Origin of the sequence: Streptomyces sp. NPDC017890 (assembly GCF_044328675.1) — a bacterium.
Taxonomy (GTDB): Bacteria; Actinomycetota; Actinomycetes; order Streptomycetales; family Streptomycetaceae; genus Streptomyces.
The window spans coordinates 224,094-281,158 of record NZ_JBIRHU010000009.1 but is presented as its reverse complement, the minus strand read 5'-3'; the positions used below and the strand labels follow the sequence as shown (position 1 = coordinate 281,158).

General features: G+C 71.6%; 48 protein-coding genes, 1 tRNA gene and 1 pseudogene (1 of these 50 only partly in view). 16 read left to right on the top strand and 34 right to left on the bottom strand.

Annotated elements, in window-relative coordinates; genetic code table 11:
• Positions 1-99 precede the first annotated feature (99 nt).
• Positions 100-939: a lysostaphin resistance A-like protein gene (locus ACH4F2_RS14790; protein ID WP_398133084.1), complete on the top strand. Its 840-nt coding sequence runs from the start codon at positions 100-102 to the stop codon at positions 937-939.
• A gap of 94 nt (positions 940-1,033) precedes the next feature.
• Here ACH4F2_RS14790 and ACH4F2_RS14785 read toward each other — a convergent pair whose 3' ends face one another.
• The 6 genes from ACH4F2_RS14785 to ACH4F2_RS14760 form a co-directional block, all read right to left on the bottom strand.
• On the bottom strand, positions 1,034-1,792 hold the full coding sequence (locus ACH4F2_RS14785) for an ABC transporter permease (RefSeq protein ID WP_398133099.1): 759 nt from the start codon (positions 1,790-1,792) through the stop codon (positions 1,034-1,036).
• 35 nt (positions 1,793-1,827) lie between these two features.
• A complete protein-coding gene (locus tag ACH4F2_RS14780) occupies positions 1,828-2,769 on the bottom strand; it encodes an ATP-binding cassette domain-containing protein (RefSeq protein ID WP_398133083.1) in 942 nt (313 codons plus the stop codon).
• A 109-nt stretch (positions 2,770-2,878) separates the two neighbouring features.
• On the bottom strand, positions 2,879-3,538 hold the full coding sequence (locus tag ACH4F2_RS14775) for a PadR family transcriptional regulator (RefSeq protein WP_398133082.1): 660 nt from the start codon (positions 3,536-3,538) through the stop codon (positions 2,879-2,881).
• A gap of 24 nt (positions 3,539-3,562) precedes the next feature.
• On the bottom strand, positions 3,563-4,111 hold the full coding sequence (locus tag ACH4F2_RS14770) for a DinB family protein (protein WP_398133081.1): 549 nt from the start codon (positions 4,109-4,111) through the stop codon (positions 3,563-3,565).
• A 133-nt stretch (positions 4,112-4,244) separates the two neighbouring features.
• The gene (locus ACH4F2_RS14765; RefSeq protein WP_398133080.1) at positions 4,245-5,705 is read right to left on the bottom strand and encodes an aldehyde dehydrogenase family protein; all 1,461 of its coding nucleotides are present in this window, start codon (positions 5,703-5,705) and stop codon (positions 4,245-4,247) included.
• Between the two features lie 74 nt (positions 5,706-5,779).
• On the bottom strand, positions 5,780-6,604 hold the full coding sequence (locus ACH4F2_RS14760; protein WP_398133098.1) for a helix-turn-helix domain-containing protein: 825 nt from the start codon (positions 6,602-6,604) through the stop codon (positions 5,780-5,782).
• A gap of 356 nt (positions 6,605-6,960) precedes the next feature.
• Between ACH4F2_RS14760 and ACH4F2_RS14755 the strand changes: the two genes are divergently transcribed.
• Positions 6,961-7,482, top strand: a complete 522-nt coding sequence (locus tag ACH4F2_RS14755; protein WP_398133079.1) for an ATP-binding protein — start codon at positions 6,961-6,963, stop codon at positions 7,480-7,482.
• A gap of 63 nt (positions 7,483-7,545) precedes the next feature.
• Here the strand turns inward: ACH4F2_RS14755 and ACH4F2_RS14750 are convergent, their stop codons facing one another.
• The 5 genes from ACH4F2_RS14750 to rpmG all read right to left on the bottom strand — a co-directional run bounded on the left by ACH4F2_RS14750 (position 7,546) and on the right by rpmG (position 10,009).
• Positions 7,546-7,788: a DUF397 domain-containing protein gene (locus ACH4F2_RS14750; protein ID WP_279564253.1), complete on the bottom strand. Its 243-nt coding sequence runs from the start codon at positions 7,786-7,788 to the stop codon at positions 7,546-7,548.
• Positions 7,789-8,073: 285 nt separating this feature from the next.
• Positions 8,074-8,328 (bottom strand): 30S ribosomal protein S18, encoded by a 255-nt coding sequence (gene rpsR, locus ACH4F2_RS14745; RefSeq protein WP_398133078.1) that lies wholly within the window; start codon positions 8,326-8,328, stop codon positions 8,074-8,076.
• 4 nt (positions 8,329-8,332) lie between these two features.
• Positions 8,333-9,586 (bottom strand): CobW family GTP-binding protein, encoded by a 1,254-nt coding sequence (locus tag ACH4F2_RS14740; protein ID WP_398133077.1) that lies wholly within the window; start codon positions 9,584-9,586, stop codon positions 8,333-8,335.
• Complete coding sequence (locus ACH4F2_RS14735) at positions 9,583-9,837, bottom strand: type B 50S ribosomal protein L31 (RefSeq protein WP_107480557.1); 255 nt, start codon at positions 9,835-9,837, stop codon at positions 9,583-9,585. Before ACH4F2_RS14735 ends, ACH4F2_RS14740 begins: the two co-directional genes overlap by 4 nt.
• 7 nt (positions 9,838-9,844) lie before the next feature.
• Positions 9,845-10,009 (bottom strand): 50S ribosomal protein L33, encoded by a 165-nt coding sequence (rpmG, locus tag ACH4F2_RS14730; protein ID WP_063482661.1) that lies wholly within the window; start codon positions 10,007-10,009, stop codon positions 9,845-9,847.
• 73 nt (positions 10,010-10,082) lie between these two features.
• Here rpmG and rpmB point away from each other — a divergent pair, with 73 nt between their 5' ends.
• From rpmB to ACH4F2_RS14715, 3 genes are all read left to right on the top strand, one after another.
• Complete coding sequence (gene rpmB, locus ACH4F2_RS14725; RefSeq protein WP_398133076.1) at positions 10,083-10,319, top strand: 50S ribosomal protein L28; 237 nt, start codon at positions 10,083-10,085, stop codon at positions 10,317-10,319.
• Between the two features lie 15 nt (positions 10,320-10,334).
• Complete coding sequence (rpsN, locus tag ACH4F2_RS14720) at positions 10,335-10,640, top strand: 30S ribosomal protein S14 (RefSeq protein ID WP_398133075.1); 306 nt, start codon at positions 10,335-10,337, stop codon at positions 10,638-10,640.
• A 65-nt stretch (positions 10,641-10,705) separates the two neighbouring features.
• On the top strand, positions 10,706-11,332 hold the full coding sequence (locus ACH4F2_RS14715; protein WP_398133074.1) for a hypothetical protein: 627 nt from the start codon (positions 10,706-10,708) through the stop codon (positions 11,330-11,332).
• Positions 11,333-11,371: 39 nt separating this feature from the next.
• Here the strand turns inward: ACH4F2_RS14715 and ACH4F2_RS14710 are convergent, their stop codons facing one another.
• Positions 11,372-12,511, bottom strand: a complete 1,140-nt coding sequence (locus tag ACH4F2_RS14710; protein WP_398133073.1) for a DUF2786 domain-containing protein — start codon at positions 12,509-12,511, stop codon at positions 11,372-11,374.
• Positions 12,512-12,836: 325 nt separating this feature from the next.
• Between ACH4F2_RS14710 and ACH4F2_RS14705 the strand changes: the two genes are divergently transcribed.
• Positions 12,837-13,589, top strand: coding sequence for a Clp protease N-terminal domain-containing protein (locus ACH4F2_RS14705; protein ID WP_398133072.1), 753 nt, complete (start codon positions 12,837-12,839; stop codon positions 13,587-13,589).
• A 53-nt stretch (positions 13,590-13,642) separates the two neighbouring features.
• A complete protein-coding gene (locus ACH4F2_RS14700) occupies positions 13,643-15,331 on the top strand; it encodes a bifunctional 3'-5' exonuclease/DNA polymerase (RefSeq protein WP_398133071.1) in 1,689 nt (562 codons plus the stop codon).
• 118 nt (positions 15,332-15,449) lie between these two features.
• On the opposite strand, the gene ACH4F2_RS14695 is transcribed toward ACH4F2_RS14700, so the two are convergent.
• The 12 genes from ACH4F2_RS14695 to bldG all read right to left on the bottom strand — a co-directional run bounded on the left by ACH4F2_RS14695 (position 15,450) and on the right by bldG (position 33,359).
• Positions 15,450-16,355: a glycosyltransferase family 2 protein gene (locus tag ACH4F2_RS14695; protein WP_398133070.1), complete on the bottom strand. Its 906-nt coding sequence runs from the start codon at positions 16,353-16,355 to the stop codon at positions 15,450-15,452.
• 377 nt (positions 16,356-16,732) lie between these two features.
• Positions 16,733-16,809 (bottom strand) — tRNA-Thr (locus ACH4F2_RS14690).
• Positions 16,810-16,917: 108 nt separating this feature from the next.
• Complete coding sequence (locus ACH4F2_RS14685; RefSeq protein WP_398133069.1) at positions 16,918-18,531, bottom strand: alpha/beta hydrolase; 1,614 nt, start codon at positions 18,529-18,531, stop codon at positions 16,918-16,920.
• A 105-nt stretch (positions 18,532-18,636) separates the two neighbouring features.
• A complete protein-coding gene (locus ACH4F2_RS14680; RefSeq protein ID WP_398133068.1) occupies positions 18,637-19,842 on the bottom strand; it encodes a DNA polymerase III subunit delta' in 1,206 nt (401 codons plus the stop codon).
• 206 nt (positions 19,843-20,048) lie between these two features.
• On the bottom strand, positions 20,049-23,492 hold the full coding sequence (tmk, locus tag ACH4F2_RS14675) for a dTMP kinase (RefSeq protein ID WP_398133067.1): 3,444 nt from the start codon (positions 23,490-23,492) through the stop codon (positions 20,049-20,051).
• Positions 23,493-23,648: 156 nt separating this feature from the next.
• Positions 23,649-26,507, bottom strand: a complete 2,859-nt coding sequence (topA, locus tag ACH4F2_RS14670; RefSeq protein ID WP_398133066.1) for a type I DNA topoisomerase — start codon at positions 26,505-26,507, stop codon at positions 23,649-23,651.
• 270 nt (positions 26,508-26,777) lie between these two features.
• Positions 26,778-26,975 carry a hypothetical protein gene (locus ACH4F2_RS14665; protein ID WP_398133065.1) on the bottom strand — a complete coding sequence of 66 codons (198 nt, stop codon included), beginning with the start codon at positions 26,973-26,975 and terminating at the stop codon, positions 26,778-26,780.
• A 345-nt stretch (positions 26,976-27,320) separates the two neighbouring features.
• A complete protein-coding gene (locus ACH4F2_RS14660) occupies positions 27,321-28,838 on the bottom strand; it encodes a methyltransferase (RefSeq protein WP_398133064.1) in 1,518 nt (505 codons plus the stop codon).
• A 54-nt stretch (positions 28,839-28,892) separates the two neighbouring features.
• Complete coding sequence (locus ACH4F2_RS14655) at positions 28,893-29,483, bottom strand: small secreted protein (RefSeq protein ID WP_398133063.1); 591 nt, start codon at positions 29,481-29,483, stop codon at positions 28,893-28,895.
• Positions 29,484-29,689: 206 nt separating this feature from the next.
• Positions 29,690-32,095 (bottom strand): sodium-translocating pyrophosphatase, encoded by a 2,406-nt coding sequence (locus ACH4F2_RS14650; RefSeq protein WP_398133062.1) that lies wholly within the window; start codon positions 32,093-32,095, stop codon positions 29,690-29,692.
• Positions 32,096-32,480: 385 nt separating this feature from the next.
• Positions 32,481-32,909: an ATP-binding protein gene (locus ACH4F2_RS14645; RefSeq protein ID WP_398133061.1), complete on the bottom strand. Its 429-nt coding sequence runs from the start codon at positions 32,907-32,909 to the stop codon at positions 32,481-32,483.
• 108 nt (positions 32,910-33,017) lie between these two features.
• On the bottom strand, positions 33,018-33,359 hold the full coding sequence (bldG, locus tag ACH4F2_RS14640; RefSeq protein WP_003975386.1) for an anti-sigma factor antagonist BldG: 342 nt from the start codon (positions 33,357-33,359) through the stop codon (positions 33,018-33,020).
• Positions 33,360-33,441: 82 nt separating this feature from the next.
• On the opposite strand from bldG, the gene ACH4F2_RS14635 reads away from it, so the two are divergent.
• Positions 33,442-36,003, top strand: a complete 2,562-nt coding sequence (locus tag ACH4F2_RS14635) for a DEAD/DEAH box helicase (protein WP_398133060.1) — start codon at positions 33,442-33,444, stop codon at positions 36,001-36,003.
• A 90-nt stretch (positions 36,004-36,093) separates the two neighbouring features.
• Here ACH4F2_RS14635 and ACH4F2_RS14630 read toward each other — a convergent pair.
• The 7 genes and pseudogenes from ACH4F2_RS14630 to ssd all read right to left on the bottom strand — a co-directional run.
• Positions 36,094-36,412: pseudogene (locus tag ACH4F2_RS14630) on the bottom strand (Rv3654c family TadE-like protein); the annotation flags it as partial.
• 317 nt (positions 36,413-36,729) lie between these two features.
• Positions 36,730-37,158, bottom strand: a complete 429-nt coding sequence (locus ACH4F2_RS14625) for a TadE family type IV pilus minor pilin (protein WP_398133059.1) — start codon at positions 37,156-37,158, stop codon at positions 36,730-36,732.
• On the bottom strand, positions 37,145-37,375 hold the full coding sequence (locus ACH4F2_RS14620) for a DUF4244 domain-containing protein (RefSeq protein WP_398133058.1): 231 nt from the start codon (positions 37,373-37,375) through the stop codon (positions 37,145-37,147). Before ACH4F2_RS14620 ends, ACH4F2_RS14625 begins: the two co-directional genes overlap by 14 nt.
• 89 nt (positions 37,376-37,464) lie before the next feature.
• Entirely contained in the window at positions 37,465-38,274 is an 810-nt protein-coding gene (locus ACH4F2_RS14615) for a type II secretion system F family protein (RefSeq protein ID WP_398133057.1), read from the bottom strand.
• Entirely contained in the window at positions 38,271-39,152 is an 882-nt protein-coding gene (locus ACH4F2_RS14610; protein ID WP_398133056.1) for a type II secretion system F family protein, read from the bottom strand. The genes ACH4F2_RS14615 and ACH4F2_RS14610 overlap by 4 nt, the downstream gene beginning before the upstream one ends.
• Positions 39,152-40,321, bottom strand: coding sequence for a TadA family conjugal transfer-associated ATPase (locus ACH4F2_RS14605; protein ID WP_398133055.1), 1,170 nt, complete (start codon positions 40,319-40,321; stop codon positions 39,152-39,154). The genes ACH4F2_RS14610 and ACH4F2_RS14605 overlap by 1 nt, the downstream gene beginning before the upstream one ends.
• 605 nt (positions 40,322-40,926) lie before the next feature.
• Positions 40,927-42,051: a septum site-determining protein Ssd gene (gene ssd / locus ACH4F2_RS14600; protein ID WP_398133054.1), complete on the bottom strand. Its 1,125-nt coding sequence runs from the start codon at positions 42,049-42,051 to the stop codon at positions 40,927-40,929.
• Between the two features lie 648 nt (positions 42,052-42,699).
• Between ssd and ACH4F2_RS14595 the strand changes: the two genes are divergently transcribed.
• Positions 42,700-43,545 carry an HAD family hydrolase gene (locus tag ACH4F2_RS14595; protein WP_398133053.1) on the top strand — a complete coding sequence of 282 codons (846 nt, stop codon included), beginning with the start codon at positions 42,700-42,702 and terminating at the stop codon, positions 43,543-43,545.
• Between the two features lie 460 nt (positions 43,546-44,005).
• Here the strand turns inward: ACH4F2_RS14595 and ACH4F2_RS14590 are convergent, their stop codons facing one another.
• The gene (locus ACH4F2_RS14590) at positions 44,006-44,830 is read right to left on the bottom strand and encodes an oxidoreductase (RefSeq protein ID WP_398133052.1); all 825 of its coding nucleotides are present in this window, start codon (positions 44,828-44,830) and stop codon (positions 44,006-44,008) included.
• Between the two features lie 111 nt (positions 44,831-44,941).
• Here ACH4F2_RS14590 and ACH4F2_RS14585 point away from each other — a divergent pair, with 111 nt between their 5' ends.
• Positions 44,942-45,919, top strand: coding sequence for an ATP-binding protein (locus ACH4F2_RS14585; RefSeq protein ID WP_398133051.1), 978 nt, complete (start codon positions 44,942-44,944; stop codon positions 45,917-45,919).
• A 40-nt stretch (positions 45,920-45,959) separates the two neighbouring features.
• Here the strand turns inward: ACH4F2_RS14585 and ACH4F2_RS14580 are convergent, their stop codons facing one another.
• A complete protein-coding gene (locus tag ACH4F2_RS14580; protein ID WP_398133050.1) occupies positions 45,960-47,237 on the bottom strand; it encodes a hypothetical protein in 1,278 nt (425 codons plus the stop codon).
• 402 nt (positions 47,238-47,639) lie between these two features.
• Between ACH4F2_RS14580 and ACH4F2_RS14575 the strand changes: the two genes are divergently transcribed.
• From ACH4F2_RS14575 to ACH4F2_RS14550, 6 genes are all read left to right on the top strand, one after another.
• A complete protein-coding gene (locus ACH4F2_RS14575) occupies positions 47,640-50,066 on the top strand; it encodes a SulP family inorganic anion transporter (RefSeq protein WP_398133049.1) in 2,427 nt (808 codons plus the stop codon).
• A gap of 227 nt (positions 50,067-50,293) precedes the next feature.
• Entirely contained in the window at positions 50,294-52,249 is a 1,956-nt protein-coding gene (gene acs / locus ACH4F2_RS14570; RefSeq protein ID WP_398133048.1) for an acetate--CoA ligase, read from the top strand.
• A 311-nt stretch (positions 52,250-52,560) separates the two neighbouring features.
• Positions 52,561-53,985, top strand: coding sequence for a Na+/H+ antiporter NhaA (gene nhaA / locus ACH4F2_RS14565; protein WP_398133047.1), 1,425 nt, complete (start codon positions 52,561-52,563; stop codon positions 53,983-53,985).
• Positions 53,986-54,098: 113 nt separating this feature from the next.
• Positions 54,099-54,587: a phage holin family protein gene (locus ACH4F2_RS14560; RefSeq protein WP_398133097.1), complete on the top strand. Its 489-nt coding sequence runs from the start codon at positions 54,099-54,101 to the stop codon at positions 54,585-54,587.
• Positions 54,584-55,552, top strand: coding sequence for an alpha/beta fold hydrolase (locus ACH4F2_RS14555; protein WP_398133046.1), 969 nt, complete (start codon positions 54,584-54,586; stop codon positions 55,550-55,552). The genes ACH4F2_RS14560 and ACH4F2_RS14555 overlap by 4 nt, the downstream gene beginning before the upstream one ends.
• A 230-nt stretch (positions 55,553-55,782) precedes the next feature.
• Positions 55,783-55,971 (top strand): hypothetical protein, encoded by a 189-nt coding sequence (locus tag ACH4F2_RS14550; protein ID WP_398133045.1) that lies wholly within the window; start codon positions 55,783-55,785, stop codon positions 55,969-55,971.
• 53 nt (positions 55,972-56,024) lie between these two features.
• Here the strand turns inward: ACH4F2_RS14550 and ACH4F2_RS14545 are convergent, their stop codons facing one another.
• Positions 56,025-57,065, bottom strand: the 3' portion of a protein-coding gene (locus ACH4F2_RS14545; protein WP_398133044.1) for a MarP family serine protease. Its footprint extends 159 nt past the window's final position; the window shows 1,041 of its 1,200 coding nt (coding positions 160-1,200); its start codon lies beyond the right edge, outside the window; the stop codon is at positions 56,025-56,027.

Here is a 57,065-nt window from a genome sequence, read left to right as displayed (position 1 = left end):
GGAGCAGTCCACTCGGGGGTGATTCGCCGGAGTCGGCATTCTCATAGCGTTCTCGGCAGGCCGCGGAAGGAACGCTGCCGATGCCGTACGGAGGTCACCATGAGCACGACGCACACCACGTCCCCGCAGCCCACACGTCAAAAAGGTGGCCGCTTCCTCCAGTCTCCCTTCGGCTGGATGCTGACCGGGACAGTGGGTGTGGGCCTGGCGTCCAGCCTGGCCGCGGTGGGCGGGGTGGTCGCCGTCGTGGCTGCGGCCGTGGCGGTTGTCATCTACTGGGCGGTCATGCGCCACCTCGCCCGGCGGGACGTACCGGAGATCGCGAAGTCGGGGTCCGTGATCCAGACGTTGTCCGGCGTCGCGATCGGCCTCGTTCTCATCACCGTGTCGATGCTCACGCTCCTCACCGAGTTCTCGTTCGACGAGCGGCCCGGTAACGGCCTGTCGATCGTGGCGAGCATGGCCGCGATGCAGGTCGGCGCCGCCGTGACCGAGGAACTGCTCTTCCGCGGCCTCGCCCTCCAGGCACTGGAGAAGATGTGCGGCAGCTGGGCGGCTCTGGCGATCACCGCGGCACTGTTCGGCGGACTGCACGCGGCCAACCCGGGCGCCACACTGTGGAGCTCGACCGCGATCGCCGTCGAGGCCGGCGTCCTCCTCGGCGCCGCGTTCCTGTGGAAGCGCAACATCTGGTTCGTCGTGGGCCTGCACTTCGCCTGGAACACCGCCCTGGGCCTGATCGGCATCCCCGTCTCCGGCCACGCCTCGGAAGGCCTCATGACCACCACTCCGACCGGCCCCGACCTGGTGACCGGCGGAGACTTCGGCCTGGAGGCGTCGATCGTGCCCGTCATCATCAGCCTGCTGATCGCGATCCCCATGCTCATCGCCGCCCACCGCCGCGGCAACCTCGTACCCATGCGCCGCGGACACCGCTGACACCCGGTGTCCGCCGACCACGAGATCTCGCCCCCGCTCACCCTACGAGCGGGGGCGGACGCGTGGCCGTGAGTCAGGGGTGACATCCCCGCACTCACCGGCTGAGCCGCGCGAACCTCCCCACCGCCAGCGGGAAGAACACCGCGAGCAGGGCCAGCGGCCAGACGACCGCCGCCCACACGTGGCCGGACTCGCCGCCGGGGCCGCCGAAGAGGTCGCGGACGGCCGTGGCGGTCTGGGACATCGGGTTCCACCGGACGACCGTGCCCAGCCAGCCGGGCATGGAGTCCGGCGCGGCGAAGGCGTTGGAGAGGAATCCGACCGGCCAGACCAGGATCTGCACCGCCTGCACCATCTCGGGCCTGCCCGCCACCAGGGCCAGGAAGATGCCGATCCAGAGCATGGCGAACCGGAAGAGCAGCAGCAGGCCCACCGCGCCCAGGAAGGCACCCGGACCGCCGTGGGCCCGCCAGCCGAGCGCGTACCCGACCGCGATCAGCACGGAGAGACCGAGCGCCGACTGGAGCATGTCGGCGGCGGAACGGCCCACCAGGACCGCGCCGTTGGTCATCGGCAGGGAGCGGAAGCGGTCGACGACGCCCTTGTTGAGGTCCTGGGTGACGGCGATCATGGTGCCTTCCAGGCCGAAGGCCATGGTGAGGGCCAGCATGCCGGGGACCAGGTAGTCGACGTAGTCGCCGCTCACACCCCGGCCGCCGCCGACCAGGTAGCCGAACATCAGCAGCAGCATGACCGGGAAGACCAGGTTGACGACGACCGTGACCGGCTGCCTCCCCCAGCGGGACAGTTCCCGGCGGGTCATGGTCCACGAGTCGGTCAGGGCGTACGTCATGGGCTTCGTGACGGTGCTCGTGCTCACGCCGGTACTCACACGGCCTCCTCGGTGCGGTCGGTGAGGTGCAGGAACACCTCGTCCAGGGTCGGGCGGCGCAGGGCCACGTCCTCCGCCTCCAGGCCCGCCTCCTCCAGCGCCCGTACGACACCGGAGAGCGCCGCCATGCGGTCGGTGACCGGCGCGCTGAGCAGCCGGCGGTCGGCGTCGACGCGGACGCCGGTGAGCGGCAGCAGGGCGGCCGCGGCGCCGAGTCGGCCGGGGTCGCGCAGGACGACGTCGACGCGGTCGCCGCCGGTGGCGGCCTTCAGTTCGTCCGGGGTGCCGTCGGCGACGACCCGGCCGGCGTCGACGACCGAGATGCGGTCGGCGAGCTGGTCGGCCTCCTCCAGGTACTGGGTGGTGAGCAGGACCGTCGTGCCGCCGCCCACCAGGGAACGGACCGAGTCCCACACCTCGGCGCGGCCTCGTGGGTCGAGGCCGGTGGTCGGTTCGTCCAGGAAGAGCACCTCCGGTTCGGTGATCAGGGACGCGGCGAGGTCCAGGCGGCGGCGCATGCCGCCGCTGTACGCGCTGACCGGCTTGCGTCCGGTGTCGGTGAGGTCGAAGCGCGCCAGGAGTTCGTCGGCACGCGCGCGTGCCCGCCGGGCGCCCAGGTGGTGGAGGCGGCCGAACATCTCCAGGTTCTGCCGGCCGCCGAGTTCCTCGTCGAGCGCCGCGTGCTGGCCGAGCAGGCCGATGCGCAGCCGTACGGCGTACGCGTCGGTCACGACGTCGTGCCCTGCCACCTCGACCCGGCCCTCGTCGGGCCGCAACAGGGTCGACAGGACCCGCACCAGCGTGGTCTTGCCCGCGCCGTTGGGACCCAGCACGCCGTGCACCGTGCCGCGCGTGACCGTGAGGTCGAGTCCGTCCAACGCGTTCTTGCTGCCGTACCTCTTGCGTGCCCGTTCGACGGTGATCGCTGTGTCGGCCACTGCCCCCCCCATTAGTCAAACTTGATTACTCGCCTGGGACCGTATCCCCGCCGAGGCACTTAGTCAAACTTGATTAGCTGAACTTCTCCGAACGGCCGCCGGTTGCCGATCAGCCGTGGTCTCCCGCAGGCCGCTCCTCCGCCGCGTACGGGTCCTGCCCGGCGTACGGGTTCTGCTCGCCCTCGCCCAGGACGCCGACGAACGGCTCGCCCTCCCCGGCGAACGTGTACGCACCGCCGCGGATGCGCTCGATGAGCGCGCGGGTCCACTCGGCGCCGCTGTCCGCGGAGTGCACCCACAGGTTCATGATCTCGCCGATGTGGCCGAGCTGCCCGGGGCCGTCCTCGGGCGTGTAGTACTCGGTGACGGACTTGCGCCACTGCCGGATGGCCCGGACCCGCTCCTCCAGGAGGGCGAGCACCTCCTCGCGTTCCAGGTCGACCATCAGACCGAGCCCCGCCGAGAGCACGTCCGGCTTCTGGTCGTAGGCGGTGAGGGACGCGCGAAGGAGGCCGAAGAACTCCTCGGTGCCCCGCTCCGTGATCTCGTACTCCGTGCGCGGCGGGCCGCCGACGGTCGACGGGGCGATCTCGTGGGCGAGCAGCAGGCCCTGCTTGGCCATCTGCTTCAGCGCGTGGTAGATCGAACCGGGCTTGGCGTTGGACCACTCGTGCGCGCCCCAGTACTCCAGGTCGTTGCGCACCTGGTAGCCATGGGCCCGCCCGTGCTGGCGGACCGCGCCGAGCACGAGGAGACGGATCACTGACATGCGCCCAGGTTAGGCCGCGTCCGGTCACCCGAAGGCGCTGCCCCGCTCCTTCGCCACCAGGTCCCAGGCCGAGGCGCCGTCCAGCGACTCGCGGATGATGTCGGCGTGGCCGGCGTGCCGGGCCGTCTCGCGGATCAGGGTCAGGCACAGCCAGCGCATCGAGACGCGCTCGTCCGGCGGGAACCAGGGATCGTTCGGCAGCGGGAAGGTGTCGTCGAGGCTGGGCACCGAGCGGACGAACGCCTCCGTCCCGGCGGCTACCTCCTCCCAGTACGCCAGCTGGGAGGCGACCGTCTCGTCGCCGACCAGGGTGAAGCACTCGTGCCAGTTCGACTCGTCCCGCGCTACGGCCGGCGCTTCCTGCTTCGCGCGGGCGATCCAGCCCTGCTCGACCTCGGCGACGTGCTTGACCAGTCCGGCCAGGGACAGTTCGCCGGCGCTGGGCCGGGACGACGCCTGCTCGTCCGTCAGGCCCAGCACCGAGCGCCTGATGCCACCGCGCTGCTCCGCCAGGAAGGACAGCAGCGCTCCGCGCTCGTCGCCCTGCGCTTCGGGTCGCACGTGAGTGACCATGACGGGCCGCCTTTCGTCGGGGCCGGGGGCCTTCCTCCCGACACCGACGAAACTACGGGCCCTTGCGGTCAGCTTCTGTCCGCAAGGACCCGACGGGGAAAAGCGTCCGGGGAAACGTCCCGGGAAGGGAGGCTCAGAACGGGAACCCGCTCCGGCCGTGCTGCACGGAGATCCACTTCTGTGTGGTGAAGGCGTCCAGCATGGTGTCACCGTTGAGGCGGCCCACGCCGGAGTGCTTCTCACCGCCGAAGGGCACGATCGGCTCGTCGTGCACGGTCCCGTCGTTCACGTGGAACATGCCGGTGTCGATCCGCTTGGCGAAGTTGACGCCGCGCTCGATGTTCCCGGTGTGCACGGCGCCGCTCAGGCCGTACGGGGTGTCGTTGACCAGGCGTACGGCCTCCTCCTCGCCGTCGAACGGGACGAGGAAGGCGACCGGGCCGAAGACCTCCTGCCGCAGCAGGGCGGAGTCGGCGGGCAGGCCGGTCAGGACCGACGGCTCGACGAGGTTGTCCGTGGTCGCGCCGCGCACCAGGGCGGTCGCGCCCTCGGCGAGCGCCTGCTCCACGACACCGGACAGGGCGTCCGCCTGCGAGGAGTTGATCACCGGGCCGATGACGGTCTCCGGGTCACGGGGATCGCCGGCCTTGAGGGTCCGCACCTTGGCGACGAACTTGTCGGTGAACTCGTCGGCGACCGAGCGGTCGACCAGGACACGGTTGGCGGCCATGCAGACCTGGCCCTGGTGGACGTACCGGCTGAAGACCGCGGCGTCGACCGCGTAGTCGACGTCGGCGTCGTCGAGGACCACCAGGGCGCTGTTGCCGCCGAGTTCGAGGACGGAACGCTTGAAGTTCGCGGCGCAGACGGTGGCCACGTGGCGGCCGACCTTGTCGGAGCCGGTGAAGGAGATCACCTTCGGGACCGGGTGCTCCAGGAAGGCGTCGCCTATCTCCGCGATGTCGGTGACCACGACGTTGAGCAGGCCGCCCGGCAGGCCGGCGTCCTCGAAGAGCTTCGCGATCAGGGTGCCGCCGACGACCGGCGTGTTCTGGTGCGGCTTGAGGACGACGCCGTTGCCGAGGGCGAGGGCCGGGGCGACCGACTTCAGGGAGAGCAGGAAGGGGAAGTTGAAGGGGCTGATGACGCCCACGACACCGACCGGCACCCGGTAGACGCGGTTCTCCTTGCCGTCGACCGGCGAGGGGACGATCCGGCCCTCGGGGCGCAGCGACAGGTGGACCGCCTCGCGCAGGAACTCCTTGGCGAGGTGCAGCTCGAAGGCGGCCTTCAGACGGGTCCCGCCCAGCTCCGCGGTGATCGCCTCGCTGATCTCCGCCTCGCGGTCCTCCACGAGCCGCAGCACCTTCTCGAACACCGTGCGGCGCGCGTACGGGTTCGTCGCCGCCCACTGCTTCTGCGCGCGCTCGGCCGCCCGGTAGGCGGCGTCGACCTCGTCGACGGTGGCTATGGTGATCGAGGCCAGCTTCTCGTCGTCGTACGGGTTGAAGTCGATGATGTCCCAGGAGCCGGTGCCCGCGCGCCACTCGCCGTCGATGTACTGCTGGGCAAGGTCGGTGAAGTACGACGACATGTGTTCCCTCAATCCCCTAGCTGCCGCAGCCGCCGCGAGCGAGCCGCCTGATAGGGCGTCATCGTACTTACGTTTCAGGAGAGTTGGAGAAGTCCCCGGAGAAGGTCCCGGCTCTCGTCCGGCCCCGGGCTGTCCTGCTGGAGTTCCTTCAGCGCCGTCTCGTACTGGGAGACGTCCTCGTGCTTGTCCAGGTACAGCGCGCTGGTGAGCTGCTCCAGGTACACGACGTCCGACAGGTCGGACTCGGGGAAGCTGAGGATCGTGAACGCGCCACTCTCGCCCGAGTGTCCGCCGAAGCCGAACGGCATGATCTGCAGCCGCACGTTGGGGCGTTCGGACATGTCGATCAGGTGCTGGAGCTGGCCGCGCATCACCGCGCGGTCACCGTACGGACGGCGCAGCGCGGCCTCGTCCAGGACGATGTGGAACTCGGGGGCGTTCTCGGCGACGAGGTGCTTCTGCCGCTCCAGGCGCAGCGCCACGCGCCGTTCGACGTCCGCCTCGCCGGCGCCCTTCATGCCGCGCCGGACGACCGCGCGGGCGTACTCCTCGGTCTGGAGCAGGCCGTGCACGAACTGCACCTCGTACACGCGGATGAGTGCGGCCGCGCCCTCCAGGCCCACGTAGGTGGGGAACCAGCTGGGCAGTACGTCGGAGTAACTGTGCCACCACCCGGCGACGTTGGCCTCCTTGGCCAGGGACAGCAGCGAGGCGCGCTCCTGCTCGTCCGTGATGCCGTACAGCGTCAGCAGGTCCTCGACGTCCCTCGTCTTGAAGCTCACCCGGCCCAACTCCATCCGGCTGATCTTCGATTCCGAGGCGCGGATCGAGTAGCCCGCCGCCTCCCGCGTGATCCCCCGCGTCTCACGCAGCCGCCTGAGCTGTGATCCGAGCAGCATGCGCCGCACCACCGATCCGGGCTCTCCCGCGCTCACGTTCGCCAGCCTCCCCAGCCGTCTTCAGGGGCCGAAGTCTGCCACTAAAACACTTCGAGCAGTACTCGTCCGGTTACGGAAACGGAATCGAGCCAAAGGGATCGTGCAGGACCCTGCACGAAGGGGGCGGAAAGCGGCCGCCGAGTGAGGTGAAGGCGGGGCGAAGATGACGGAAAAATTGACCAACAAGCGGTACGGGCAGGTCCATTTCGGTCACGTGCACGTGCATCTGCCCTTGCATCTGCGGTACGCATCGGAAACCATGGTCCCGCACCACCGCGCCGCATCGCTATGACCGCGAATTCCCGGGAGTGCCTCGCATGGGGACGAATGGATCGACCATGCTCGAGCCGTTACGGCAGGGCCTTCCACCACTCGACCCCGCGGCCGTGTCCAACGCCGCCTCCTGCGCCCTGCCGCCGCGCTACGAAGCGGTGCGCGAGGCCCGGGGGTTCACCCGCAGAACGCTCGACGGCTGGGACACGGGCGACCGTTTCGACGACGTCTGCCTGGTGGTCTCGGAGCTCGTCACCAACGCCCTGCGGCACGCGCTGCCCGCCGACACCCCGCGGCACGGCGAGCAGAACGGCCCCGTCCGGCTGCACCTGATGCGCTGGACCGAGCGCCTGGTCTGCGCGGTGCGCGATCCCAGTCACGACAGTCCGGTGACCCGTGACGCGGACGACTTCTCGGCGGAGTCCGGCCGGGGCCTGTTCCTCGTCGACTCCTTCAGCGACAGCTGGGGCTGGCACCCTCTCGCCGGAACGCTCAACGGCAAGGTGGTCTGGGCGCTGTTCCGGCTCCACAAGCCCGACGAGACGGTGGACCGGACCTTCGAGTGACGACGGACCGCGACGCCTGCGCGCGTCGCGGTTCTACGCGTGTCAGCTCGCGATCAGCGCGTGTCAGCTCGCGATCAGGTGGTCGAACTCGCCGTCCTTGACGCCCAGCAGCATGGCCTCGATCTCGGCGCGCGTGTAGACGAGCGCGGGACCGTCGGGGAAGCGGGAGTTGCGCACCGCCACCGCACCGTCGGGCAGCCGCGCGAACTCCACGCAGGAGCCCTGCGAGTTGCTGTGCCGGCTCTTCTGCCAGGCCGCGTCGTGCAGCTGCGTGGCGGCCATGCCGTTGTACACGTCGTGGTCCACAGGTCGCTCCCCGGTGGTGCACTGGCTGATGTGGCCATTGATGCAGTGGTCAACTGGTCCGGATCATAACCCTGTTCCTCGTGCAGATGCATGAGCAAATGCACGTGCACGCGCGGTGTTCCCGCGGTTACAGCCTCATCGGCCGCCGCACTCAGAAGTCCTTGCTCTCTCTGACGCCCGCTCCCGGCAAGTCGTTCCCCGTATGCCCCCCGGAATCCAAGAACATGCATCAACATGCAACAACACCGGGGCCCGCTCGTCGGGAGCGGGCCCCGGTGGCGTGGATCAGCGCGCGGTGTACGGCAGCAGCGCCATCTCGCGCGCGTTCTTGACCGCCCTGGCCAGCTGCCGCTGCTGCTGGGACGTCACGCGGGTGACGCGGCGGCTGCGGATCTTGCCGCGGTCGGAGATGAACTTTCGCAGCAGGTCGGTGTCCTTGTAGTCGATGTACGTCACTTCGGCCCGGTCCAGGGGGTTGGGCCGCGGCCTGGCGGACCTGCTGTCGCTCTTGCGGTCGCTGCGGTCGCTCTTGCGGGGCACGGGGTCAGACCTCCAGGAGGGTGTCGAAGGCGGGCGGCAGCCGCTCCCAGGCGGCCTGCCCGGCGGCGTACTCGGCGTCGGTCAGCAGGCAGGACTCCAGAAGCCGTTCCAGGCCCTCGCAATCGAGACCGGGGGACGTGAAGACCAGGTGCTGGCAGCGGTCGCCGTGCTCGGGGTGCCAGTCCAGCGCGGCGGCGGCGCGGCGCACCGGCGGGACCAGCTCCCAGGCGGCGTCGGGCAGTGACGCGAGCCACGGCCCCGCGCTCTCCACGCACAGGGCCCCGCCCGCGGCGTCCCAGTGCAGCAGCGTGTCCCCCTTGCCGGCGAGCCAGAACCTGCCCCGGCTGCGGGCGGCGGCACAGGTCAGGTCCTCCAGCGCCGCGTACAGGCGCTCGGGGTGGAAGGGGCGGCGCCGGTGCCAGACGAGAGTGGCGACGCCGTGCGCGTCGGCCTCGGCGGGCAGCAGGGCGCAGGCCGGGTGCTGAGCCGCCGCCGCGGCCTCCACGTCGAAGCCCGCGAGGGCGGCCCGCGCCAGTTCCGAGGACGCGGCTGACGACGCGGGTGAGGACGCCCCCCGGGTCACGTCCGAGGGCGCGGGTGGTGCGCCCGCCGGGGCGCCGTGGCCGATCGGGACCCGGCGGGCCGTCGGATGCAGCTGGGCCAGCAGCTCGCGGTCCTCGTCGTCGGCCCCGGGGGAGCCGGCGAGGGGGTCGAGAGGGTCGGGGGTTTCGACGAGGGCGAGGACCGGGGCGTACTCCAGCTGGCGCGCGAAGGTGTCGGCGACGGTGCGCCGGTCGGTGGCCGCGGCGGCGAGGCCGCCCTCGGCGAGGTCGTCGCCGTTGCCGAGGTAGGGCAGTACCAGCGCCGGGTCGACGGCGGTGATCACTCCGGTGACGGTGAAGCCGCCGGCCGTCACCACCTCCGCCATGGCCTTGGGCTCGACGGAGTCCCACAGCTCGACGACCGCGAGCGGGGTGCCTCCGGCGTCCGCCAGCCGCTCCAGCTCGGGGACGAGGTCCTCGCGCAGGGCGCAGCACGCGCAGTCGTTGACCAGGGGCGCCTCGCCGGCGGACAGGATGCCGGTGGCGTCCCGGACGGTCCGTACGACCGTGCCCGCGGTGGCCGTCGCCAGGTCGTGGTGGAGGACGACGCTGCCGGGCACGTCGGCCAGCAGCCGGGCCACGGCCGCCCTGCGGGCGTCGGCGTGCAGCCCGCCGACGATGGCCACCGGCAGGGCCCGGCGGTCCGGCCCGCTCACGCCCCGCCCCGCTTCCCGTACCGCCGCTCGAAGCGCTCCACCCGGCCGGCGGTGTCCAGGACGCGGGCGGTGCCGGTGTAGAAGGGGTGGCTGACGTTCGAGATCTCGACGTCGACGACCGGATAGGTGTGCCCGTCCTCCCACTCGATCGTGCGCTCACTTGTCATGGTCGAGCGGGTGAGGAAGGCGTAGTCCGCGGCGCGGTCGCGGAAGACGACCGGGCGGTACTCGGGGTGGATTCCCTTGCGCATGGCGGGTTCAGCGCTCCTCTCGGAAGTCGACGTGGCGGCCGGCGACCGGGTCGTACTTGCGCAGGGTCAGCCGGTCCGGGTCGTTGCGGCGGTTCTTGCGGGTGACGTAGGTGAAGCCGGTCCCGGCGGTGGACCGGAGTCTGATGACCGGGCGGAGTTCGTTGCGTGCCATGCTGCTATCTTACTGAAAATGAATTCCATTAACAGCTAGGGGGCTTCCAGCCCCGAAGGAGAGGTACGTCACCGTGTCCGCCCACTGCATGCTGACCGGCACCCGACCCGGCTTCGGCAACCGCATCTCGCACTCCCACCGGCGGACCTCCCGCCGCTTCGACCCCAACATCCAGACCAAGCGCTACTGGCTGCCGGGCGAGGGCCGGCACGTACGGCTGCGACTGAGCACGAAGGCGATCAGAACGGTCGACGCGATCGGCGTCGAGGCGGCCGTGGCGCGCATCCGCGCGCGCGGGGTGAAGGTCTGAGGGGCTGAGAGTCCGATGGCGAAGAAGAGCAAGATCGCGAAGAACGAGCAGCGGCAGAAGACCGTCGCGCGGTACGCCGCGCGCCGGGCCGAGCTGAAGGAGATCATCCGCAGGCCGTCCTCGTCGGGGGCCGAACGGCTCGCCGCTCAGGAGGAACTGCGCAGGCAGCCCCGCGACGCCAGCCCCACGCGCGTGCGCAACCGCGACCAGATCGACGGGCGCCCGCGCGGTTACCTCCGTGTCTTCGGCCTGTCCCGGGTGAACCTGCGTGAGCAGGCACACGCCGGACATCTGCCCGGAGTCCGCAAGTCGTCCTGGTAGTCGCCCTGGTAGCTTGCGGCTGTCTTGGGCCGACCCGGCCGTCCGGCGACAGCTTGGAGCTTCCGGTGACGTTGGTGACTGCGGAGAACAGGGAGAGCACGGCGAAGGTGTCTGGCAGGCGGGCGGGGCGGCGGTCCCTGCGGGCCGCGGCCGTCGCCGTCGGGCTGGTGGGCGCGCTGGCGCTGACCGCGTGCACCGACGGCGGGGACTCCGACGACGCCGGCTCGGACGGGGGCTCCGGCAGCGGACCGGGCGGGGGCTCCGGCGGGGGCGACAGGTCCTCGGCCGTGCCCAGCGCGTCCGCGAGTGGGTCCGTGAGCCCGTCCGCGAGTGCCGGTACCGGTGACGGCGGGTCGCCGTCCGCCGGCTCCCCCGCCGGCGGGCTGGAGGGCAGCTGGCTGGCCACCACCGGCGGCCAGGCCGTCGCGCTGATGGTCAACGACGACAAGGCCGCCCTCTTCACCACGGGCGGGGCCGTGTGCAGTGGCACCACCGGTGAGGACTCGGGCACCCTGACGATCCGTCTCACATGCACCGACGGCAGCGACGACCGGGCGACCGGCACCGTCGGGCCGGTCGACGGGACGTCGCTCGAGGTGACGTGGCAGGGCGGCCTCGGTGAGGAGACGTACACCCGGTCCGAGGGCGGGTCGCTGCCGCCCGGACTGCCCACGGCCGGCCTCGGCTCCTGAGCCGCGTCTCCCCCGCCCCCGGGCAGTTCGGGACGGCGGCTACGGAAGCGGGCGCCGGCGGCCGACCCGGGCATGGTCGGCCGCGCGGGTGCCCTCCGTCCAGCCCGCCGCGTCGGCGGCGCCGCGCAGGCGGGTCGTCGTCGTCTCCGGGAACATGCGCTCCAGGCGGTCGGTGACCGCGACCTCTCGGGAGGCGAGGACGGGCAGGAGGTCCACGTCCGCGTCCGTGCCGGCCCCGGCGGTGGCCGCTTCCGCCGCGGCCCGGAGCCGGGTGCCCGCACGGTGGGCGTAGGCGGCGAGGAACGACTGACGGAAGGCCTTGGTCCGCTTGCGCCCGCCGGCCCGCTGCGTCGCCTCCGCCTTCGCCATCGCGGCCTCGGCCTGCACCAGGAGGGAGGTGTAGAGGAGTTCGACCGCGTCCAGGTCGGCCTCGAAGCCGACGACGGTGGAGAAGCCGAGGGGTTCGTTCCACACGGCCCGGCAGTGGTTGGCGTCGGCCACCGCATCCAGCAGCACCGCCTTGGCCTGCTCGTACGGCGGCTCGACCCCGATCCGGCAGGCACCCGGGGCGTCGGGCGACGGCGCGTGCGCCGACAGCAGCGCCTCGTCGACGCTGTGCCGGGCCATCAGTTCCTGCGCCTTGGCGCTGAGCGCCTCCGCCTCCTCCGGGTACCCGGTCGCCTCCGCCTTGGCGAGCAGTGCGCGGATGCGGGCGAGGGCGCGGGACTCGGGCCGGTTCTGCCGGCCGGGCCCCTCCCCCGGCTGCCCCGCCTCCAGGGGTTCCAGGGTGGGCAGTCGCAGCAGCAGGCGGTACAGCTCCAGTACGGCGGTGGCGTGCGAGAAGCGGTCGGTGCGGGGCGGCGCCTGGCCCGGCATGTCGTCGAGCTGCGCGGCCCAGCGGGGGCCTCGCGGACGGTCCTGCGGGGCCTCGGCGCGGATCAGCGCCGCCACCAGCCGTACGTGGACGTCGTCCAGCTCGCGCCGCACGAACCGCACGAGGTCGGCGGGCTGCCAGCCGCGCCGCCAGGCCGTGGCCACGAACTCCTCGCCGCGCCGGGCGAGTTCCGCGTCGGCCGCCGGGTCGGCCGCGAGCAGCGAGGCCGCGGTGTCGAGGGCGTCGTCGGCGACGTCGTACAGGGCGGTCTCGAAGGCACGGTCGACGGTGCGGGGCGTACTCACCCGGCGATGGTGCCACGGGCCCCCGCCCCGTCTCACTCCGCGGAATTGCGCGGGGCCGCGCCGACGGGCGACGAGCATGGCGCGCATGGTGGACACGACTCTCTACGCGGGACGGCTTCCTCGGCCTGCTGTCGGGGCGGCTGGCGGGCCTGCTCAGGCGCAGCGCCCCGGTCAACCGCTGGCTGAACGTCTCCGGGACGGTGTTCACGGGACTGGCGGTGCGGTTGGTGGTGGCGTCGCCGAAGTAGCCGTACGCACCGCGGATATCGGACTGGACTGTCAACCACGGGTTGACGTCCCTGGGTTGGCAACCTACGGTTGACACATGACGACGAACCCGAGCATCACGTCATCCGTACGCCTCGACGAACTCATCACCGCGATCAAGAAGGTCCACGCGGAGCCGCTCGAACAGCTCCAGGACGCCGTCATCGCCGGCGAGCACCTCGGTGAGGTGGCCGATCACCTCATCGGACACTTCGTGGACCAGGCCCGTCGTTCGGGCGCGTCCTGGACGGACATCGGCAAGAGCATGGGCGTCACCCGGCAGGCCGCGCAGAAGCGGTTCGTGCCCAAGGAGTCGGCCGACCTGGACGCGAGCCAGGGCTTCAGCCGCTACACCCCCCGCGCGCGTGAAGCCGTGATGGCCGCCCACCACGCGGCCAAGACCGCCGGCTCCGCCGAGGGCGTGCCCGAGCACCTCGTCCTCGGCCTGCTCACCGAACGCGAGGGCCTCGCCGCCAAGGCGATCGCCGCGCAGGGCGTGACCCTCGACGCGGTCCGCGCGGCGGCGACCGCGGCGCTCCCGCCCGCCGCCGCGGAGGTCCCGGAGCTGGTGCCCTACGGCCCCGCGGCCAAGAAGGTCCTCGAACTCACCTTCCGCGAAGCCCTGCGCCTCGGCCACAACTACATCGGCACCGAGCACATCCTGCTCGCCCTGCTGGAGCACGAGAACGGCGAGGGTGTCCTCAACGGACTGGGCCTCGACAAGGAGGCCATCGAGCGCTACGTCACCGAGATGCTGGCGAAGTTCATCAAGGTGACCGAGGAGCCGGAGCCCGGGCAGGGAGAGGGCTGAGGCCCCCGGGCACGGCGGGGGCCGTTGTCAGACCCCCCTGCGACACTCGCGTCATGGCCGACCGGTGGGCGCTCGCCGTGGCCGAGGACGGTGGCGTGGAGGTCGCCCCCCTCGGCCCCGACGGGCTGCCCGCCGGCCCGGTGCGGCGGGAGGCCGATCTCGTCGAGGCCGTGCGGAGCAGACCGGACGTCGCGCGCTGGGTGTGGCGGTCCACCGCCGAGACAGGTCCGCGCCTGCTCGCCGCGGGAGTGCGAGTGCAGCGGTGCTATGACGTGGAGGCCGCCGAAACCCTCCTCCTCGGCCACGAGGGCAGGTACGGGGAGCCGCGCTCGGCCGCGGCGGCCCTGGCCCGGCTGCACGGCGGCCCCGTACCGCCCGACCCGCCGCAGCGCTCCGCCGAGCCGGGCGCCCAGTCCTCGCTGTTCGAGCCCCAGGCCGTCCACCTGCCCCTGGAGGACCTGCTCGCCGTCTACGCCGAGCAGCAGCGCCGCCACGACAGGTCCGCGCACCCCGACAGGATGCGGCTGCTCACGGCGGCCGAGTCGGCGGGCATGCTGGTGGCCGCCGAGATGAACCGCGCCGGCCTGCCCTGGCGGGCCGACGTCCACCGCGAGGTACTGCACGACCTGCTCGGCGAGCGGTACGCGGGCGGGGGCGAGCCGCGCCGCCTGGCCGAGCTGGCGGATGAGGTGTCCGCGGCCTTCGGGCGCCGGGTGCGGCCCGACCTGCCCGCGGACGTGGTCAAGGCGTTCACGCAGGCCGGGATCAAGGTCGGCTCCACCCGCCGGTGGGAGATCGAAGCGGTCGACCATCCGGCCGTGAAGCCGCTGATCGAGTACAAGAAGCTGTACCGGATCTGGGTCGCCCACGGCTGGTCCTGGCTGCAGGACTGGGTGCGCGACGGGCGGTTCCGCCCCGAGTTCCTGGCCGGTGGCACCGTCACCGGCCGCTGGGTGACCAACGGCGGGGGCGGGTTGCAGATCCCCAAGGTGATCCGGCGGGCCGTCGTCGCCGACCCGGGCTGGCGACTGGTCGTCGCCGACGCCGACCAGATGGAACCGCGCGTGCTGGCGGCGATCTCCCGCGACCCCGGGCTGATGCAGGTGGCCGGCCGGGACACCGACCTCTACCAGTCGGTGTCCGACCGCGCCTTCTCCGGAGACCGCGCCCAGGCCAAACTCGCGGTGCTCGGCGCGGTCTACGGCCAGACCTCCGGCGACGGCCTGAAGAACCTCGCCGCGCTCAGACGCCGCTTCCCCAAGGCGGTGGCGTACGTCGACGACGCGGCCCGCGCGGGCGAAGAGGGCCGGCTCGTGCGGACCTGGCTGGGGCGCACCTGCCCACCTGCGGCCGGCGCGGCCGACGGAGCCGAGGAGGCGGGCCTGCCGCAGGCAGGGCCTTCCGAGGACCCGGACCAGCAGGAGTGGGTGCCCGGCTACGCCTCTACCAACGCCCGCGCGCGGGGCCGCTTCGCGCGTAACTTCGTCGTCCAGGGCAGCGCCGCCGACTGGGCCCTGCTGCTGCTCGCCGCGCTCCGGCAGGCTCTGGCGGACATGGCGGCGGAACTGGTCTTCTTCCAGCACGACGAGGTGATCGTGCACTGTCCCGAGGAGGAGGCGGACGCCGTCGTCACCGCGATCAGGGAGGCGGCGGAGCTGGCGGGACAGCTGACGTTCGGGCGCACACCGGTGCGGTTTCCGTTCACGACGGCGGTGGTGGATTGCTACGCGGACGCCAAATAACCAGCGGACGCCGTCAGTTCCCCGAAAACGCCGGCAGTTCTCCGAGCACGACGGAGTCATCGGACGCCGGACGATCACCGAGCCTTTTGTGCCCTCCGGGCGCCCGGTGGACAGCGATTCAGATGACGGGCGGCCGTCCCAGCCGGGTGAGCCGCCCCACCGTGCGCCAGCGCATCGGCCGTCGCTCCCCCGCAGGCCTCCGCACGCCCTCCACGAACCCGCCGAACCAGGCACGCAGCCCGGCGAACGACCGGTTGCGCGCCAGTGTGAGCAGTATCCACACGCCGAGGTGCACAGGGATGAGCGGCAGCGGCAGCCGGCGGCGGGCGAGCCACACCCGGTTGCGGGCGTTGACCCGGAAGTAGACGGCGTGCCGGGCGGGCGATGTCTTCGGGTGCTGGAGCAGCAGTTCGGGCGCGTAGAGGACCCGCCACCCGGCGTCGGCCGCGCGCCAGGCGAGGTCGGTCTCCTCGTGCGCGAAGAAGAACTCGGCGGGCCAGTCGCCGATCTCGTCGAGCATCGCCGACCGGAAAGCGTGCCCGCCGCCGAGGAACCCGGTGACGTACCCGCCCCGCATGGGGTCACCGGCGCCGACCCGGGGGACGTGCCGCTGCTGCGTCTCGCCGTTCTCGTCGGCGATCCGGAACCCGACGATGCCGAGCCGGTCGTCGGCGGCGAACAGCTCGCCCACCCGGCACAGCACATCGGTGTCGACGAGCAGCCCGTCGTCGTCCAGTTCCACGACCACGTCGGTGTCGCCGAACTCCCGCAACCGCGCGAGCCCCACGTTCCGGCCACCGGGGCAGCCCAGGTTCTCGTCGACCTCGATCGACGTGACCTCACCGGGCAGCGACAGCCGCGCGGCGAACTCGGGCAGCGGGCAGCCGTTGCCGACGATCACGATGCGCGCGGGCGGGCTGTCCTGCCTGGCCACGGACTCCAGCAGGGCATCGACCTCGGCGGGCCTGTTCCCCATGGTCACCACGGCGACGGCGATCCTCGGCGCACCTGTGTCCTCGTGCATGCCCTCACCTCGTCCGGCCGACAACCTGTGCGCGATGCTAGCCGTTCACGGCGCGGTTCCACGGCGTACGCCGCCGGTGGCCCCGCGGTTCGCCGCACCGGCGGCTGCGACCGGCGCGGCGAAACCGTGTCCTCGGCCGGCGCCGGCTTGTCGAGCAGCGGACGGCAGCCGGGCCGCACCGATCGTGGGTGAACCGTGGGCGAACCGGGGCCCGGCGCCGGACAACCGCGCGACGGCCACGTCCGGGCGGCCGACGGCCAACAACCGTGTTCTGAACCGCGTCCTCCAGGACACCCCCGGCCGGCCCCGACCCGGTCCCGACATCCGGCGCTCATACAGAAAACCCCAGGTCATCAACCTTCTGACCTGGGGTTCATTGGAGCCGCCTTCGGGATTCGAACCCGAGACCTACGCATTACGAGTGCGTTGCTCTGGCCATCTGAGCTAAGGCGGCGCGCTGCGCACCTATGGTGCGATCAGCAACGTCGGTAAGTCTACACAGTTTCGCGGGGTGCTTCGTACCCGCCCCGGAGCGCTGGGTTCCGGGGCGGGTACGGGGCAGCTACGAGCAGCGTTTGCCGTCCACGGGCGGGGTGCCGCGCAGGAGGTAGGCGTTGATCGCGGAGTCGATGCAGGTGCTGCCGCGGCCGTAGGCGGTGTGGCCGTCGCCCTCGTAGGTGAGGAGGCGGCCGGAGGAGAGCTGGCCGGCCAGGGCCTCGGCCCAGCGGTACGGAGTGGCCGGGTCGCGGGTGGTGCCGACCACGACGATCGGGTTGGCGCCGGCGGCCTCGATGCGGTGCGGTTCACCGGTGGGCTTCACCGGCCAGTAGGCGCAGTTCAGGGAGGACCAGGCGAGGCCCTCGCCGAATACCGGGGAGGCCTTCTCGAATTCGGGGAGGGCGTCGCGCACCTCGTCCGGGGAGGAGAAGGCCGCGGGGAGGTCCAGGCAGTTCACGGCGGCGTTGGCGAACATCAGGTTGCTGTAGCCGCCGTCGGACTCGCGCTCGTAGTAGCCGTCGGACAGGACCAGCAGGCCGGCGCCGTCGTTCTCCTTCATCGCCGAGGTCAGCGACTCGCGCAGCCGCTGCCAGGCGCCCTCGTCGTACATCGCGGCGATCACGCCGGTGATGGCCAGGGACTCGGTGAGCTTGCGGCCGTCGGCGTCGCCGGTGGGGATCGGTTCGGCGTCCAGGTCGTCGAAGAAGGCCTTCAGGTTCTTGCCGACCCGGCCGGGGGTGGTCCCCTTGCCGCCGAGGGGGCAGTCGGGCTGCCGTACGCAGTCCTTCGCGAAGGACTGGAACGCCGTCTCGAAGCCGGCCGTCTGCTCCAGGTTGAGCCGGCGTGCGGGCAGGGACGGGTCCATCGCGCCGTCCAGGACGAGCCGCCCCGCCCGGTCCGGGAACAGGCCGGCGTATGTCGCGCCGAGGAACGTGCCGTACGAGGCACCCACGTAGGTCAGCTTCTCGTCGCCGAGCACCGCCCGCAGGACGTCCATGTCACGGGCCGCCTCGACGGTCGACACGTGCCTCAGCAGCTTCGGCGCGTCCGCTCCGCAGCCCTCGGCGAACTCCTTGTAGGCGCCGACCAGCTCGCCCGCCTCGCGCTCGTCGTCCGGGGTGACGTCCGTCCGCGTGTAGGCGTCCATCTCGCGGCCGTCGAGGCATTCGATGGGCTCGCTGCGGGCCACTCCCCGGGGATCGACGGCCACCATGTCGTACTGGGCGCGGACCTTCTGCGGGTAGCCGATACCGGCGTACTGCTGGAGGTAGCCGATCGCCGAACCGCCCGGTCCGCCCGGGTTCACCAGCAGTGACCCGAGCCGCTTTCCCGGGCCGGTGGCCTTCTTGCGGGCCACGGCGAGCCGGACGTCCCCCTCGGCCGGTTTCGCGTAGTCGAGCGGGGCCTTCATGGTGGCGCACTGGAAGCCGGGGACACCGCAGTCGCGCCAGCTCAGCTTCTGTTCGTAGTACGGCGTCAGGGCGGCGGGCGTGGCTTGCGACAGCGCGGCCAGGTACGACTCCGCCGCCTCCGTCGCTCCGGCCGCCTCCGCCGCACCGGCGGGCGTCGACGCGCCCCCGGCCGAGCAGGCGGTGGCGAGCAGCGCGGCGGCCAGGAGCGTGGCTCCGGTACGGGTCCTGCCGATGCGGGTCCTGCGGTGAGTGCGCCTTGTGTCCATTCAGTGAGGGTAACTCTCAGCGATCGGCTCGACGCTCAGCGTGTTCGTGGCGCCTCGTACGTGTTACGCCGCCGACCGCGGTCACGGACTCCGGGCCCCGGAGGTTCAGCCCGATCTGAGCGCCATCGTCATCGCCTCCACCGCGAGCAGCGGCGGCACGTTGCGGTCGAGGGCCGTCCCGCAGGCGGCGATCGCCTCGATGCGGCGCAGGGTGGACTCCGGGGTGCCGGTGCCGGCGAGGCGCTGCAGGGTGTCCTCGGCGTCGGCGTTGGCGATCGCCACGCGGGAGCCGAGCTGGAGGGCGAGGACGTCGCGGTAGAAGGCCGTCAGGTCGGCCAGGGCGAGGTCGAGGCTGTCACGCTGGGTACGGGTTCTACGGCGCTTCTGCTTGTCCTCGAGCTCCTTCATGACGCCCGCCGTACCGCGCGGCAGCCGGCCGCCCTGGGCCGCGCCCAGCGCCGCCTTCAGCTCGTCGGTCTCCCTGGCGTCCATCTCCTCGGCGAGTTGCTTGGCATCCTCCGCCGCCGCGTCGACCAGCTCCTGGGCCGCCTTGAGCGCGCCGCCGACATCCTCGACCCGCAGCGGCAGCTTCAGCACGGCTGCCCGGCGCGCCCGGGCCGCCGGGTCGGTGGCCAGCCGGCGGGCGCGGTCGACGTGGCCCTGGGTGGCGCGGGCCGCCGCGGCGGCGACGTCCGGCTCGATGCCCTCGCGCCGTACGAGCATGTCGGCGACGGCCTCGACCGACGGCGTGCGCAGGTTCAGGTGGCGGCAGCGGGAGCGGATCGTGGGCAGGACGTCCTCGACGGACGGGGCGCACAGCAGCCAGACGGTACGCGGGGCGGGCTCCTCGACGGCCTTGAGGACGGCGTTGGCGGACTTCTCGTTGAGCCGCTCGGCGTCCTCGACGAGGATGATCTGCCAGCGGCCGGTCGCCGGCGAGGTGAACGACTTGCGGACGGTGTCACGCATGTCCTTGACGAGGATCTCGGCGCCCACGGCCGCCACCGTGCTGACGTCCGCGTGAGTACCGATGAGCGCCGTGTGGCATCCGTCGCAGAAGCCGCAGCCGGGGACGCCGCCGAGCGCGCGGTCGGGGCTCACGCACTGCAGTGCGGCGGCGAAGGCCCGCGCCGTCTGCGTCACCCCGGCGCCGGGCGGGCCGGTGAACAGCCAGGCGTGAGTCATGCTCGACGTCTCGGGGAGCGGACCGTCGGCCGCGGCGGCGGTGACGAAGGCGTCGGCGTCCCGGGCAGCGGCGGCGAGCTGCTCGCTCACCTTCTCCTGCCCGACGAGGTCGTCCCACACGGCCATGGGTCACACCGTCCTTCCGTCACACTCCGCCGCACTGCTCCACGCCGCGCTCCACACTCCGGACCGCGCTCCACGCTCCGCATTCCGGAGCGCGCTCCGCACTCCGCGTCGCGTCCTCCATTGTGCGGGGCGGCACTGACAACGGATGCCCGGCCGCCCGTGGTCACGGGCGGCGGACGGAGAACCGCAGCTGGGGGTCCGGCCCGTCAGCGCCGTCCCCGCCCCTTCCCCCGGCGGCCCTCGTCCCCGTCGCGGCCGTCACCTCGGCCTCCGGCACCCCGGCCGTCTCCTTCGCGCCCGGTGTCGCGCTCGCCGTCGCGCGGGCCGAGCAGCTCGTCCGCCAGCGTCGGCAGGTCGTCGAGCGGCGTCTCCTCGGCCCAGTCCGAGCGCCGCCTGCGGGGCGGCGCCTGACCGGGGTCGATCTGGGGCAGCTCGCGCGTCCGCTCCTGAGGCGACTCCGGCCGGTCGGGGCCGGGGGCCGGGGCCTCCTCCCGGAAGTACCCCGGAGGGACCCGGTCGGCCGGGTCCTCCTCGCGTACGCGGGGCAGCACCGCCGTCTCGTCGGCGGCTCCCGGCGTCACGGGCGGCAGCATCGCCGTCTCGTCGGCGGCCCGCGGCTCCACCGCCGGGAGCACCGCCGTCTCGTCCGCCGCACCGGGCGGCACCGGCGGCATGGGCAGCTCGGTCGTCACTTCGGACTCGGACTCGGACTCGGGTCCGGACTCGGACTCGGGTCCGGAGGCCCCCGATGCTCCGGGCGCCCGTCCGTCGTCGCCGCGCCCGCCCCGGGCGTCGTCCTCGGCATCGCCCCGGTGGTCGTCCCGCGAGTCCCGCACCGGCCGCAGCACCGCCGTGTCCTCCACCGGCCCGCCGGAGGCGTTCGTCGGGGTCACGACCGGCGTCGGCACGGTCATCGCGTCCGAGGGATCCGTAGGGTTCGAGGGGTTCGAGGGGTTCGAGGAACTCGAGGCGGCCGGAGCGGACGGCGCCGGACGGGGTGCGTCCGCCGCGGGAGGTGCCGTCGGCTTCGGACCCGCCGCGGCCGCTGCCGCCGCCTGCTCCGCCGCCCGGCGTGCCTCCTCGGCCCGCATCAGGGCTTCCTCGGCCTTGCGCTGCTTCTCCAGGCGCCGGGCCTCGGCCTCGGCCCGCAGCCGCGCCTCCTCCTCGGCCTGCTTGCGGCGCCGCTCCTCCTCGGCCCGCAGCCGCGCCTCCTCCTCGGCCCGTGCCTTCTCCTCCGCGAGGAGACGCGCCCGCTCCTCCTCGGCCTTCCGGCGTGCTTCCTCGGCCCGCTGCCGGGCCTCCTCCGCCTGCCGTTCGGCCTCGCGCCGCTGTGCCTCCTCCAGCTCGCGCCGCTTGCGCTCCTCCTCCTCGGCGCGCAGCCGCTCCAGCTGTTCGAGGCGCTCGCGCTCCAGGCGCTCCTCCTCCGCCTTGCGCGCGGCCTCTTCCTCGGCCTTGCGGCGCGCTTCCTCCTCGGCCTTGCGGCGTGCCTCTTCCGCGGCCTTGATCTCGGCCTCGGACAGGGGCAGCACCTGGTCGAGCCGGTGGCGTACGACGGTGGTGACGGCCTCGGGTTCCTGGCCCGCGTCCACGACGAGGTAGCGCCCGGGGTCGGCGGCGGCCAGGGTCAGGAAACCGGAGCGCACGCGCGCGTGGAACTCGGCGGGCTCCGACTCCAGCCGGTCCGGCGCCTCGGTGAACCGTTCGCGCGCGGTCTCCGGCGGGACGTCCAGCAGGACCGTCAGGTGCGGTACGAGCCCGTTGGTCGCCCAGCGGTTGATGCGGGCGATCTCGGTCGGCGACAGGTCACGGCCCGCGCCCTGGTAGGCCACCGAGGAGTCGATGTACCGGTCGGAGATGACCACGGCGCCGCGCTCCAGCGCGGGCCGGACCACGGTGTCGACGTGCTCCGCGCGGTCGGCGGCGTACAGCAGGGCCTCCGCGCGGTGCGACAGACCGGCGCTGGACACGTCCAGCAGGATGGAGCGCAGGCGCTTGCCCACCGGCGTCGCTCCCGGCTCGCGCGTCAGCACGACCTCGTGTCCCTTGCCCCTGATCCACTCGGCGAGGGCCTCGGCCTGGGTGGACTTCCCGGCGCCGTCACCGCCCTCCAGGGCGATGAAGAATCCGTTCGCGACGGGCGTCGGCTCCGGGTCGTCGCCCCCGAGCAGCGCGTCCCGCAGGTCGTGCCTGAGCGGCACCCCGGAGCGGTCGTCGACCTTGGCCAGCACCAGCGCGGCCACCGGCAGCAGCAGCGCGCCCGCCAGCATCAGGATGAACGCGGCACCGCCGTGTGCGAAGACGAACCGGCCGTTCTCCAGCCGGTGCGGTCCGATGGTGGCCGCCATCACGGGCGCGACGACCGCGCCGAGCGCCACGTACACGCGGACGACGGCGTGCAGGTGCTCGGTCGTCCGTGTCCGGCGGGCGTCCTCGGTCTCCTGGTCGAGCAGCGTGTGTCCGGTGTTGGCGGTCACGCCCGCGCCTACGCCGGCCAGGGCGAGGAGCAGCAGCACGGTGGTGTCGTCCGGGACGAGCCCGGCGGCCAGCAGGGTGACGCCGGCGAAGGCGATCGCCAGGGCCAGCAGCCGCCGGCGCGACAGGGACGGCAGCAGGGCGGGGGCCGTACGGATGCCGACGACGACGCCGCCGGTCAGCGCGCCCACCATCAGCCCGTACAGCACGGGGCCGCCGCCCAGGTCCTTGGCGTGCAGCACCGCCACGGCGACCACGGCGGACACCACGGCGGCGACCGCCGCGCAGGCGAGTACCAGCAGGGGGAGGACTCCGGTGCGGCCCTTGTCGACGCCGGTGCCGCTCTTCGGGCGGCGCATGCCCTCCAGCGGCGACCGCGCGCGCGGGGTGCGGACGCCGGGCAGCTCCAGGAAGGTCACCACGGACAGGGACGCGGCGAACAGCCCGGCCGCGACGTACGAGCCGAGCGCCGCCTGGTGCTCGGCGAACCAGTCGATGCCGGCGCCCAGCAGGTTGTTCAGCAGTCCCGCGACGACCAGCACGGCGCCGGCGAGGGGGATCGCCACGAAGCCCGTACGCAGCGACAGGCGGCGCAGCGCGTCCATGTGGTCCGGCAGCGGTCGTACCGTCGCGCCCTCCAGGGGCGGCGCGGGCAGCAGCGCGGGGGCCGCGCTCTCCCGGCACACCGTCCAGAAGCGCTCGGCGACGCCGGTGACGAAGGCGGTCACCAGGAGGACGGCGAGCGCGTCGTCCGGCGTCCAGTCGATCCACAGCGGGGCGACGATCAGCAGCGCGGCCCGCAGCCCGTCGGCGCCGACCATGGTCCAGCGGCGGTCGAGCGGGCCGTCCTGCGAGGTGAGTGAGGTGAGGGGCCCGAGAAGTACGGCGCCGAAGAGCAGCGTCGCCAGAATGCGTACGCCGAAAACGGTCGCCACTGCGAACGCCACGCCCCGGTAGCCCCCGCCGAACGAGCCCGCGCCGATCGCGGCCTGGACGGCGAGGAGGACCAGCACCAGGAGGGCGAGGATGTCGCCGACACCCCCCACGAGCTGTGCGCTCCACAACCGCCTCAGCTGCGGTCGGCGCAGCAGGGCGCGGACGGCGCGCTCGCGGGAGTCCGCGACCAGGGCGTCGTCCGGGGCGGGGTGAGTGGCCGTTGGCTGCTCGGCTCGCGTCATGCGTTCAGCCTATCTGCCGTCACCGACAGTCCGGCGTGCCCGGCCGAACGCACGCCCGCCCCGACACCGAAATGATGCCGGGGCGTTCGTTTCGCGAAGAGCGCACGGAGCGCGCACGGTGAGCCCTTGGAGCGCCGAGCGGTTCCTGAAGCGGGCTCAGTCCTCCGACGCCTTGGCGGCGGTCGCCTTCTTGGTGGCCGCCTTCTTCGCCACGGTCTTCGCCGTGGTCTTGGCGGTGGTCTTCTTCGCGGCGGTCGTCTTCGCGGCGGTCGTCTTCTTGGCCGCGGTCTTCTTCGCCGTCGCCTTCTTGGCCGGGGCCTTCTTCGCGGTGGACTTCTTCGCCGTCTTCTTGGCGGGCCCCTTGGCGCGCTTCTCGGCGAGCAGCTCGTAGCCGCGCTCCGGCGTGATCTCCTCGACGCTGTCGCCGGAGCGCAGGGTCGCGTTGGTCTCGCCGTCGGTGACGTACGGGCCGAAGCGGCCGTCCTTGACCACGACGGGCTTCTCGCTGACCGGGTCGGTGCCCAGTTCCTTCAGCGGCGGCTTGGCCGCGGCCCGGCCACGCTGCTTGGGCTGGGCGTAGATCGCCAGCGCCTCCTCCAGCGTGATCGTGAAGAGCTGGTCCTCGGAGGTGAGGGACCGCGAGTCCGTGCCCTTCTTCAGGTACGGGCCGTAGCGGCCGTTCTGCGCGGTGATCTCGACGCCCTCCGCGTCGGCGCCGACGACGCGGGGCAGCGACATGAGCTTCAGGGCGTCGTCGAGGGTGACCGTGTCCAGCGCCATCGTCTTGAACAGCGAGGCCGTACGGGGCTTCACGGCGTTCTTGCCGGTCTTCGGGGTGCCCTCGGGGAGGATCTCGGTGACGTACGGGCCGTAGCGGCCGTCCTTGGCGACGATGGCGTGGCCGGTGGCCGGGTCGGTGCCCAGTTCGAAGTCGCCGCTCGGCTTGGCGAGCAGTTCCTCCGCCAGCTCGACGGACAGCTCGTCCGGGGCCAGGTCCTCGGGGACGTCGGCGCGCTGGTGGTTCTCGGCGTCCTTCTCACCGCGCTCGACGTACGGGCCGTAGCGGCCGACGCGCAGCACGATGTCGTTGCCGACGGGGAAGGACGACACCTCGCGCGCGTCGATCGCGCCGAGGTCGGTCACCAGCTCCTTGAGGCCGCCGAGGTGGTCCCCGTCGCCGTTGCCCGCGTCGGCCGCGCCGCCGTTCCCGGCGCCGTCGCCCTCACCGAAGTAGAAGCGCCGCAGCCACGGCACCGCCTGGGCCTCGCCGCGGGCGATGGCGTCGAGGTCGTCCTCCATCTTGGCGGTGAAGTCGTAGTCGACGAGCCGCCCGAAGTGCTTCTCCAGGAGGTTGACGACGGCGAAGGAGAGGAAGGACGGGACGAGCGCCGTGCCCTTCTTGAAGACGTAGCCGCGGTCCAGGATCGTGCCGATGATCGACGCGTACGTCGACGGGCGGCCGATCTCGCGCTCTTCCAGCTCCTTGACCAGCGACGCCTCGGTGTAGCGGGCCGGGGGCTTGGTGGCGTGGCCGTCGACCGTGATCTGCTCGGCCGTCAGCGCGTCGCCCTGGGCGACCTGCGGCAGCCGGCGCTCGCGGTCGTCCAGCTCGGCGTTCGGGTCGTCGGCGCCCTCGACGTAGGCCTTCAGGAAGCCGTGGAAGGTGATCGTCTTGCCGGACGCGCTGAACTCGACGTCCCGGCCGTCGGAGGCGGCACCGCCGATCTTCACGGTGACGCTGTTGCCGGTCGCGTCCTTCATCTGGGAGGCGACGGTCCGCTTCCAGATCAGCTCGTACAGCTTGAACTGGTCGCCGGTGAGCCCGGTCTCGGCGGGCGTGCGGAAGCGGTCGCCGGAGGGGCGGATCGCCTCGTGCGCCTCCTGCGCGTTCTTGACCTTGCCGGCGTACGTACGCGGCTGGGCGGGGAGGTAGTCGGCGCCGTACAGCTGCGTGACCTGGGCACGTGCGGCAGTGACCGCCGTGTCGCTCAGGGTCGTCGAGTCCGTACGCATGTACGTGATGTAGCCGTTCTCGTACAGCTTCTGGGCGATCTGCATGGTCGCCTTGGCGCCGAAGCCGAGCTTGCGGCTCGCCTCCTGCTGGAGTGTCGTCGTACGGAACGGGGCGTACGGCGAGCGGCGGTACGGCTTGGACTCGACGGAGCGGACCGCGAAGCGGGTGTTCTCCAGGGCGGCGGCGAGCCCGCGGGCGTTCGCCTCGTCGAGGTGGAGGGTGTTCGCGCTCTTGATCCGGCCCAGGGAGTCGAAGTCGCGGCCCTGGGCGACCCGCCGCCCGTCGACGGTCTGCAGGCGTGCGACCAGCGACGACGGGTCGGAGGCGTCTCCCGCGCGGCCCGTCGCGAAGGTGCCCGTCAGGTCCCAGTACTCGGCGGAACGGAACGCCATGCGCTCGCGTTCCCGCTCGACCACGAGGCGGGTGGCGACGGACTGGACGCGGCCGGCCGACAGCTTCGGCATGACCTTCTTCCAGAGGACCGGCGAGACCTCGTAGCCGTAGAGGCGGTCGAGGATGCGGCGGGTCTCCTGGGCGTCGACGAGCTTCTGGTTGAGCTCGCGCGGGTTGGCGACGGCGGCGCGGATCGCGTCCTTGGTGATCTCGTGGAACACCATGCGCTTGACGGGGATCTTCGGCTTGAGGACTTCCTGCAGGTGCCAGGCGATGGCCTCGCCCTCGCGGTCCTCATCGGTGGCGAGGAAGAGCTCGTCGGAGTCCTTCAGCAGGTCCTTGAGCTTCCTGACCTGTGCCTTCTTGTCAGCGTTGACCACATAGATCGGCTGGAAGTCGTGTTCGACGTCCACACCGAGGCGGCGGACCTCACCGGTGTACTTCTCGGGCACCTCCGCGGCGCCGCTGGGAAGGTCGCGGATGTGCCCGACGCTCGCCTCGACGACGTAGCCAGGGCCGAGATAGCCCTTGATCGTCTTCGCCTTGGCAGGCGACTCGACGATGACGAGTCGGCGGCCGCCCTTCGCGGTCTCGCTGGTCGGGGACAACTTCGCTCTTCTCTCCGGTCGACGCTGGGCCTCCCCAGGCAGTGTTCCCGGGGTCGGGGTCGTTCTGCATTTCGGTCGTGACGCTGCGGAGTGTGACGGTACCTCCCGCCCCCGTGTCAAACGGGAAAAGCCCGCAACGGCCACTCGAACGGTAACCCGACGAAGCCTGTTCCTGCCGCCCGGAGTGTTTACCGGTCCAGATGCGTGTATTCGGAGCGCGATCCCCCGGTTACTCGGGCGGGGGTGCGGCCGGGGGCCGGAAACGGCCGCTCACACGCGCGTCAGGCACCATGCCCCGACGAGGAGAGCGACGACCCCGGCGACGCTCGCGAAGGCCGCCGATGCGACGGGGCTCACACCGTGGGCGACGGGCCGGCCGTGCCGGACCCGCGTCGCGGTCCACACCAGCAGACCGGCTCCGAACAGGGCGAACACCAATCCCGCGAAGATCGCCGGCCCGCTCTCCATGGTTCCCGTGCCCCTTTTCTCCAACCTGCGCGTGTCCAGCCTCCGGGAGGCTGTCACGCGACGGCGGCGGGCAGGCGAACCCGAGGTGAACGGGGAGCCGACGGATCGACGGCCCCCTGTCCGTGGCTCGTTCTTCCCGTACGGGAACGAGGCCGGACCGCACGGGAACGGAGCCGATGCCGCACGGCAACGGGTCCGATGTGCCGCACGGCAACGGGGCCGCCCACGCGCTGCGGGAACGGGGCCGGACCGTACGGGAACGGCCCGGACGGCACGGCGACGGGCCCGGGTGCGGGCCCGGGTGCGGGCCCGGGTGCCAGGCGGCGAGGACCGGCGGCGCCGTCTCTACGCCGGTTCGAGGAATCCCTGCTCCACCAGCAGCCGGATCTGCGCGGGCGTGCGGTCGCGCAGCGCCACCGGGTCCTCGCCCACCAGCTGGGCGATGGCGTCCAGGATGCGGCCCGCGCTCATGGTGCCGTCGCAGACACCCGCGAAACCGGCGCCGACCGTGTCGACCCGGGTGGCCCGGCGCATGCCGCGGTTCTGGCGCAGGACGACGTGCTCCGGGTCCTCGGCGCCGGGCAGTCCGACCTGCTCCTGGACGACCTCGCCGGCCAGCGTGAAGTGCGCCTCGAGCAGGGCCGCGTCGTCGTGGGCGCGCAGGTAGTCGACGCGGTCGAAGTGCGCGCGCACGGTCTCGCCGAGCGGCTGCTCGATCGGGTGCGGCCACTCCTCGGCCGTGATCGAGGGCTCGGCGGACCCGGTCCGGCGCAGTGTGATCCAGCCGAAGCCGACGGCCCTCACCTTGCGCGCCTCGAACTCGTCCAGCCACCCGTCGTAGCGCGCCTGGTACTCGGCCGCGTCACCTCGGTGGTCGCCCGCGTCCCGGAGCCACAGCTCCGCGTACTGCGTGACGTCCTGCACCTCGCGCTGCACGATCCAGGCGTCGCAGCCGCGCGGCACCCAGGAGCGCAGCCGGTCCGTCCAGTCCTCCCCCTCCACGTGCTGCCAGTTGGCGAGGAAGTGCGCGAACCCGCCCTCGTTCAGGCGCTCCCCCGTCTGCTGAACGAGGGAGCGGCACAGATCGTCCCCGCCCATCCCGCCGTCGCGGTAGGTGAGGCGGGCTCCCGGTGAGATCACGAACGGCGGGTTGGAGACGATCAGGTCGTACGTCTCGTCGTCGTCGACCGGCTCATAGAGGGACCCCTCGCGCAGATCGGCGGCCGGGGCCCCGGACAGGGCGAGCGTGAGCGCGGTGATGTGCAGCGCGCGCGGGTTGACGTCGGTCGCCGTCACGCGCGTGGCGTGGGCGGCGGCGTGCAGGGCCTGGATGCCGGAGCCGGTGCCGAGGTCCAGGGCCGCCGAGACGGGCGTACGGACGGTGAGGCCCGCGAGGGTCATGGAGGCGCCGCCGACGCCGAGGACGACGCCCTCGGCGTGGTTGCCGATGCCACCGGCGCCGCCGACCGCGCAGCCCAGGTCGGAGACGATGAACCAGTCCTCGCCCCCGGGGCCGCCGTACGGCCGTACGTCCACGGTTGCCGTCACCTCGTCGTCGCCCGCGCGGACGAGCCACCCGCTCTCCAGGCACGCGTCGACGGGCAGCACGTCCGCCACGCGCGCGTGGAGGGCGGGTTGCTGGAGCAGGAACAGCCGTACGAGCAGCTCCAGCGGCGTGTCGCCGCGGGTGGCCCGGAGCGCGGGCACGGTCTCGCTGCGCGACAGCGCCGCGTAGGCGGGGGCGCCGAGCAGCTCCAGCAGCCCGTCGGCGGTGAAGGACGCCCCGAGCAGGGCGTCCCGCAACCGGGCGGTGACGTCGGGGTGGTCGGCGGAGGGCAGTGGGGACAGGCTGGCGTTACTCACTCCCCCATTGTGGCCCTGCGGCCCGCACCCCGCCCCGTGCCCGTGACGCGAAGGTCAGCCGGCCGCGGCCGACGGCGTCACCGAGGCCGACTTGCAACTGGCCTGCTTGGCCATCGCCTGGCCGACGTCGCCCTCCTCGAGGGTCTTCAGCGCGTCACTGCCGCTCTTGCTGAGCTTGTTCAGCTCGGTGGCGATGCCCTTGAGGCCGTCGGCGAACTTCGCCTGGTCCTTGGTGTCGAGCTCCTCCACCTGCTTCCTCAGGGAGGCGTACGACGAGGAGAGGCCGTTGAGCTCGGTGACCGCGTCCTTCTGCTTCTTCTCGCCGTCCTCGACGTCCGGCGCCCCGGCCTTCTGGACGGCGCTGCCCATCGCCTTGTAGGCGTCGGACATGTCCTGGAACGCCTTGGCGTCGGTCTTCTGGACCTCTTCCGGCGTGCTGTTGTCCGAGGTCTCCTTCTGGATCGCCGCGTTGGCCGCCTCGATCTTCTTGGCCTGCGGCTGCACTCCGTCGCAGACCTCCTTCGCCCAGGAGTCCAGCTTGTCGTTGTCGTCGCTGCTGCTGCATCCCGTCAGCGCCAGTACCAGTACCGCACCGCCGGACAGTGCGGCCGCGAGCTTCTTGTTCACCGGATTGGTCCCTTCCATGGCTCTCGGCCCCGGAACATACACGCCGGACGGGGGACCTCCGCAGGACGAACATCCATTAAGACCGTATTGAAGCCATTTGCACCAAGAGAGAGAAGGCTCACGATGAACGGCGCACGCGCGCACGACACGGGCGTACGCCGCGTCAAAACGCGCCGTACGCCCGCCTTTTGCCCTGCGTCTTCAGGAAAGCGCCGAGCCGGGAACTACGAAACCACCACCGGGTCCGCCGACTTGGGCTCCTCGTCGGCGTCGCCCTCGTCACCCATGGCGATGCCGCGCCGCTTGGAGACGTAGACCGCCGCGGCGATGACGGCGAACGCGACAACGGCGATCCCCACCCGTACGCCGACGCTCTTGTCGGCGCCGTAGGAGAACTTGATGACCGCCGGAGCGATGAGCAGCGCCACCAGGTTCATGACCTTCAGCAGGGGGTTGATCGCCGGGCCCGCGGTGTCCTTGAAGGGGTCACCGACCGTGTCGCCGATGACGGTGGCGGCGTGGGCCTCACTGCCCTTGCCGCCGTGGTGACCGTCCTCGACGAGTTTCTTGGCGTTGTCCCAGGAACCACCGGAGTTGGCGAGGAACACCGCCATCAGTGTGCCCGCGCCGATCGCGCCGGCCAGGAAGGCGCCGAGCGCGCCCACGCCGAGCGTGAACCCGATGAAGATGGGCGCCATGACGGCGAGCAGCCCCGGCGTGGCGAGTTCGCGCAGGGCGTCCCTGGTGCAAATGTCGACGACCTTGCCGTACTCGGGTTTCTCGCTGTAGTCCATGATTCCGGGCCGCTCCCGGAACTGCCGCCGCACCTCGAAGACCACCGCGCCCGCCGACCGCGACACCGCGTTGATCGCCAGCCCCGAGAAGAGGAAGACGACCGCCGCGCCCGCGATGAGACCGACCAGGTTGTTGGGCTGCGAGATGTCCATCATCAGGCTCATCGGCGCGCCCTCACCGCTGAGTTTCTCGCCCACGTCCGCCGCGCCGGTGGTGATGGCGTCGCGGTACGACCCGAACAGGGCCGCAGCCGCGAGGACTGCGGTGGCGATGGCGATGCCCTTGGTGATGGCCTTGGTGGTGTTGCCGACCGCGTCCAGGTCGGTCAGCACCTGGGCGCCGGCGCCCTCGACGTCGCCGGACATCTCGGCGATGCCCTGCGCGTTGTCGGAGACCGGTCCGAAGGTGTCCATCGCGACGATCACACCGACGGTGGTGAGCAGGCCGGTGCCGGCCAGCGCAACCGCGAACAGCGCCAGCATGATCGACGTACCGCCGAGCAGGAAGGCCCCGTAGACACCGAGGCCGATCAACAGGGCGGTGTAGACGGCGGATTCGAGGCCGAGCGAGATCCCGGCGAGAACGACGGTCGCCGGGCCCGTGAGCGAGGACTTGCCGATGTCCTTGACGGGGCGTCGGGTGGTCTCGGTGAAATAGCCGGTGAGCTGCTGGATCAGGGCGGCGAGCACGATGCCGATCGCCACCGCGACGAGTGCGAGGATCCGCGGGTCGCCGTCCCGGCCGGCGATCGCCGCGTCGGTGACGCCGTCCAGCTCCGAGTACTTCCCGGGCAGGTAGACGAAGACGGCCACCGCCACCAGCACCAGCGAGATCACCGCGGAGATGAAGAAACCCCGGTTGATCGCGCTCATGCCGCTGCGGTCGGACCGCCGGGGCGCCACCGCGAAGATGCCGATCATGGCCGTGATCACGCCGATCGCCGGCACCAGCAGCGGGAAAGCCAGTCCCGCGTCGCCGAAGGCGACCTTGCCGAGGATCAGCGCGGCCACCAGGGTCACGGCGTACGACTCGAAGAGGTCGGCCGCCATGCCCGCGCAGTCGCCGACGTTGTCGCCCACGTTGTCGGCGATGGTCGCGGCATTGCGCGGATCGTCCTCCGGAATGCCCTTCTCGACCTTGCCGACCAGGTCGGCGCCGACGTCGGCGGCCTTGGTGAAGATGCCGCCGCCGACCCGCATGAACATCGCGATCAGCGCGGCACCGAGGCCGAATCCCTCCAGCACCTTCGGCGCGTCGGCCGCGTACACCAGCACCACGCAGCAGGCGCCCAGCAGGCCGAGCCCCACCGTGAACATGCCGACCACGCCGCCCGTACGAAATGCGATCTTCGTTGCTTTGTGCGCGACGAGTGTGAGGTCCTTCTCCGGTTCGCCGGGGGCCGGTGTCGCTTCCCGCGCCGCCGCGGCGACGCGTACATTGCTGCGCACCGCGAGCCACATGCCGATATAGCCGGTGGCCGCCGAGAACGCCGCGCCGATCAGGAAGAAGATCGATCGTCCGGCCCGCTGATTCCAGTCGTCCGCGGGCAGCAGCATGAGCAGAAAGAACACGACGACGGCGAATACGCCGAGCGTGCGAAGCTGCCTGGCCAGGTAGGCGTTGGCGCCTTCCTGGACGGCCGCCGCGATCTCCTTCATGCTGTCGGTTCCCTCGCCCGCCGCGAGCACCTGGCGCACCAGGACGCCCGCAAGCACCAGTGCGGCCAGCGCGACGACCGCGATGACCGCGACCAGGGCGCGGTTCGAGTCGGTCAGGACGGCGGCTGCGACGGTCGAGGTGTCACCCAACTGCTGAGGTGTGGAAAGCTCCGCCATTCGTCCTCCTTGACGCTTGGGCTGAGCTCAAGATGTGGACGGGATTGTAGGTACCGGAACCTGATCAAAACAGTGCACGACAAAAGGAATTGGCCTGTCAACCCGAAATACCTGGAAGAAGTAATGCCCTTCCGGCATTAATGACGGTCACCCGGCGTTCGATTAGTCGTGATCCAATTTTCGCGCGATTGATCGTGAATGAATTCACTTAACGCCCGCACGGGCCCACTGTATGCGTGGTCCTCGTCTTCCGCACATGACGAAGGGCCCTACGAGGTAGGGCCCTTCGGGTGACTCGCGTGTGTCTCGGATGACTCGCGTGAGTCTTGCGCGAGGCCCCGGGCGACCGAGGCCTGATGGCCGGTGCGGGTGACCGGGGCGGGTGTCAGACCGGCGGCAGCACCGCCGGCGCGGTCGGCCAGGTCATGCGGATCAGTCCGCCGTCCTCGCCGGCCGTGACCTCCACGTCGTCGACGAGTCCGCTGATGACAGCGAGACCCATCTCGTCCTCCTCGGCCTCCGCGTCGTCGACGGCGCCCGGGTTTCCGGCCCCGGGTACCGCGTGCGGCGCCTCGTCGCCGACCTCGATGGAGAACTGCTTCTCCTCCTCGATCAGCGCCACCTTGACCGGCGCGGTGATGCCGACGTGCTGATGCAGGCCCACAGCCCGGGTGCAGGCCTCGCCGACGGCGAGCCTGACCTCGTCGAGGACGGCCTCGTCCACTCCGGCCCTGCGTGCCACCGCCGCCGCCACCAGACGGGCGGTGCGGACATGCTCGGGCAGCGCGCTGAAACGGAGTTCGACGGTGGCCATGCATCCCCCTCGGAACTACGGGCGTGCTTTCGAGGGTCCGGGCCGCTGACAGCCCGGACCTCGCTTGTTCTACTGCCGTCCCGGACCCCAGGGGCCCGGGACCGGTCGTCAGTCGGTGGCCGCCACCGCTTCCTCGACCGAGGTGTGAATGGGGAACACCTTGGTGAGGCCGGTGATACGGAAGATCTTGAGAATGCGCTCCTGGTTGCAGACCAGGCGCAGCGAGCCCTCATGGGCACGCACGCGCTTCAGTCCGCCGACCAGCACGCCGAGCCCTGTGGAGTCGAGGAAGTCCACGCCCTCCATGTCGACGACGAGGTGGAAACTCCCGTCGTTCACGAGCTCGACCAGCTGCTCTCGCAGCTTGGGCGCGGTGTATACGTCAATTTCGCCACCGACCTCGACGACCGTACGATCGCCGACGGTACGGGTCGACAGGGACAGGTCCACGGATCCTCCAGCACCTTGCTATCGAGCGGTCGTCCCTCGGGACACCTCGGCTTGAAGCCCCCAGGACGGTTCGCCAGCCGCGATGGCATTCAATCACTTACCGGCAGGCGTGCACGACGCCTTGGTCCCATTGTCCGTCACGCCAGTGACAGACTCGGTGCCGATGGCCAAGAATCACCGATCCGATCGACCCCCGGCGGAGCACGGCTCCCGGCCGGATCCGGGCATGCTCCTGGGCCGGCTCGCCGCGGGACCGAGCCGGGCTACGCGCATCACTCATACGGAGCACTTGCCCCCGCGTGCGGGTCGTCATGCCGCCTGGCCGGACCGGATTCGGCCGGAGGTCGTCGCGGCGGTGCGGGCCGCGGGCATCGAACACCCCTGGGCCCACCAGGCACTCGTTGCCGAGCACGCCCTGGACGGCGACTCGGTCGTCGTCGCCACCGGCACCGCGTCCGGCAAGTCCCTGGCGTACCTGGTGCCGGTGCTGTCGACGCTCCTGGACGGATCCGAGGCCCCCAACGGGCGTGGCGCCACCGCCCTGTACCTGGCACCGACCAAGGCGCTGGCCGCCGACCAGTGCCGGTCCGTGAAGGAACTTTCACAACCTCTCGGCACATCCGTGCGAACCGCGGTCTACGACGGCGACACGCCGTTCGAGGAACGCGAGTGGATCCGCCAGTACGGCACCTACGTGCTGACCAACCCGGACATGCTGCACCGCGGCATCCTGCCGTCCCACCCCCGCTGGTCCTCCTTCCTGAAGTCGCTGAAATACGTCGTCATCGACGAGTGCCACACCTACCGCGGCGTCTTCGGCTCCCATGTCGCCCAGGTGCTTCGGAGATTGCGCCGGCTGTGTGCGCGCTACGGCGCGTCGCCCGTGTTCCTGCTCGCCTCCGCCACCGCCGCCGACCCCTCGGTGGCGGCCCACCGACTCACCGGACTGCCGGTGGTCGAGGTCGCCGACGACGCCTCACCGCGCGGTGAACTGGTGTTCGCCCTCTGGGAGCCGCCGCTCACCGAGCTGGAGGGTGAGAAGGGCGCGCCGGTCCGCCGCACGGCCACCGCGGAGGCCGCCGACCTGCTCACCGACCTCACCGTGCAGGGCATGCGTTCGATCACCTTCGTCCGCTCCCGGCGTGGCGCCGAGCTGATCTCGGTGATCGCCCAGGAACGCCTGGCCGAGGTCGACCGCTCGCTGCCCCGGCGCGTGGCGGCGTACCGCGGCGGCTACCTCCCCGAGGAGCGCCGCGCCCTGGAACGCGCCCTGCACTCCGGTGAACTCCTCGGCCTCGCGGCGACCAACGCCCTCGAACTCGGCCTCGACATCTCCGGCCTGGACGCCGTGGTGATCGCCGGCTATCCGGGTACCCGGGCATCACTGTGGCAGCAGGCGGGCCGGGCGGGACGGTCCGGGCAGGGGGCCCTCGCGGTGCTGGTCGCCCGCGACGATCCGCTGGACACCTTCCTCGTCCACCACCCCGAGGCACTGTTCGACCAGCCCGTGGAGTCCACGGTCCTCGACCCCGACAACCCGTACGTGCTCGCCCCCCACCTGTGCGCGGCGGCGGCCGAGCTGCCCCTGACCGACGACGACCTGACACTGTTCGGCCCCGCCTGCGAGGAACTGCTCCCCCAGTTGGAGGAAGCCCGGCTGCTGCGCCGCCGGACCCGGGCCTGGCACTGGACGCGCCGGGAACGGGCCGCCGACCTGACCGACATCCGCGGGGAGGGCGGACGTCCGGTCCAGGTCGTCGAGGCCGGCACGGGCCGGCTGCTGGGCACGGTGGACGCCGGCGCCGCCCACACGACGGTTCACGAGGGCGCCGTCCACCTCCACCAGGGCCGCACGTATCTCGTCCGATCCCTGGACCTGGAGGACTCCGTCGCGTTGGTCGAGCAGGCCACCCCGTCGTACTCGACGGTCGCCCGCGACACGACGGCGATCTCGGTCCTGGAGACCGACACCGAGGTTCCCTGGGGCGACGGGCGCCTGTGCTACGGCTCCGTCGAGGTCACCAACCAGGTGGTCTCCTTCCTGCGCCGGCGCCTCATCACCGGCGAGGTCCTGGGCGAGACGAAGCTCGACCTCCCTGCTCGGACGCTGCGCACACGCGCGGTGTGGTGGACGGTCACCGAGGACCAGTTGGACGCTGCCCGGATCAACCCGGAGATCCTCGGCGGGGCCCTGCACGCCGCCGAGCACGCCTCGATCGGCATGCTGCCCCTGTTCGCGACCTGCGACCGCTGGGACATCGGCGGCGTGTCGGTCCCCCTGCATCCGGACACGCTGCTGCCGACGGTCTTCGTGTACGACGGCCATCCGGGCGGCGCGGGTTTCGCCGAGCGTGCCTTCCACACCGCTGTCGACTGGCTCACGGCCACCCGGGAGGCCATCGCCTCCTGCGAGTGCGACGCCGGCTGCCCGTCCTGCATCCAGTCCCCCAAGTGCGGCAACGGCAACGAGCCGCTGCACAAGCGGGGGGCCGTACGGCTGCTCACGGTGCTGTTGCGTGGGGCGGCGCAGGGGGTGGGCCGGGGTGCGGAGTCAAAGACTGCGCAGAGGGTGGAGCCGGGGACGAAGCCGGAGAGGGGGCCTGCCGCGGGTACGGAAGCGGGGCAGGCGGAATCTCCGCCATGAACCCCGTCGGCGGACCCTCGGCCGGCGCGTCCCCTGCCGGCACGTCCCCTGCCGGCGCGTCCCCTGCCGGGGCGAGCCTGGTCGGGGCGTCTCCGGTCGGCGGTACGCCCGTAGCCGGTCCCGCTCTCGCCCGGACCTCCGCCGCGAACGGCCCCCGCCCCGACACCGCAGTCACGTCCGAGGTCTGCCCAGTGAGCACGCACCGCACCAGCCGCGTCGCCTGGGCACGCGCGACCCGGTCCGCCCGGGCACACGCCGCCGTGCCGCCCCGTGCCCAGTGGTCCGCCGCCGCGAGCGCTGCCAGATCGGCACCGCCGGCCGCGCGGTGCCGGACCACGACGGCCTGGCCCAGGGCCAGCACGATGCCGAACACCAGGCACAGAACAGCGATGGCGCCGACGCTCCACACAGTGGCGGACCCTTGGTCGGAGGCGGAGGCAGAGGCAGAGGCAGAGGCAGAGGCAGAGGCAGAGGCGACGCCTGAACCCCCGCCGGGGCCGGGGTCCGATCCGGAGCCTGAACTGGAGCCCGAGCCAGGGCTGACGCCCGAGCCCGAATCGGCTTCGAGGTCGGTGCCCGCGGCCGAGCCGGGGCCGAGGCCAGGGCCCCAGCCGGAGCTGGAGCCAAGGCCAGGGCCAGGGCCAGGGCCAGGGCCGAACTCAAGGCCAGGCCCAGGGAGGGGACTACGGTCCTGGCCTGCCACCCACCCGAGTAGGACGTCGTCCCTCATGGTCCCGCCCCCACCGTCTGCTCCACCGAAGCCACGGCCTCCTCCCGTACCTCGAAGGGCAGTCCGTGCAACGCCGACGGCTCGGCCACCACAACCACGCGGACGACCCGGCCCTCCTCCCGGCTGACCATGACCCGCGCCCCGCGCGGCGCCGCCTGCCTGGTGACCTCGGCGACCGCGTCGGCCGGATCCTGCCGGGCCGCCGCGCGGGCGCCCGTCCGTGCCGCGTCCACGCACTGGATCTGAGCTGCCACCACCAGCAGCCCACACACCAGCGCCATCGCGAACACCACCAGCACCGGCAGCACCACGGCCGTCTCCGCCGTCACGAACCCTCTGTCCGAGCCACTGCCGAAGTGGTTTCCGGAGCCGCTGCCGGATGCTCGGCGGGACTCCGTCCCCGCTGCCCGCTCACATCCGCGCATCGAGCGCCTGCTTCACGATGCCCTGCAGCTCCGCGCTGACTGCACCGCTCGTCACCACCTTGTAGAGGACCACGGCGAACCCCACCGCCGCGACGATCCCCATCGCGTACTCGGACGTGACCATCCCCGCGTCCCGCCGCGCCGCACGTACTGCTCCGCACGCCCAGGCGCTCAGCCTTGCCCGTACCACCCGTACTGCCCGACACATCTGATACATCGCAACCCCCGTAAGGTCCGTTCCCGTTGTTCACTTACTCGTCCGCCGGTCACTCGCTCGTGGGCTCGGCGCGCGCCCGCTCCGGTTCGTCAGTCACCACCTCCTCCGTCTCCCAGCACCCCGCCCGCGAGGCCGATCACCACCGGCAGCACGCCGACCGCGATGAACGCGGGCAGGAAGCACAGCCCCACCGGTGCGGTGACCATGACGGCCGCCCGGCGGGCCCGGGCCGTCGTGGCGCGGGCCCAGTCGGCGCGGGCCTGAGCCGCGAGCCGGGCGACCGGGCCGGCCGCGGGCAGGCCGGACACGCCGGCCCGTTCCAGCAGCCGCGCCAGCGGACCGGCGCCCGGCACCGCGGCCAATCCGCGCCAGGCACCACCCGGTTCACCGCCGAGCCGGACCTCCGCCGCGCCGTGCCCCAGCGCGTCACCGACGGGCCCGCCGAGGGCATCGCCCACTGCCCGGGCCGCGGCCACCGGACCGGCACCGGCCGCGATGCAGGCCGCCAGCAGGTCGGCTGCCAAGGGCAGTTGGCGAGCGGCGTCCGCGGCTGCGGACTCCGCCGCTTGCGCCCCGGAGGCCGACCGTCGGGAGCGCCAACGCCACAGGCCTGCCGCGCCCGCCAGCCCCACCACGACACCGGCAACACCCTCGACCAGGGCCCACCCCGCGCCCACCGTGGCCACCAGTGGCAGCCATCGACGGACGGCGTCCAGCACGTCGGCTCGCCGTGGGACGGCGCGGGCCGGTTCCGGGGCCAGCAACCCGGTAAGTCGCCTGCGTACCGTCCGCTCCCGCCGCACGGCTCCGAACCCGCGCACCAGCCATCCGGCGACCAACACCGTTCCCGTCACCGCCCCCACCACGGTCCCGAGCCTGTGGACGACTTCCCCGTTCACGACCCCGACTCCGCTCCACGCACGATCCGCGACACCCACCACACGCCCAGGCCTTCCAGGACCCCTCCGGCCAGCAGACAGCCCAGCCCGGCCCCGCTGTGCAGCAGCACGCGCAACGGGTCGGAACCGAGGGCTACGCCGAGCAGAAGGCCCAGGACCGGCAGGCCGGCGAGTATCACCGCTGTGGCGCGCGCGCCCGCCAACTGGGCTCGCAGGTCGGCGCGCTGATCACGTTCGGCGCGCAGTGCGCTCTCCAGCCGGTCGAGCCCGGCCGCGAGTCCGGCACCCTGGTCGACTGCGACCCGCCAGCACGCCGCGAGCCCTCGCAGCCCCTCGGCACCCGATTGCCGCGCCGCCGCCGCGAGCGCCCCCGGAACGTCCCCACCGAACCGCGCTGCCGCCAGCACCGCCGCCTGCGCGTCACCGAGTCCTTCGGAGTCGTGCGCCGCACCCAGCAGCGCCTCGCCCGGCTGCCGCCCAGCCCGCACCTCACCGGCGAGCACCCCGCACAACGCGATCACCGCGTCCTGCCGGCGTTCCCGGGCTCTCCGCGCAGAGCCTGCCCGCCGCGTCCGCCGCAGCACGGGCACACCGGCCGCACCCGCGACGACCGGCAGCACCGAGTGGCCCAGTACCGCCAGCGCCAGACCAGCCGTCAACGACCACCACTCGGGCCTCAGCCGACCTCGGACGCGCCGCAGTCTGTCCGTCACCAGGCGCACCGTGGGCGGCCCGATGTCGGCGGCCCCGGCCGCTCCGCCTCCGGAGAGCACCAGTCGCGCGCGCCTCACCCCGGAGTGCCACCCGCTCCCGGCCGGCCACGCCGCCGCCGCCAGACAGGCAAGGACCACAGCCGTCGACAGCTCACCCGTCCCCATCACCTGTACGCCTCCCGTCCAACGGCTCGTGTTTCGAGCCCGCCTGCGCGCAGCAGCTCCCGCAACCGCTCCCAGCCGCGCTCGGCCACGAATGCCTCCGCTCCCCACCGCAGGGCCGGCACCGTCCGCACCAGCCCCGACGGGTCACGCTCCAGTACGTGCACCTCGGCGATCCGGCGCCGTCCCGTTCGGTCCCGCACCAAGTGCAGGACCACCGAGAGCGCTGCCGCGAGCTGGCTGTGCAGGGCCGCCCGATCGAGGCCCGCGGCCGTGCCGAGTGCCTCCAGCCGGGCCGGTACATCGGCAGCGGCATTGGCGTGCACCGTCCCGCAGCCGCTGTGACCGGTGTTCAGCGCCGCCAGCAAATGGGTCACTTCGGCGCCACGCACCTCGCCGACGACGAGCATGTCCGGTCGCATGCGCAGCGCCTGCCGAACCAGGTCCTCCAGGGTGACCAGGCCCGCGGCCTCCTGGTTGGCGGGCCTGGTCTCCAGGCGGACCACGTGTGGATGCTCCGGCCGCAGTTCCGCCGAGTCCTCGGCAAGCACGATGCGTTCGTCCGGCCCGACGAGTCCCAGCAACGCACTCAGCAGGGTCGTCTTGCCGCTGCCGGTACCGCCGCTGACCAGGAAGGACAGCCGTGCTCCCAGCAGCGCGCGCAGTACGCGGTCACCGCCGGGCGGCACGGTGCCCGCGACCACCAGTTCGTCGAGCGTGAACGCGCGCGGCCGTACCACCCGTAGCGACAGGCACGTACAGCCGACGGCGACCGGAGGCAGTACCGCGTGCAGCCGGGTGCCGTCGGGCAACCGGGCGTCCACCCACGGCCGGGCGTCGTCGAGCCGGCGTCCGGCGACTGCGGCGAGGCGCTGCGCGAGCCGCCGTACGGCACCGGCGTCCGGGAAGGAAACCGTCGTCAGCTCCAGGCCGCCGCCCCGGTCCACCCAGACCCGGTCCGAGGCGGACACCAGTACGTCCGTCACCGAGGGGTCGGCGAGCAGCGGTTCCAGTGGCCCGCTGCCGACGAGCTCCGACCTCAGCTGCTCGGCGGCGCCGAGGATCTCCGCGTCCCCGAGCACCCGCCCCTGCTCCCGCAGGGCCTGCGCCACGCGAGCGGGCGTCGGCTCGGCCCCACTCGCGGCGAGCCATCGCCGGACACCGTCGAGCATTCCGGGAGCGGGTGCCGGGACTCTCGGGGAAGCCGCTGCCGGAGACCGCCCGGAAGCAGCCGCCGGCGGCCGTCCTGCGGTCGGCCCCGTAAGCCGCCCACCGGCCGACGCGGAGGCACCCAGGGCAGCCGTTCCCGAGCACTCCCCCGAAACGGGTTCCGAGGACCACCGGGAGCCCGTTCCCGGCAACCACTGGGAGTCCGTTCCCAAGGGCCACCGGGAGTCCGTTCCCGAGGACCGCCCGGAGCCCATCCCTCCGGGCACCGGGGAAGCCGATTCAGAGCGCGTCCGTGAAGCCCAGCCCGGGGCCACCCGCCCCGTCAGCCCTACGTTCGTCCCGGAAGGCCGACGGCTCAGCACCTGCGCCCCTCCCTCGGCCCGTCCCCCGCGCCCTGCGGGAACACCGCCCGGCACCCGCTCGTCAGCCGCTCCCGATGCCGCGCCGGAGCCCATCCCCCCGGGCACCCGCGTGGTCAGCACGACCGCGGGCTCCTCGGTAGTCGGCTCCGCGTACCCGCCTCCGGTCCTGTCGGCCGGCACGCCACCACTCGACACGCCATCGCTCGACACACCGCCACCCGTTCTCTCAAGACCTGCCTGCGCCCTCATGCCGCCCCGTCCTTCTCCACCAGCGCCCGCTCCCAGAACTCCCGGCAAAAGCGCGCCAGCGGCCCTCTCGCGGACGCGCCCGGAGGGCGCCTGCTCTCGGTGGCGCGCAGGAGCCCGGACTCGACGGGCACCTCGCCGGCCAGGGGCAGTCCGAGCAGCCGGGCCACCTCGCGGTCGTCGAGTCCGGAGGCGTACGGCCCGCGCACCACGACACGGAGGTCGCGCAGGACCATGCCGACCGCCGCGGCCACCCGGTCCGCCGCGGCGACGGCCCGCAGTTCGGCCGGGACGAGGAGGAGCCCGACGTCGAGCTGGGCGAGGACTTCGGCGACACCGTCGTCGATCCGGCGCGGCAGGTCGACGACGACCGTGCCGCCCCTGCGCCGCGCCGCCGCGAGCACCGCCCGTACGGCCTGGGCCGGCACCGTGACGCGGTCCCCCCGGTCCCAACTGAGTACCCGCAGCGAGTGCAGCTCGGGCAGGGACTCCTCCAGCGCACCGCTGCCGACCCGTCCTCGCGAGGCCGCGAACGCGGGCCACCTCAGCCCTTCGGCCGTCTCGCCACCGAGGAGGACGTCGAGGCCGCCGCCCAGCGGATCGGCGTCCACGAGGAGGCTTCGCATCCCCTCGCGCGCGGAGGTGACGGCGAGCGCGCAGGCCAGTGTCGACGCTCCGGCACCGCCCCGGCCGCCGATGACGCCGACGGTGATCGCGGGCCGGCCGACGCCCTCGGCGACGTCGGCGATGCGGTCGACCAGCCACTGCTCACCGTCGGGCAGCATCAGGACGTGGTCGGCGCCGATCTCGACGGCCCGCTGCCAGACCCCCGAGTCGTCCTGGTCGCGGCCCACCAGGACCACCCCTCGTCTCCGCACGGCTCCGCGCACACGCCGCGCGGCGTCGTCACCGACGAGGACGAGCGGCGCGGCTTCCCAGCTGCCCCGTTGTCCGGGGGCAGCGGGTACCGCCGGCACCGAGTGGTGCACCTCCGGCGTGGCGCCGGCCGCCGCGCACAGACGCAACAGGTCGTCGAGGAGCTCGGTGTCCTCGGTGACAATCAATGGCCCGCTCTGCCGCCCGCCGGCGGCGGGCGGCGGGTCGTGGACGATGGTTGTGGTCATGACTTGCTTCCCCCTTCGCTGCGACTTCCGTGGTCGCGCCCGACATCTGTGGTCCCGCGCGGCCCTTGCGGCCCCGCGATTCGCAATCGTGTGAAGAACCGGCAACCGGTCCCCACATGAACGGCCGACGTGAAAGCCCGGCGTGAACACCGACTTGTCCGTCGGCTCGAACTTCGGTCGATCCCGGCCGTACGCGTCCTGCAAACAGAACCGGCCCTAGAACTCGGCGCGGTCCGGACGCGTGGGAATCACGGTGCAGCGATCCGAGAAATCGTGTGGATCTTGGTCGAAAACTGTGGACAACTCGACGGTTGTGAATATCGCCGCCACAAACCGGTGACCCCCGCCCTTGCCTACCGGAAAGCAGTCCGGCGACTACTCTCCGCAATGGGTCATGGACATGACAACACTCTCTCACCACCGCCACAGCACGCGGTTCGAAGCATGATGATGAGAGGAAAAACCCACCCGGACATGCGACGACCCCCGCCGGGGGGGAGAGCGGGGGTCGTCTCCACGGCCGACTCGGGGGGGGAGGAGTCGGACCGGGTTAGCACGGTCGCGAACGATCCGTGACTTCCATGGTGTACCCGAGAGCCATCTCAGGCAAACCCACGCGCCCCACCTTACGCCGAATGGGCTGCGCCTATGCTCGGGGTCGTGGAAAACCACTCCTTGCCGCACTCCATGCCCCGCGCAGCCGCCTTCTTCGACCTGGACAAGACGGTCATTGCGAAGTCGAGCACGCTCACGTTCAGCAAGTCGTTCTACCAAGGCGGGCTGATCAACCGCAGGGCTGTCCTGCGTACCGCATATGCCCAGTTCGTCTTCCTCGCGGGTGGAGCCGACCACGACCAGATGGAGCGGATGCGCGAGTACCTCTCCGCGCTGTGCCGCGGCTGGAACGTCCAGTTGGTCAAGGAACTCGTCGCCGAGACCCTGCACGACCTGATCGACCCGATCATCTACGACGAGGCCGCCTCCCTGATCGAGGAGCACCACACCGCCGGCCGGGACGTCGTGATCGTCTCCACCTCAGGCGCCGAGGTCGTCGAGCCCATCGGCGAGCTGCTCGGTGCGGACCGGGTGGTGGCGACCCGCATGATCGTGGGCGACGACGGCTGCTTCACGGGAGAGGTGGAGTACTACGCGTACGGCCCGACCAAGGCGGAGGCGATCCGGGAGCTGGCCGAGTCCGAGGGGTACGACCTGACCCGCTGCTACGCCTACAGCGATTCGGCGACCGACCTGCCGATGCTGGAGTCCGTCGGCCATCCCCACGCGGTGAATCCGGACCGGGCCCTGCGCCGCGAGGCTCTCGCGCGCGAGTGGCCGATTCTCGACTTCCACCGTCCGGTACGGCTCAAGCAGCGGATCCGGGGCTTCTCCGTACCGCCGCGCCCGGCGCTCGTCGCCGCCGCCGCGGTAGGCGCCGCGGCGGCCACCGCGGGCCTCGTCTGGTACGCGAGCCGACGGCGGTCCACGGCGGCCTGACCCGCCAGGCACCCTTTCACCGCGTCTTTCACCCGCGTATGAGCTCACCGCCTCTTTCACCCGCGTATGAGCGTGAAAGTAAAGAAGTGCGGCGTGCACTTCCGCTTGCCTCGGGCCAGGAGTACAAAGGACTCAACGGCCCGCGAGACCAAGGACATCCGAAAGGATCGCCTTAAACCGCATTTGGCCCCACGGACCGAGCATGGACACCGGGCACCCACGCGACGTCGACCCGTCGATTACGGGCCAGCCGCACCAGGTGACGGGCAAAGTTCCCGACCTGATGGGCAACACATCGAGGACGCCTGGTACCCCGGTGGGCATGCCAGCGGCGGTACGAGCACTCGTACCGCCGCATTTTCGTCCCACCGGACACGCCCGACGCAACCCCACGCACCCGACGCACCCGAGACGACTCCCGGGGGCCCTGGCCCTCGGCTGCCCTCGGCTCAGCCCGCGCTCAAGCCGCCCCGCGCTGGAGCGCTTCGCACACCGCCGTCGACTCGCGGGCGCCCAGCTCGACCGCCCTGCCGCAGTGGGCGATCCACGCGGCCATGCCCTCCGGAGTCGCGGAGACGTAGCCGTCGAGCGCCGTCAGGTAGGCCGCGCGCCCGAGTTCGGCGTGGCCGACCTCGGCGGGACAGACCGATTTCGGATCGAGACCACTGTTGATCAGGACGATCCGCGCGGCCGCGCGCGCGACCAGGCCGTTGTGCGAGGTGAAGGGGCGCAGTGCCAGCAGCTCACCGTGCACGACGGCAGCGGTCACCAACGCCGGCGCGGAACCGCCCGCCATGACCAACCCGGCCAGGCCGTCCAGGCGGCCGTGCATCTCCTCGGCGTCCGGCAGCGGTAGCCCGACGAGCGGCTCGTCCACCGGCTCGCCCTCCTGGCGGGGCCGGCCCACCTGGTCCGCCCCGGCCGCGGCCGCCACCAGGTGCAGCCGGGCCAGCACCCTCAGCGGCGACTGCCGCCAGACGGACAGCAGCTGCCCCGCCTCGGCGGTCAGCCGCAGGGCCGCGCCCACGGCACGTGCCTCGTCGTCACCGCTGAAGTCGGTCCGCCTGCGCACCTCCTCCAGTGCCCAGTCCGCCCCGGACAACGCCGCTGAGCCCCGGGCGCCGCGCAGTGCGGCCTCGGAGGTGATCTCGCTGCTGCGGCGCCGCATGATCCGGTGGCCGTAGACCCGGTCCACGGCCTTGCGCACGGACTCCACGGACTCGGCCACGCCGGGCAGTGCGCCCAGGGCCGCGAGCGGATCGGCGGTCGCGCCTGTCGTACTCATGAGTACGACCCTACGCATCCCGACGCCACACCCCACGAACGAGTGGTCTTCTTCACGTTCACCCGGCCCCTCGCGCCACTGACAGCCATGACGTCACTACTCTTGGTGAACATGAAAATTGCTTTCGTCGGGAAGGGCGGCAGCGGCAAGACCACTCTGTCCTCCCTGTTCATCCGCCATCTCGCCGCCACCGGTGCACCCGTCGTCGCGGTCGACGCCGACATCAACCAGCATCTGGGAGTCGCGCTGGGACTCGACGAGGCGGCGGCCTCGATGCCCGCGATGGGCGAGCACCTCGCGCTGATCAAGGACTACCTGCGCGGGACGAACCCGCGCATCGCCTCCGCGGGCAAGATGATCAAGACGACTCCGCCCGGCGACGGCTCGCGCCTACTGCGGTTGTGCGAGGACAACCCGGTCTACGACGCCTGTGCCCGACTGGTGGAACTCGACGGCGGGGCCGTCCGTTTGATGGTCACCGGGCCCTTCACGGACGCCGACCTGGGAGTCGCCTGCTACCACTCCAAGACGGGAGCGGTGGAGCTGTTCCTGAATCACCTGGTCGACGGCCGTGACGAGTACGTCGTGGTCGACATGACCGCGGGCTCGGACTCGTTCGCCTCCGGCATGTTCACCCGCTTCGACATCACGTTCCTCGTCGCCGAGCCGACCCGGAAGGGGATCTCCGTCTACCGCCAGTACAAGGAGTACACCCGCGATTTCGGCGTCACCCTGAAGGTCGTCGGCAACAAGGTGCAGGGTCGGGACGACCTCGACTTCCTCCGCGAACAGGTCGGGGACGACCTGCTGGTGACCATCGGGCACTCGGACTGGGTGCGCGCCATGGAGAAGGGCCGGCCGCCCCGGTTCGACCTCCTGGAGGAGCCCAACCGCCGTGCGCTGTGCACCCTGCACACGGCCGTCGCCGCGGCGTACGAGGTGCGGGACTGGGAGCGCTACACACGCCAGATGACCCACTTCCACCTGAAGAACGCCCACAGCTGGGGCAACGAGCGCACCGGGGTCGACCTGGCGGCGCAGGTCGACCCCGGGTTCGTCCTCGGCGAGGGTCTCGCCGCCTCGGCGTGACGACACCCTCGCCGGTCCCCGCCGTTCCCCGCCGGGGCGGTTACGGCTTGGCGGCCGGCGCCCCGGGCACGCCCTTCGGCGCCGGCGCGGGGGCGGCCGAGAGGAAGGACGCCCAGCCCTTCTTCGGGGCCTCGCCGACGTCCAGCGTGCGCAGCTTCTTCAGGACTTTCGGGTCCTGGGCGTCCAGCCAGTCCACGAGTTGCCGGAAAGAGACGCAGCGCACCTCGTCCTTGGTGCACACCTCCTCGACGACCTCCTCGATGGCACGCATGTACGTACCGCCGTTCCAGGACTCGAAGTGGTTGCCGATGATCAGGGGCGCCCGGTTGCCGTCGTAGGCCCGCTGGAAGCCCTGGAGCAGGCCGTCGCGCATCTGGTCGCCCCAGAGCTCGTGCTTCGCGGGGTCGCCCTGGGTAGTGGTGCCCGACTGGTTGACCATGAAGTTGTAGTCCATGGTGAGCTGCTCGAAGGTGTGCCCGGGGAACGGCACGAGCTGCATCGACAGGTCCCACAGCTCTTGCTTCTTCTTCGGCCAGACCTGGTTGTTCACGCCGCTGCTGTCATAGCGGAAACCCATCTCACCGGCGGCCCGCACGAAGTTCTTCTGACCTTCCAGACACGGGGTGCGGGCACCGATCAGCTCTTTGTCGTAGTCGAAGGGGAGAGGTGGCGCGTTCTTCGTCCCCGTGTTGCTCTTCCAGGTCTTCACGAACCGCTTGGCCTGCTGGATCTCGTCTTTCCACTCCGCGACGGACCACTCGCCGACTCCGCCGCCGCTGCCGCAGAAGTGACCGTTGAAGTGGGTGCCGATCTCGTTGCCCTCCAGCCACGCCAGTCGCAGCTGCTCGACGGTGTCGGCGATGCCCTGCTCGTCGTTGAAGCCGATGTCGGAGCGGCCCGGGGAGTGCTGCGGCGGCCGGTACAGGTCCCGCTTCTCCTCCGGCAGCATGTACACGCCGCTCAGGAAGTACGTCATCGTCGCGTCGTTCTCCTTGGCCACTTCACGGAAGTGGGAGAACAGCTTCTGACTGTCCTCGCCCGCACCGTCCCAGGAGAACACCACGAACTGCGGCGGCTGCTGGCCGGGCTTGAGACGTTCGGGCCGGGACAGGTGCGGCTGGGCCCCCGTGTACGCGGTGGAACCGTCACCGATCAGCCGGACGGCGTGCTCGGGTGCGGGCGCCGCTTTCCCCTTCTCCTTCTGCGGACCGTTCGTCCCTTCACCGGAACCGGTGCCGATCGCGCAACCGGCGAGCGACGCGGCGCAGACCGCGGCGGCTACCGCGGTGCGCGCGGTGATCCTGTGGGTGGCGGCCATGTTCCGCCCACCTTCTTCCTTCTCTCGGGCCAACGCCGACGAGGCGATGTCGGGTGCTGAACCGGGATGTGCCGTCAGCGCCGTCAAGGTGGCACGAATGCGAGAAGGAATTAGTACGACAAGCCGATGAAATACCCGATTCACTCGCTTGAGCGGTCTATTACTCCATTTGCGCGAAAAGTCTATGCCTTCCCTTTACTCTGGATTACGATCTGTTTACCGAGCGCGACAATCGAGTCTCGGTGAGTGCTCGGTGAGCGTTCGCCGAGTAATCGGTGAGTGCTCGGCGAGTACTCGGCATCGCGCCGCTGTGCGCCGTGACCCACGGCAGTGAGCCGTCCCCGCCCAGCGGTGGGCCAACCATGACCGCGACCGCGCGCAGCCCCGGAGGAGACGAGAAACATGTCAGCCTGCGTACCCGCCCGCGCCGAATCGGCCCGAACCAAGCACGTCCATCCGCCCCACAGCCCGCCGCCCCGTGGCCCACGGCGCTTCCGCGTCGCGAGCGCCGACCTGTCGGCCTCGATCGCGGTCTTCCTGATCGCCCTGCCGCTCTCCCTCGGCATCGCCCTCGCCACCGGCGCCCCACTCCAGGCCGGTCTCGTCGCGGCCGCGGTGGGCGGAATCGTCGTCGGATGGCTCGGCGGCTGCCCACTCCAGGTCAGCGGCCCCGCCGCCGGACTCACCGTGGTCACCGCCGACCTCATCGTGCGCTACGGATGGCGTACGACCTGTGCCATCACCGTGCTTGCCGGTCTCGCTCAGCTGGGCCTCGGCTGTCTGCGCGTGGCGCGCTCCGCGCTCGCCGTCAGCCCCGCCATCGTGCACGGCATGCTCGCCGGCATCGGCGTCACCATCGCCGTCGCCCAGCTGCACATCGTCCTCGGCGGCACCCCCCAGAGTTCCGTGCCCGACAACCTGCGCGCCCTGCCCGCACAGTTGGCGAGCCCGAGACCCGCCGACCTGGCGGTGAGCGTGCTGACCCTGTCCCTGCTGCTGCTCTGGCCGCGTGTCCCCGGCCGGGCCGGGCAGCTCCTGGGCAAGATCCCCGCCGCCCTGGTCGCCGTCGCCGGCGCCACCGTTGTCGCGGCCCTCGCCGGGCTCCGCCTGCCCAAGGTGGACCTGCCGTCCTGGAGCAGCCACGCCCTGGCCACACTGCCCGACGGCCCCGTGCTCGGCCTCGTCGCCGCCGTCCTCACCACCACGCTGGTGTGCAGTGTGCAGTCACTGCTCGGCGCGGTCGCCGTGGACAAGCTGGTCGCCGCCCGGCCGGGCCTGAGCGGTCGCGTCAAACGCTCCGACCTCGACCGCGAGCTGCTCGGACAGGGCGCCGCCAACATCGTCTCCGGATCGCTCGGCGGACTGCCCATCGCCGGTGTGGCCGTGCGCAGTTCCGCGAATGTGGGGGCGGGCGCCGTCAGCCGGAACTCCACGATGCTGCACGGCGTTCTCGTAGTGATCGCCGCACTGCTGATGGTCCCGGCGCTGGAGCTCATCCCGCTCGCCGCACTCGCCTCCCTGGTCATGGCCGTCGGCCTCAAGATGGTCTCCCTGAACCACATCCGAACGGTCACCCGCCACCGTGAGGTGCTGGTCTACGCGGTCACCACCTGCGGCGTGGTGTTCCTCGGCGTCCTGGAGGGCGTCGCACTGGGCATCGCCGTGGCCGTCGGCGTCGCCCTGCACCGCCTGACCCGCACCCGGATCACGCACGACGAGACGGAAGGAGTCCACCACGTACATGTCCGAGGCCAGTTGACGTTCCTCGCGGTGCCGAGACTCAGCCGGGTCCTGCATCACGTCCCCCCGGGGGCCTCCGGTGTCGTGGAGCTGGACGGATCGTTCATGGACCACGCGGCGTACGAGACGCTGCAGGACTGGCAGAAGGCACACACCGCGCAAGGCGGCTCCGTCGACATCACCGGCCGCCGTCCCGGCATCCGCATCTCCGAACCGGCCGATGTGGACGGCTGCCGTTGCCGCCCTTGGACGCCCTGGCGCAACCACCAGTGCGAGCGTCCGCAGCCGGCACCACCGCCCGGCACCGGCCGGCAGGACGACACCGAACAGGCCTCCGGGGCGACGACCGGCCCGAGCGGTGCCGACGGTCCGGGCAAGCGCACCGCCTCCGGTGGTCCTGGCCGGCCCACCGGAGCCAGCGGACGGGAACTGGCGCGTGGCATCAGCGCGTTCCAGCGCAACACCGCCCCGCTGATGCGCCGCGAACTGGCCCGGCTGGCCCGTGAGGGACAACAGCCCTCCCAGCTCTTTTTGACCTGCGCCGACTCGCGGGTGGTCACGTCGATGATCACCTCCAGCGGCCCCGGCGACCTCTTCGTCGTACGCAACGTGGGCAATCTCGTGCCACTGCCCGGCGAGGAGAGCGGCGACGATTCGGTGGCCGCCGCGATCGAGTACGCGGTGGACATCCTGAAGGTGCGGTCCATCACGGTGTGCGGGCACTCCGGGTGCGGCGCCATGCAGGCACTGCTCAGCGCCGAGCCCGGGGGGGCGCAGACGCCGCTCAAGCGGTGGCTGCGGCACGGGCTGCCGAGCCTGGAGCGCATGCCCGAGGACGCCCGGCCCCGGCTGGCCGGACGTCGGCCCACCGACGCGGCCGAGCGGCTCTGCCTGGCCAACGTGGTCCAGCAGTTGGAGCACCTGCGCGCACACGACGCGGTGTCCCGGGCAATGCGCGCGGGGGACCTGGAGCTGCACGGCATGTACTTCCACGTGGGTGAGGCGCAGGCGTACCTGCTCTCCGAGGACGCCGAGCGCGCCGGGGACGGAGTGTTCGAGCTGGTCCTGGAGACCGATCTGACCGCCTGAGCGGTAGGGGGAGCCGGGCGCGGGGAGTGTGAGCGGCGTTACAGACGCTGAACCCCGCGCCCTCGGCATCCGTGGGTACGTGTGGGTACGGATGAGCACTGGTCACGAAGGCGGGCAACCTTCCGACAGGTCTAAACCAATTAGCCGTCGGCCCTTGTCATCGGCCCCCCGGGTCTGATGAGGTGTGGCCTGGGACACAACGGACAACCCTGAGAACGGGAGATGTCGTGAGCAACGAATCCTTGGCCAACCTGCTCAAGGAAGAGCGCAGGTTCGCGCCCCCCGCCGACCTGGCCGCCAACGCCAACGTCACGGCGGAGGCGTACGAACGGGCCAAGGCTGACAGGCTCGGCTTCTGGGCCGAGCAGGCCCGCCGACTGACCTGGGCGAAGGAGCCGACCGAGACGCTCGACTGGTCGAACCCGCCGTTCGCCAAGTGGTTCAAGGACGGCACGCTGAACGTCGCCTACAACTGCGTGGACCGGCACGTGGAGGCCGGCCACGGCGACCGCGTCGCCATCCACTTCGAAGGCGAGTCCGGCGACAGCCGCGCCATCACCTACGCGCAGCTCAAGGACGAGGTCTCCAGGGCCGCCAACGCCCTGCTGGAGCTGGGCGTGCAGAAGGGCGACCGGGTCGCGATCTACATGCCGATGATCCCCGAGACGGCGATCGCGATGCTGGCCTGCGCCCGCATCGGCGCCGCGCACTCGGTCGTCTTCGGCGGCTTCTCCTCGGACGCCCTCGCCACCCGCATCCAGGACGCCGACGCCCGCGTCGTCATCACCGCCGACGGCGGCTACCGGCGCGGCAAGCCGTCCGCGCTCAAGCCGGCCGTCGACGAGGCCGTCGAGCGTGCGGGCATCGTCGAGCACGTGCTCGTCGTCCGCCGCACCGGCCAGGACGTCGCCTGGGACGACTCCCGCGACAAGTGGTGGCACGAGACCGTCGACGGGCAGTCCGCCGAGCACACGCCGGAGGCGTTCGACGCGGAGCACCCGCTGTTCATCCTGTACACGTCCGGTACGACGGGCAAGCCCAAGGGCATCCTGCACACCTCCGGCGGCTACCTCACCCAGACGGCGTACACGCACTGGGCCGTCTTCGACCTCAAGCCGGAGACCGACGTCTTCTGGTGCACCGCCGACGTCGGCTGGGTCACCGGGCACTCCTACATCGTCTACGGTCCGCTCGCCAACGGTGCGACGCAGGTCATGTACGAGGGCACCCCGGACACCCCGCACCAGGGCCGGTTCTGGGAGATCGTGCAGAAGTACGGCGTGACGATCCTCTACACCGCGCCCACCGCGATCCGGACGTTCATGAAGTGGGGCGACGACATCCCCGCGAAGTTCGACCTGTCCTCGCTGCGCGTTCTCGGCTCGGTCGGCGAGCCGATCAACCCCGAGGCGTGGATCTGGTACCGCAAGAACATCGGCGCCGACGCCACCCCGGTCGTCGACACCTGGTGGCAGACCGAGACCGGCGCGATGATGATCACGCCGCTGCCGGGCGTCACGGACGCCAAGCCGGGCTCCGCCCAGCGCGCGCTGCCCGGTATCTCGGCGACCGTCGTCGACGACGAGGCGAACGAGGTGCCGAACGGTGGTGGCGGCTACCTGGTCCTCACCGAGCCGTGGCCGTCGATGCTCCGCACCATCTGGGGAGACGACCAGCGGTTCATCGACACCTACTGGTCGCGTTTCGAGGGCAAGTACTTCGCCGGTGACGGCGCCAAGAAGGACGACGACGGCGACATCTGGCTGCTGGGCCGGGTCGACGACGTGATGCTGGTCTCCGGCCACAACATCTCCACCACCGAGGTCGAGTCGGCGCTGGTCTCCCACCCGTCGGTCGCCGAGGCGGCCGTGGTCGGCGCGGCGGACGAGACGACCGGGCAGGCGATCGTGGCCTTCGTGATCCTGCGCGGCACGGCGGCGGAGACCGAGACCCTGGTCGCCGACCTGCGGGGTCACGTCGGCGCCACCCTCGGCCCGATCGCCAAGCCCAAGCGGATCCTGCCGGTGGCCGAGCTGCCGAAGACGCGCTCCGGCAAGATCATGCGGCGCCTGCTGCGCGACGTGGCGGAGAACCGGCAGCTCGGGGACGTCACCACCCTGACCGACTCCACCGTCATGGACCTCATCCAGACGAAGCTCCCGGCGGCACCCAGCGAGGACTGAGCCACCTGCTCCCAGGGCACCCGGCGGGAGATACGCCGGGTGCTCTTCTGGTGCGCATCAGTTTTGGTACACATCAGTCCGATACGCCCCATTACGCACCGTCGCGTAGATCACCCGGCACCCTCGCCGCAGGTTAGGTAGGCTAAGGAACGCGTAAGAGATCCAACAAGAACACTCAATCAGATCTTCGAACGAGGTCCTCGAAACAAGGTCCTCGAACCTCGAAGCAGGTCCTCGAAGACCCTCATGGTGCGCCGGGAAGTCTGGTCGGCATGTGACACGTGCTGCCCATCGACCGGAGGTCCTCCCCAATGCCCGCGCCCCGCACCCCCCGCAAGGTCTTCGGACGTCTGTCCCTCCCGGAGCGGAACTACGTCGCGGACGCGCTGCGCACCGAGACCGTCGGCGGCGTCCTGCTGCTCATCGCCGCGGTCGCCGCGCTGGTGTGGGCGAACATACCGGCGCTGAGCGACAGCTACGAGAGCGTCAGCCACTTCCACTTCGGCCCCCAGTCCCTCGGCCTGGACCTGTCGGTCGCGCACTGGGCCGCCGACGGGCTGCTCGCGATCTTCTTCTTCGTGGCCGGCATCGAGCTCAAGCGCGAGCTCGTCGCCGGTGACCTGAAGGACCCGAAGGCCGCCGCGCTCCCGGTGGTGGCGGCGCTGTGCGGCATGGCCGTACCGGCGCTGGTCTACACGCTCACCAACACCGCCGGCGGCGGATCCCTGGCCGGCTGGGCCGTACCCACCGCCACCGACATCGCCTTCGCGCTCGCCGTACTCGCCGTCATCGGCACGTCCCTGCCGAGCGCCCTGCGCGCCTTCCTCCTGACGCTCGCGGTCGTCGACGACCTCTTCGCCATCCTGATCATCGCGGTCTTCTTCACCGAGTCGATCGACTTCGCCGCGCTCGGTGGCGCGGTCGTCGGCCTCGTCGTCTTCTGGCTGCTGCTCCGCAAGGGCGTCCGCGGCTGGTACCTGTACGTCCCGCTCGGCCTCGTGATCTGGGGGCTGATGTACAACAGCGGCGTCCACGCCACCATCGCCGGCGTCGCGATGGGCCTGATGCTGCGCTGCCACACCCGCGAGGGCGAGCGGCACTCCCCCGGCGAGCACATCGAGCACCTCGTACGCCCCCTGTCGGCGGGCCTGGCCGTGCCGCTGTTCGCGCTGTTCAGCGCGGGTGTCGCACTCTCGGGCGGCGCGCTCGCCGACGTGTTCGCCAAGCCTGAGACCCTCGGTGTCGTGCTCGGGCTCGTCGTCGGCAAGACGCTGGGCATCTTCGGTGGCACCTGGCTGACGGCGCGCTTCACCCGGGCCTCGCTCAGCGACGACCTCGAGTGGGCCGACGTGTTCGCGGTGGCGACCCTGGCCGGCATCGGGTTCACCGTCTCGCTGCTCATCGGCGAGCTGGCCTTCGAGGGCGACGCGGCGATGACGGGCCAGGTCAAGGCCGCCGTCCTCACCGGCTCGCTCATCGCGGCGGCCCTGGCGACGGTGCTGCTGAAGATACGGAACGCCAAGTACCGCAAGATGATCGCGGACGAGGAGCGCGACGACGACCTCAGCGGCGTCCCGGACATCTACGAGGAGGACGACCCGGCGTACCACCTGCGCGTGGCCGCGATCTACGAGAAGAAGGCCGCCGAGCACCGCCGGATCGCCGACGAGATGGAGTCGGCACGGCTTGCCGAAGTGCCGGGCGGGGCAGGCGACGAGGGCGACGGTCCGGCATGATCTGACGAGACGGTACAGAAGACGGACCGTACGCGGTCGGGCCGCAGCAGCCAGGCAGCGCCCCGCAGCCACGGAACCGTACGCAGATGAGCCAGCAGAAGAGGGAGACCGCGATGAGCGCACCCGACGGCAGCCCGGTCGGCACCGAACGCAGCATCGGCCAGCTGTTCGCCTCGGCGACCACCGAAATGTCGGCGCTCGTGCACGACGAGATCGCGCTGGCCAAGGCGCAGCTGAGGCAGGACGTCAAGCGCGGGGCGACGAGCGGCGGCGCGTTCTCGCTGGCCGGGGCCGTTCTGGTGTTCTCGCTGCCGATGCTGAGCTTCGCGCTGGCCTACGGCATCCGGACCTGGAGCGGCTGGAACCTCGCGGTCTGCTTCCTGCTGTCCTTCGCGGCGAACGTCCTCGTCGCGGCCCTCCTCGCGCTGATCGGCATCGTCTTCGCGAAGAAGGCCAAGAAGGGCCGGGGTCCGCAGAAGGTCGCCGCCTCGGTGAAGCAGTCGGCGGGCGTGCTGCAGAACGCCAAGCCGCACCCGCGGCCGGAGCTGCCCGCGGACCGGTCCCCCGAAGCCATCGAGGCTGTGGCACGCTCGACCTCATGACGGACCCCGCCACCCCCATGGGGCAGTCCCCATCGGCGCAGCACCCCGCCTCGGCCGTACGCCTCGGCATTCCGGGCGGGCACGAGGTGACCCACCGGGACGTCGCCGCCAACGGCGCCCGCTTCCACATCGCCGAGCTGGGTGACGGGCCGCTGGTGCTGCTGCTGCACGGCTTCCCGCAGTTCTGGTGGACCTGGCGGCACCAACTGGTGGCCCTGGCGGACGCCGGTTTCCGCGCGGTCGCCATGGACCTGCGCGGCGTCGGCGGCAGCGACCGCACCCCGCGCGGCTACGACCCCGCAGGCCTCGCCCTCGACATCACCGGCGTGATCCGCTCGCTCGGCGAGCCGGACGCCGCACTGGTCGGCCACGACCTGGGCGGCTACCTGGCCTGGACGGCCGCCGCGATGCGGCCCAAGCTCGTGCGGCGGCTCGCGGTCTCGTCGATGCCGCACCCCCGGCGCTGGCGCTCGGCCATGCTCGGTGACGTCCGCCAGACCCGGGCGGGGTCCTACGTCTGGGGGTTCCAGCGCCCCTGGATCCCGGAGCGTCAACTGACCGCGGACGACGGCGCGCTGGTCGGCCGGCTGCTCCACGACTGGTCGGGGCCGCGGTCACTGGACGACGAGGCGGTGGAGGCCTACCGCCGCGCCATGTGCATTCCCTCCACGGCGCACTGCTCGGTCGAGCCGTACCGCTGGATGGTGCGTTCCCTGGCCCGTCCCGACGGCATCCAGTTCTACCGCCGGATGAAGCGGCCGGTGCGCGTGCCGACGCTGCATCTGCACGGTTCGCTGGACCCCGTGATGCGGACCCGGAGTGCGGCGGGGTCGGGGCAGTACGTCGAAGCGCCGTACCGATGGCGCCTGTTCGACGGCCTGGGGCACTTCCCGCACGAAGAGGACCCGGTCGCCTTCTCCACCGAGCTGATCAACTGGCTGAAGGACCCCGAACCCGATCGGTGACCGATGCGCTCGACCAGTGACCGATGCGCTGGACCGGTGACCGATGCGATCAACCGATGACCGCTCACCGACCATGAGCGACCGATCAATGACTCCTCGTGGCCGAAGGAACGCTCTCCAACCCTCGAACCGGAACGCTTGTCCTATGAACGGCCACTTGCCCGGCGCATAGGCCAATTGGCGGCCCTGAGAACGGTTATCGACCTTGGGGCCGGGGCACACGTCGGGGTATGGGCTGGACGCACGACTACAGTGACGTAGCACGCGACGGCCGCTCCACGAGCGGCGTAAGCACCCACCGACGAGGAGGCCCCCCGCAACTGGCGGGTGCGGACCCACGGGTGGGCATCCCGCACATCCTGCGCCGCCGGGCCCGCTGGGTCTCCGTGCGCCTGCGCCATCCACGCGGCGTGAGCTGATCGCGGCGTGAGCTGACACCCCCGCGACACGCGCGCCACCCGACGCCGGGCTCCTAGAGCGCGCAGTCGTCGCTGTCCACCTGCTGGTTCGCGGTGCGGCCCTTGGCGATGTCCTCGCGGATCTCGTCCGCGGTGAGCGCGTAGCCGGTCTGGGCGTCGTCCAGGGACTTGGCGAACACCACGCCGTAGACCTCGCCCTCCGGGGTGAGCAGCGGTCCGCCGGAGTTGCCCTGACGGACCGTCGCGAACAGCGAGTAGACGTCGCGGTGGACGGTGTCGCGGTGGTAGATGTCCGGGCCGTTGGCCGTGATGCGCCCGCGCACGCGCGCGGCGCGGACGTCGTACGCCCCGTTCTCGGGGAAGCCCGCGACGATCGCACTGTCGTCACGGCTCGCGTCCTCGTCCGCGAACCGCAGCACGGGTGCGTCCAGCTCCGGTACGTCCAGTACGGCGATGTCGCGCCGCCAGTCGTAGAGGACGACCGTCGCGTCGTACGTCCTGCCCTCGCCGCCTATCTGCACCGTGGGCTCGTCCACGCCTCCCACGACATGGGCGTTGGTCATGACACGGCGCTCGTCGAAGACGAAGCCGGTGCCCTCCAGTACCTTGCCGCAGCCGGTGGCGGTGCCCATGACCTTGACGATGGAGCCCTTGGCACGGGCGGCGACCTGGCTGCCGGCCAGCGCCGGGTCCGGCGCCTGGACATCGGGGATCTGCTCGTTGGAGAACGGGCTGAAGACCTGTGGGAAACCGTTCTGCGCGAGGACGGAGGAGAAGTTCGTGAACCACGTGTCGGCCCGTGCGGGCAGCGCCCGGGAGACGCCCTGCAGCACCGTGGAGCTGCGGACCTCCTTGCCGAGTGTCGGCAGCGTGGTGCCGGCCAGCGCCGAACCGATCAGCCAGGCGACCAGGAGCATCGCCACGACGTTGACAAGGGCGCCGCCGGTGGCGTCGAGGGCGCGGGCCGGGGACCAGGTGATGTACCGGCGGAGCTTGTTCCCGAGGTGGGTGGTCAGGGCCTGGCCGACGGAGGCGCAGACGATGACGACCACGATCGCGACGACGGCGGCGGTCGTACTCACCTCCGCGTTGTC

Bases quoted from the DNA above. Each gene is read 5' to 3' on its own strand.
- ACH4F2_RS14790 (WP_398133084.1), top strand. From the start codon at position 100: ATGAGCACGACGCACACCACGTCCCCGCAGCCCACACGTCAAAAAGGT.
- ACH4F2_RS14785 (WP_398133099.1), bottom strand. From the start codon at position 1,792: ATGACGTACGCCCTGACCGACTCGTGGACCATGACCCGCCGGGAACTG.
- ACH4F2_RS14775 (WP_398133082.1), bottom strand. From the start codon at position 3,538: ATGTCAGTGATCCGTCTCCTCGTGCTCGGCGCGGTCCGCCAGCACGGG.
- ACH4F2_RS14770 (WP_398133081.1), bottom strand. From the start codon at position 4,111: ATGGTCACTCACGTGCGACCCGAAGCGCAGGGCGACGAGCGCGGAGCG.
- ACH4F2_RS14765 (WP_398133080.1), bottom strand. From the start codon at position 5,705: ATGTCGTCGTACTTCACCGACCTTGCCCAGCAGTACATCGACGGCGAG.
- ACH4F2_RS14760 (WP_398133098.1), bottom strand. From the start codon at position 6,604: ATGCTGCTCGGATCACAGCTCAGGCGGCTGCGTGAGACGCGGGGGATC.
- ACH4F2_RS14755 (WP_398133079.1), top strand. From the start codon at position 6,961: ATGGGGACGAATGGATCGACCATGCTCGAGCCGTTACGGCAGGGCCTT.
- ACH4F2_RS14735 (WP_107480557.1), bottom strand. From the start codon at position 9,837: ATGCGCAAGGGAATCCACCCCGAGTACCGCCCGGTCGTCTTCCGCGAC.
- rpmG (WP_063482661.1), bottom strand. From the start codon at position 10,009: ATGGCACGCAACGAACTCCGCCCGGTCATCAGACTCCGGTCCACCGCC.
- rpsN (WP_398133075.1), top strand. From the start codon at position 10,335: ATGGCGAAGAAGAGCAAGATCGCGAAGAACGAGCAGCGGCAGAAGACC.
- ACH4F2_RS14705 (WP_398133072.1), top strand. From the start codon at position 12,837: ATGACGACGAACCCGAGCATCACGTCATCCGTACGCCTCGACGAACTC.
- ACH4F2_RS14700 (WP_398133071.1), top strand. From the start codon at position 13,643: ATGGCCGACCGGTGGGCGCTCGCCGTGGCCGAGGACGGTGGCGTGGAG.
- ACH4F2_RS14695 (WP_398133070.1), bottom strand. From the start codon at position 16,355: ATGCACGAGGACACAGGTGCGCCGAGGATCGCCGTCGCCGTGGTGACC.
- ACH4F2_RS14685 (WP_398133069.1), bottom strand. From the start codon at position 18,531: ATGGACACAAGGCGCACTCACCGCAGGACCCGCATCGGCAGGACCCGT.
- ACH4F2_RS14680 (WP_398133068.1), bottom strand. From the start codon at position 19,842: ATGGCCGTGTGGGACGACCTCGTCGGGCAGGAGAAGGTGAGCGAGCAG.
- tmk (WP_398133067.1), bottom strand. From the start codon at position 23,492: ATGACGCGAGCCGAGCAGCCAACGGCCACTCACCCCGCCCCGGACGAC.
- ACH4F2_RS14665 (WP_398133065.1), bottom strand. From the start codon at position 26,975: ATGGAGAGCGGGCCGGCGATCTTCGCGGGATTGGTGTTCGCCCTGTTC.
- ACH4F2_RS14655 (WP_398133063.1), bottom strand. From the start codon at position 29,483: ATGGAAGGGACCAATCCGGTGAACAAGAAGCTCGCGGCCGCACTGTCC.
- ACH4F2_RS14650 (WP_398133062.1), bottom strand. From the start codon at position 32,095: ATGGCGGAGCTTTCCACACCTCAGCAGTTGGGTGACACCTCGACCGTC.
- ACH4F2_RS14645 (WP_398133061.1), bottom strand. From the start codon at position 32,909: ATGGCCACCGTCGAACTCCGTTTCAGCGCGCTGCCCGAGCATGTCCGC.
- ACH4F2_RS14635 (WP_398133060.1), top strand. From the start codon at position 33,442: ATGGCATTCAATCACTTACCGGCAGGCGTGCACGACGCCTTGGTCCCA.
- ACH4F2_RS14625 (WP_398133059.1), bottom strand. From the start codon at position 37,158: ATGCGCGGATGTGAGCGGGCAGCGGGGACGGAGTCCCGCCGAGCATCC.
- ACH4F2_RS14620 (WP_398133058.1), bottom strand. From the start codon at position 37,375: ATGTATCAGATGTGTCGGGCAGTACGGGTGGTACGGGCAAGGCTGAGC.
- ACH4F2_RS14610 (WP_398133056.1), bottom strand. From the start codon at position 39,152: ATGGGGACGGGTGAGCTGTCGACGGCTGTGGTCCTTGCCTGTCTGGCG.
- ACH4F2_RS14605 (WP_398133055.1), bottom strand. From the start codon at position 40,321: ATGCTCGACGGTGTCCGGCGATGGCTCGCCGCGAGTGGGGCCGAGCCG.
- ssd (WP_398133054.1), bottom strand. From the start codon at position 42,051: ATGACCACAACCATCGTCCACGACCCGCCGCCCGCCGCCGGCGGGCGG.
- ACH4F2_RS14595 (WP_398133053.1), top strand. From the start codon at position 42,700: ATGCTCGGGGTCGTGGAAAACCACTCCTTGCCGCACTCCATGCCCCGC.
- ACH4F2_RS14590 (WP_398133052.1), bottom strand. From the start codon at position 44,830: ATGAGTACGACAGGCGCGACCGCCGATCCGCTCGCGGCCCTGGGCGCA.
- ACH4F2_RS14585 (WP_398133051.1), top strand. From the start codon at position 44,942: ATGAAAATTGCTTTCGTCGGGAAGGGCGGCAGCGGCAAGACCACTCTG.
- ACH4F2_RS14580 (WP_398133050.1), bottom strand. From the start codon at position 47,237: ATGGCCGCCACCCACAGGATCACCGCGCGCACCGCGGTAGCCGCCGCG.
- ACH4F2_RS14575 (WP_398133049.1), top strand. From the start codon at position 47,640: ATGTCAGCCTGCGTACCCGCCCGCGCCGAATCGGCCCGAACCAAGCAC.
- nhaA (WP_398133047.1), top strand. From the start codon at position 52,561: ATGCCCGCGCCCCGCACCCCCCGCAAGGTCTTCGGACGTCTGTCCCTC.
- ACH4F2_RS14560 (WP_398133097.1), top strand. From the start codon at position 54,099: ATGAGCGCACCCGACGGCAGCCCGGTCGGCACCGAACGCAGCATCGGC.
- ACH4F2_RS14555 (WP_398133046.1), top strand. From the start codon at position 54,584: ATGACGGACCCCGCCACCCCCATGGGGCAGTCCCCATCGGCGCAGCAC.
- ACH4F2_RS14550 (WP_398133045.1), top strand. From the start codon at position 55,783: ATGGGCTGGACGCACGACTACAGTGACGTAGCACGCGACGGCCGCTCC.